Origin of the sequence: Pedobacter foliorum, assembly GCF_013266735.1 — a bacterium.
Taxonomy (GTDB): Bacteria; Bacteroidota; Bacteroidia; order Sphingobacteriales; family Sphingobacteriaceae; genus Pedobacter; species Pedobacter foliorum.
The window spans coordinates 1-57671 of record NZ_JABSNU010000013.1 but is presented as its reverse complement, the minus strand read 5'-3'; the positions used below and the strand labels follow the sequence as shown (position 1 = coordinate 57671).

The following is a 57671-nucleotide window of genomic DNA, read 5'->3' as shown; positions in this document are numbered from 1 at the left end:
TCTGCCTATCAAAAACACTCATTCTGATATCAATCAAATCCAGTTGTTAACCGCCATTCAGCATGAACGCCAGACAGAACTTTTTGCAGAATGGGGTCACCGCTGGTTTGACTTGAAACGGAGCGGGCTGAGCACGGCCATACTTTCCCCTTTAAAGGCTGGTTGGAAGTCCACTGACATCCTTTACCCGATTCCAACGGATGAAATCAGCAGAAATCATCAAATCAATCAAAACGAAGGGTATTAAACCTACATGTACACCTAAACAGCGCCTCAAAGTGCGCTGCTTAATAAAATTCATTTCATGAAAACCATACATTACATGAGCCTGATAACGGGCCTATTCTTACTATTTACTGCAAAGTTAAACGCACAACACATTCAGAAAGACGCTATCTTTTCAGGTACATTTAAGTACAGTAAAAAAAAGCAACCTGACAGTGTATTGGTCTGGACCTATCCCAACGCGAATTTTTGGGATTCTTCGGTTGATTACAAGGCCAAAGTCAACAATGACGGAACTTTTAGTTTCCGTATTCCTGCATTAGATAAGCCCCTGTTTTTTGTGATCAAAGTTCTTCAGGCAGACCGCGTCGAGACCTTGGGATGGTTTTCGCTTTCCTGGTATGCCGAACCTGGGGACGACATTCATATAGCCCTCACAGAAACCGCCGGAGACGATAATTTATTATTCACCGGAAAGGGTGCTGCTAAATACAACCTCATTGCAGCATTGCAAAGAGTAAAAGATAATTTCACTAGCCTATACACTGAACTCAAAGAATCGGATACCCCAACAGAGGTTCAGCAAAAGCTGGATAAGCTGGCCAGCTTGTTAAAAACAAACATGCAGAAAAAACAACAACTTATCGACAGCTCTGAGGTGCAAATCAGCCCTTCAATGCGAAAATTGATCGATTACCAGTTTGCCCGGTACGATACCGAATGGGGCGACTACATCAGTGACGGTTACAGAGTAGCTTATCATAAAAAGGGACCTGAGGTGCAGCAGATCCTTAAGGCAGCTTTTAACCAAACCTTCTTTGATACCGAACAAGAGCAGGATACGCAAAGCCTCTTAAGCCCGGAGCATTTCAGTGGGCTGCTGAGGCACTATAAAACCGAAGCATTGCTGAAGGGCTCCGGCAAAGGTGCGGACCTTCGGACATTTTATGAGCTGTTGAAACATCATACAGGCCAACCTGAAATCAAGGAAAGGCTGCTGAGCCAGTTTCTTATGGATGGAAAATCATTACAATACATCTCCCGTTATGACCCCATAACTTACGACTCTCTGGTCATCGATGCCAGTCCATTCCTAACCTCTAAGCAGGGAAAAGAAATCATGTCCAAAAAAACTAAACTGGCGAAAGGGAGGCCATTTTATGATACTGACTTCACCGATCTCCAGGGCAATGTTTTTAATACCTCGGCATTAAAAGGTAAAGTATTTATCATTGATATGTGGGGGACCGGCTGTGGTGGCTGCGCACAGTTCCATCATCTATTTGAATCACAGGTCTGGCCAGCTTTAAAGGACCAGAAAGAATTCAAATTTTTAAGTGTCAACACAGACAAGGACAGAAAAAGATGGATAGAAAGCCTGAACACCGGAACCTACACCTCAAAAGCATATCTGAATGTGTTCACGGGAGCAGGAACTGGTTTGCTAGGCCATTCCCTCTCAAAATATTATGAGGTAAATGCAGCTCCCTTTGTATTGCTCGTAGATAAGCAACATCAAATCGTTGCTAAACTAACCGGTTATTTCACACCAAAAGAGCTGCTTCGGCTTATCAATAAAGCCATTTCAGAAAGATAGACCAGGCAATATTAGCCCATACGATATATCACCAAAAATTTATCATAAATGGCAATGAGGTTATGGTCAGTAACCTCAAACTGACGCACATTTAGCCCTTGATACTTTGGCAGGTAGAAACTATAAATGTACCTGCCACTGTTCCCTTCATAAACATCGATTGATTCCTGTTTGCGTCGACTGGAAGCACTTTCATTATCAGCTTTTAGTCCGGATTGGATATAAACACGGTTTCCACTGACAGTAAAATATTTGTTGACCATTGTAGGCAATCCGGCCGGAGATTTTCGCAATATAGCCCCTCCATTCTTAAGCCGCTGGTTATACATGTTAACCCTAATTTTTGCCCACTGCACCGTATCAATGGTCTTGGCTTTATAACGTAAATTCAAGTTTGTATCCAGACACAAAAAAGTGCCGCGGTAAAAATACATATAGTACAGTCTGGCGGCTTTTGCATCATAATGGAGCCAGCCATCAGCACAAAAAATGCCATCCACTTGTGGCGGCAAGTCGTAATACTGACCAGGCGATGCCTGCTGAGCAAGGGAGATCTTCAACAGTTCAAGACGATTTTCCAACTTATTTTTCACAAATGACCTTACCACCAGTGTATTGCCGGAAAATGACCTGGGCTCATCAAAACTCTTTCCGGATAACTTCCAAAACTGGTTTCGGGAAGAGGACATCGCAGCGATTTCACCAATCCCATTGGTCATATGAACTGTCGTATCCCATCGGTCAAAATTCACATTCCCGCCCTGCTTGTTGAACTTGATAGGCACTACTAACTTAATTTTTCTGACATGTCCTCTTACCGGATCTATGACATATTGCATCGTCGCATTGTTGTAATCTTTCAGATAGATCATACTGTCAGGTTTCCATGCAAAGCCAAAGCCAGGATCGGGGAACTGGAACACTCGTGATAACCTGAATTTCTGAGCAATGAGTTTTCTGTTGAAGGCATTTCTTGTATTTTGTTGGCTTCGTTGAAAGAATAAGATCAACATCATGATACAAAAAGAGATGATGAACAGAATAATACCAATCTTTTTCATTGGGGTAAAATTAAAATCTCCACTCAGGCCATTGCCCAAGCGGAGATTGGTACTATTAATTAAACTTCTCTGATACTGGCAGATTAGTAACCCTAATCTTAGTGCCTGATTCTCCAGGCTGTGTCCATACAAATTGCTGAGGAATTGCGGTACTACATAGCGTCACAGCTCCGTTACAACTGTAAGGGGTATTGTTTGGATTTGGACCATAAAAAGTTGTTGCATTAGTGGTCAATGCTCCGCCTATAGCAACTGTTGCTAATAAAGTGGCAAAAAATAATCTTTTCATTTTATTTATTGTTTTGTTAATTGCCTACTAGGTTACAGGTGTTCGGCCTCTCCTGATTCATGCGCATAGAATATGTTTAAAGGCGATTTTTCTATTTTTTAGGTTTTGGCTGCATCAAAATGCCTGTGACCGCCAAAGCGACAAAAGCCACATTAAAGACCAGATGTTGCTTCCAGCTCATATGCGCGAGCACCCCCCCACAGCTGCATGGAATATTTTCACTAAAATTGAGGATCGCGATGATGTAAGCAGTAAACAGGCTCATCAATCCGAGAGCGGCAAACAATCCCAAGGAGGTGGTTTTCGAAATCAGGAGTAGGATGGCAATAAGAATTTCAGCTACCGGAACCAGCCAGGCCAGTACCCCGGCAAAGTCCGTAAGTATCGGCGATTTTGAAATCTGCAACTCAAATTTCCGATAATCCAGCAGTTTGGCAGCAGCAGCATACAGAAACAACAGGATAAAGCAATAGCAGATGACATCTATTAGGCTTTGCCGAATTCTGGCTAGCCCCAGGGATGGATGACTTCGAGTCGTGGATTTCATAAGAGATGATTTGATTAATCCTAAATTGACTATTCATGTGCTAAAATCACCCGGTTTTGGCTTCTAAAAAAGCAGTTATTTAATGGATAAATTGCAGTTAAAAAAAGAATTTCTTTCGGGCCGGATTACCATTTCTTTGTAGATAAGCTAATTCTCCTTTCGTAATTTCCCTAACCTGTCCACCGACATGCCCATATATTCAGCAATATATTGCAGCTTTGCATGTGGAAATATTTCATTCAGCGCTTCCCGTTCTTCCAGGTACCTTTCCCTGGTGTTAAGGTTCCGGATGTTGTCACCATGTACTAGTCGCATCATTTCATTATCCGCCCTGATCTTTTCGGTTATCGTTTCAGTTTCTTTAAACGTCGTTTTTAAATCCGACAAGTTCTGGTAGCTCATAAGCACCGCCCTGCAATCCTTTATCACCTCGATTGTGCTATGAGAGGGCTCCTGGCTGAAAAAGCCAGGACTAGTATACAAAAAACTTCGCTCCTTCCAGAACCAGGCGGTACTTTCGCTGTAGCTAATTGCATTCACCCTAATCTCGCGAGCGATGCCACCTATCGTAAACCAGATCAATTGCTGAACCTCATTGAAGTTGAGTATTCTGCTTCCTCTTTTGTATTCTGTTTCAAATAATATAGGTTTGACTAGCCGCTTGAATCTTGTGCTTAGCGGCTGTATCTTTTCCATTTTATCGATTAACAGTTCAAATGCTTCGTCAGAAATAGGCTTCATGGATTGTACTTTAAATGGTTTTCAAATCCAATCGCTTCCTGCCAGGCAGATGTCAGCCCTAACAACCGCACCAATTCAATCTTATTTCTGGAACTGGTTTTCTGGAAGATCTTGCGGATATGGGCATCCACCGTTTTCTTAGAAATGAACAGAATTCGCCCCATTTCCTTATAAGTGAGTCCCTGGCACACCAGCCTTGCGATTTCCTGTTCACGGACACTGAGCTGATAGTCAGTACATTTTTTACTGAAATTACTAATTTGAATATCCCGATGGTTAAGTTGCCTTTCATATTGAATGCGGTCCCGGTCAATCGATCGTTTCAACGATAATGCCGTAACCAGGATAAATCCGGCATTGGTTACCAAAACCTCAATCCATTGACTGATATTAAAGTAAGCAAACACAGACAAGCAAACCCATGGGAAAACGGCGAAGTAAACGCTAAGTATTTCCATTTTACCAGAAATACCATCTGCTTCTTTTTTTACTTTGAATTCCCTTTTGATCGCATCCAATATGGCCCACAATAAATACAAAGAATAAATAAAAGGAATGATGAGTCCATAATTTATCGCAAAATCCAAATTCTCATTAAAGGAATAGATCAGCACAAAAAAAACAAAGTATGGTCCCAGCAAGAAGACCGTAGTTCCATAAAGTGCCTGAAAGCGCAAGTATCGGAGGTTAAAACTTTTGTAAAAGTAATACGGAAAATAAGCTGCGATTAGAAAACCGGCGCCATAAGCAACAGTATTCTGCAGGCTTAGACTGAAAGGAATATCCGGATCAGGGAAAAGCCCCCCAGTGATATTATAAAAAATAAGCAGACCAAGTAAAATGAGGTACCAAAGTCGCGGTTTATCATGAGGGGCCAAACGATAGTGGTAGAACTGTACCGCCAGCATCATCAGCTCAAGCAGGATAAATAAAAGCGTAGTTACATGCATTTCAGAATTAAAGACTAACATAGGGAGATGTTTAGGCAATGATTAGAAAGATTTGTTCAGCTATTTTAAGGAATGTGCCGTAAAAAAAGCAGACGATAGCCGATATCCAGCTCATGAAAAACCTGGAAGCCGTTTTTTTCATACCAGGGGATATTTTTTAAGGTCGAGGTTTCCAGGTAAAAGGGACGCTGCATGTTGCTAGCATCCGCAATGAGTGTCTTTAACAGGTCAGAGCCTCTACCTTCCTGCTGATGTTTGGGATCAACGGCAATAAACCAGAGGTAATAAATAGATTTCTGCTGATGTTGCTGATTGATCAGCCTTTCCCTTTTCAGGACTTTAAACAGATTTTGCATACCAGTCACCCCGAGAATCAGGCGAAGGTCAAGTACCAAAGTGCCAAAAGAAAATTTCTTTTGATCGGGAAACAGGATAAGGGCACAACAATGACCATCTTCAGTGGTTACCACTTTCCCGAACCTTTCACATATACTATAGGAATACTCCATTAATCGCCTGATTTTAATCATACGATTATTATCTTGTTGAACGATGTAGTTGACACTTTGGTTATCCTGAAAAGCTGCCGTCAGGATATCGATGAAATGTGCTTTGCTTCTGAATGTTGCCATTGTTTATTCTTAGGGATCAAAAATCAAACTGCTTTTGGTATTGGCTGTCCGCAGATAACATGTTATTTTTATGTGCGAGGAATGCGCTTGATATTTTTCATATTAACAGCAGGAATTTATAATTAATTTCAGAAAGCTCAATCATTCTGCTCTATTTTTTACGTAGATAAGTAGCTTACCGTGATGAAATGCAGTCTGACTTACTTAGAGATTTATCATTCCCTACGCCCTTGCATTTCTTAGTGATTTTAGTATTACTGGTGGTCAATCCTATAAACATGTAACTTCCCGTCCACTTGGTGTAAAAAATTTACCTGTCTAGAATTACGGTTTTAGCTTTCCATTGTGAAAAGAAAAAAAATCCAGGTACTGAAGCTTCACCCAAAGGCATTGCTAAGGACACCGCAATTTTCAGTGGACGCGGAGTTGAACAGTTGCTGGGAGGATCTTAAAGTTTCTATTTCACATGCTGCTCCTGGATTTTACAGTTTGATTAAAAATATAGATTATGCTGGACTTCAATTGGCCTCCGAGCAAGTGCAATATACCGTATGGAAATATTTCAACAGGGCTAGATACCGAGCTACACCTTTCGGCAGCTTTGCGGGCGTTGGTATTTTAGATTTGGTACGCAATCACAATACTACCACAAAGGTGGCTTCAAAGCAGCATTTACACCATTTCAGGGACTGGTCTCTTGCTGATATGACCATCCCTTTTACGTCCCCAATTGAAGATTTATTTTTTTTCGCCAATAGCAGTTACTATGTTTTTCAAAGCTCCATTAGGTATTTGAGCCGCTTTAACGACATTTACCAGCTATCAGAAATTGAATCGGATCCTGCGATTTTGGACATTATAAAGCTCTGCCAAACTCCGATTTCCTACCGGAAGCTAATCGATGTATTGGCAGACAAAATGTGCAAAGAATTGGTGGAGATGCGGCTCATGGATTTAGTGGAGGTTCAACTACTATTAACCAATAGACAAACAAATATTATTGGAGAAGATTACTTCAAACGACTGAATACCAATCCTATTCCCACAAATAAGGAATATGTTATTGCAGAACGGAAGGTTATTGATAGTGGTTCAACTCTTTCGCACTTCAGCCATCTCCCTGAACTGATTAGCAGGTTGAATAGTTTGGGCAAGTCTACTGAGATACCAGCACTTGAAAAGTTTACTTCCCAGTTCGCAAGAAAGTTCGGAGAAGATTTCGTACCGGTTATGCGGGCACTAGATCCAGAAATTGGCGTGGGATATGATCGCCTGGAGAAAACAAATGGCGCTGAGGACGTCCTTTTCTCGTCGTTTAGCACACGCACTTCCCGATCGAATGATTTACAAAAGTTAAAAACTCATTTACTGAACTTCCTTGGTGGCAGCACAGCGCTTTGGCCTTCGGCCTTAAAGCTGGAGGACTTGATTATGGAAAATAACTCTAAAGCGTCTCTCCTTCCGAACTCCATAACTATAATAGCTTCTTTTGTAAATGAATTTGTCCATATCGAATCTATTGCAGGTTGTACGACAAATGCTGTTTTGGGAAGATTTTCTATGTGTGGGAAATCCTATACTGGCTTTTGCCGTGAGATTGCAGATCTTGAGCAAAATGCCAATCCAGAGGTGCTGTTCTTCGATATTGGCTATACTGGGGAAACTAAAGTCGACAACATTAACCGGCGGGCTTCAATCTATGACTTCCAGCTGAACTTATTGAATTATGACACGTCAGCAGACCCCTTGACCCTTGATGACATCCTGCTTTCTATTCAGGGAAACGAGCTGTTATTGTACTCTCGTAAACTGAACAAGCGATTGATACCAAGGGTGTCTAGCGCATACAATTACAGCCGTTCTCAGCTCGCCATTTTTAGGTTATTGTGTGACTTGCAGCACCAGGGTATACAGACGGATCTCAATTTGAATTTGAGAGACCTTTTCCCGGGCTTGTCTTACTATCCCAGGCTGACGTTTAAAAATATTATTGTTTCTCCAGCCTCCTGGCTAGTTGAGATCAAGCACCTTCATTTGGAGAAAGGAGCTATTATCTGTTCCCTAAAAAATTACCTTACCACGGCCGGTGTTTCCCAAATATTTAGAGTTGGGGACACCGATCAGAGCCTATGTTTTGATCAGCATAGAGACGAGGACATGATGGCTTTTCACAAATACCTTAAAAAACATAAACGGTTTTATTTGAGCGAATCTTCGGTGACTGGCTTTGCTCAGGACGCCTCGGGTCATTCCTATTCCGCCCAGATGGTTTTGTCTATAACACATCAACAAAAAATTTATGATGGAATGGGCTTGGTCTCAGCCGCTGAGCTTGAATCACAACCAGTAGCCTTATTTCCTCCCGGAAGCAAATGGTACTATTTCCAGATCTATTGTCACCATACCAGGGCTGATGAATTACTGTTAGAGGTTATCAATCCAGTCCTTACTGAGTTTCGCCTTGTTATCGAGAAATGGTTTTTTATCCGATATGACGACAATGGCCATCATCTTCGCCTACGCATATGTTTGAAGGATGTTAACTCTGGAATGCAGCTGACTGCTCGTCTTTCTGCATTACTGAACCCATATCTCCAATCAGGAATAGTCCCTGATTGGAGGATAAGTACTTACAAACGGGAGATTCAGCGTTATAGTGCTATCCTAATAGATCGGGTGGAAAATCACTTCTGTATTGATAGCGAGTCAGTTCTATTTCTGCTTTCCTTACCAATAGATACTTTTGAAAAGTACCGGCTTTGCGAGCACATCTTTAACAGAATAATAAACTCAGGGCTTTTTAGTATTGAAAAGTTGAGCACATTAATTCAGTCAATCCGTGATTCTTTTATTCTAGAATTTAAAGTAGCTCCGGAAGGCTTTAAACGGTTAAACGAGATGATCCGAAAATTCGAGCAGACCAATCCAGATACGTCTTACCCCCGGCGTGAAGACTTCATTAATTCTTATTGCCAGTCATTGGTGAGTACCTTAAAGTTCTGTGAAGATGAAAAAAGAGATAAATTATTTTCAGATTTGCTGCACATGCATATGAACAGATTATTTTCAACCCAGCAGCGCAGCCATGAATTCCAGATTTACCACCTATTTTTTAGGATGTTAAAAAAAAGGACTATCTAAGTTTTAACTACAAAAAAGAGTGAACAGGTTTAGTGCAAAAAAAGCACTTAGTAGCCATCACTTTAGACAAAAAAAACTGAGCTTATACAGCGTGAATAAAAAATTCAGAACCCAGCGTTACCCCTATTCTATTTATTGACAGTGGAATCCCCCCTTTACTACCATCCGTTTTTCAGATGATTTTTTTATAAATTGCAGATAATCAAACCTATGATTATGAAAAATATATTAAATTGTGTCATTATTGACGATGATCCAGATGCGATCGAGGTGCTGCGAGACTACATAGCGGAATTTCCTGGTTTAAAATTAGTTCAGATGTATACCAATCCAGCTATTGCCTTAGCAAATGTTATCGCAGATCAGGCTGATCTGTTTTTTTTGGATATAGACATGCCCGGTATTTCAGGTATCCAAATAGCTGAGCGTCTAAAAGAACGAGAAGGAACTATTGTTTTTACCACCGCACATGCTGAATATGCAGTAAAATCTTATGATTTAATGGTTAAGTATTACCTGCTGAAACCAATTGACTTTGGCAAGTTTGCTTCAGTTGTTTCTGATGTAATTTCCTTAAACTACATTAAGCCAGATAGCTCTGATGTCAGCGATGACGCTATATACGTCCGTACCGGTGAGCGCGGTAAAGTAACCAAAGTACTAAAGTCCGACATTCTATATATCCAGGCAGCTGGCAACTATGTACAGCTACTACTGCAAGACAAAAACCACACCACTTACATGACGCTTTCTGAAATGGCAGATGAATTGGGTGATGACAGCAGGTTCTACCGTGTTCATAAATCTTATATTATCAATGAAGATTATGTCGAACGCGTAATTGGCAATATTATAGACCTGGGTAAATACCAGGTACCCATGAGCAGTCAGTACAAGAACAGCTTCAGGAGTTATCTTGAACAAAAGACGCTCGTCTCCAAGCGTCTTTAAATCAACCATTCATTGTAAGTCTGAACGACGCTTACTTACTAGCCTTGTACCACCAGAGGTAATCGTTAAGCTTGACAATGTCGGATCCCCATCAGGCCAGTCTGCCTGCTGATCCTGCCTGAAAACGAATACTGTTTTCCGGACAATTTTAATGCTTCTGATCTTTTTCATCTTGGAAATTAATTCAATTGAAAACCAATTAGGTTTTTTTTACATGAACCTCATAATGACTTACATGAAAAGAATAAATACATTAACCGAACATGTCTGTGCTTGGATGAATCGGAATCGTTTTCACTTTTTAGTCTGGGGTATTTTTATCGTACTCGAATCATTAATGATATCATTAGCCACCGGCATTTACGGAGATTTCCTCAGCTATTTACTACACTACGCAATAAACATAGGTCTGTTCTATGTTAATGCACAAGTGGTGCTCCCTAAAGCATTGAAGAAACCAATCCGCAGATTGTGGCTTACCCCTTTACTAATTGCATTGGAGGTTTTGCTCTACCTGGCGATTAGTTATGTAATAGATCTGTTGCTGGCAAGTTTTGCGTCTGGCACCTCTATAAATAATGTTCCTATTAATCGGCATTTCCTTTACGGCAGTATATGGAGAGCGCTGGAATTCCTCGGTTTCTCTTGGGGATATTATTATCTGAGCAATTACTTTAAACAGTTAAAGACTACTGCAATGCTGGAAAATCAGGCTTTGGAGCGAATCATCGTAGAAAATGAGATGACAATAGAACTGGCTCGGACTAAAAATGCTTACCTGCGGGCGCAGGTTAATCCCCACCTTTTATTTAACACCCTCAATTTCATTTTTAACCAGGTTCGTAAAAACAATACAATCGTAGCAGGTGCCGTTCTGCTGCTTTCTGAAATCATGAGGTTTGCCATTGAACAGGATCAAGAATCAGGTTTAAAGCCTTTGAAAGAGGAAATTAAGCAAACACGCAACCTAATCAATCTTTGGCAAATCCGGCAACGCGAACCAAATTACATTGATTTTGAAGTAGCGGGAGACATCGAAAATTTTTCTTTTCTACCCTTGGTGTTGCTGACCTTAACAGAGAACGTCTTTAAGCATGGCGATTTAACCAAACACGATCATCCTACAAACATATCGATTACTTTAGAAGATGGTCTATTCCGGATGGTTACCGACAACCTCATTGCTGCTAAACAACCCAATGAAGGTTTTCATTCGGGACTGGATAATATTCGTCAAAGACTAGCTTATACTTTCTCTGAGGCCGCAAGCATTAAATATGAGATCACAGATCGTAATCATTTTCTTGTTGTTATCGATTTGCGGCTATCTGAATAGCCCCAATTCAGTTAATTGTTTTACTAGCGAACCTGATGTTATTTATCATCGCGATAAGATACTGTTGTCAATATACTTTTATCCAATGCTCAATTAAAACAACTATGCGGGCCAGCGATTAAAATATGCTGCTCATCTTATATAGAGCTGTATCTATCTTCAATCTATTAACCGACTGAATAACAAATCAATTACTTTAACAACATCAATGTACCCTGTAAGCAGATTTCTTATTTTATTGTCGAATTGATGAGTATTTGCCAGATATCATCAACTTAATATTACAATTATTTCTTCCTTTTCCATTACTTTTGCCGCACTTTCGATTTATATCCAAAAAACTATATCAAGAACTAGCCCCTATTTGAAAGATTTACCATGAACTACACCTATATTTCCGGACTAACACTAGCAACCTTAATCATCTCAATTTACTTCATTAAGTCGTATAAAAAATTTTCGCAGTATCAAATGCCTTTTTTAAAAGCCTTCAATCCAACCTATGATGTTGATCGCTATCATGCAGATGAACTAAAAAAGAGTATAATGCCGATTCTATCTGAACTTGAAACAAGTCGCATGGCTAATTTTATAAACCTCTGGAAAAAGAAGTTTGAAAACAATGCCTTAACCATTGAAGATGTAAAATTCTTGAACGAGCAACTTGTTGCAGGCAATACCAATCAAGTTAATGGAATTTTAGCTATACATCCAAAAGCCATAGAAATGTATAACACACTAAATGAAACATTAAATTCAATAGAAAAAGAGGCTTTTCAAGAAGAGCTAGTGGAAGTATAAGCACTTATTTAGGAGCATAATTTTGAAACTTTTGTAAAGTAACATCTCATATTCATAGCTTAATTACTCATTGACATTGAAAACAAGCCTATAGCCCCGGCCTTCAATATTTTTATATTTAAATTGCCTCTTTTTGGCAAATGTGGCACCATTATATACAAAATACCATAGGTTCTCCCATTGTGTATAATGATGTAAGCTTTTGAAAAATTATAAAGGTTCCGCCGTTCCCTATTTATTTTCACATTAGAGAATGAGGGAAATTTCGCAATATCTCATAATGTTATTAAAATTGCTATTTTTGTAATGACCATTAAGATAATGGCTGTTAAAATAATACAGTATGAAATTCTACGGCAGAAAGAAGGAACTTGAAATACTCCAAATCAACGAAGGACAATCCAAAAAGACGGCCTGTTTTACGGTAATGGTGGGTCGCAGGCGGATTGGAAAAACCTCACTTTTACTGGAATCTGTTAAAAACCAGCGTTATTTGTATTTATTTGTTTCCCGAAAAAATGAGCAGCTACTGTGTGCTCAATTTCAGAAAGAGGCTCAAGAGGCCTTAGGGATACAAATATTCGGGACAATTACAACGTTTAAGGATATTTTCGAACAACTGTTAATCTACTCGACCAACCAACACTATACCTTAATCATTGACGAATTCCAGGAATTTGATTATGTCAATTCTGCTATTTTCAGCGACATCCAGCACCTTTGGGATAAACACAAAGACAAAGCAAAAATTAATTTCATTGCATGTGGTTCTATTTATTCTATGATGCTGAGAATCTTCGAAGATCGAAAAGAACCATTATTTGGTCGTTTAACTTCTAAAATCATACTCCAACCCTTCTCTGTAAGTACAATAAAGGAGGTTTTAATAGATTACAACCCAAAATATACATCAGAAGATCTGCTATGTATGTACGCCATTACTGGCGGAGTAGCCAAGTACATAACATTGCTTATGGAAGCCGGAGCGACAACAAAAGTGCGAATATTTGATCTGGTTACTCGTCGCGACTCTCCTTTTCTTTCAGAAGGGAAAGATCTGCTTGTGTCAGAATTTGGCAGGGAATATGGCACCTATTTTTCAATACTCCAATTGATTGCATCAGGAAAGACAACTCAAACTGAGATGGATTCGATTGTCGGGAAGAATACTGGAGCATATTTAGTTAATCTGGAAAAGGAATATTCTATGATTAGTAAAAACAAGCCTATGTTTGCAAAACCTGAGAGTAGAAAAACACGATGGAGTATCAGTGACAATTATCTGCGGTTTTGGTTCAGATTTATCTATCCAAACCAGTCCATGCTTGAATTGGGAAAACATGAACTACTCCGGGAGTATATAATTCAAAACTATGAACAGTATAGTGGTTTGATCCTAGAAAAATATTTTAAAGAAAAGTTGACTGAAAGTACAAGAATCACTGCAATAGGTAGTTATTGGGATAATAAAGGTCAAAACGAAATTGACTTGATTGCCGTTAATGATCTTGATAAGACAGCTATCGTAGCGGAGATTAAACGTAATCCAAAAAAAATCAACCTGAATTCACTAACAATCAAGGTTCAGGCTTTGCAAAAGGAGTTAGCCAAATACAAGATTCAGCTATTGGGTCTTTCCATGGAGGATATGTAGTTGACCAAAATAGCGTATTGACTGGTAAGCCCTAGAAATAAAAACACAAAATAATGAAATGGTTTTTATTTATGGGAAAGGGAATTGGGCGGAAAAACCAAAATGATTAAGTGATTTTGATGGTCAAGTACGATCTCCATATTTTATTTTGATTAAAAGCCAGCGACCTCTGTAAAACACGGCTTTTATACACTTACGGCGCCTTTGGTTTCCTTCAAAAAAGCCCTGCTGGCGATTTCAGCAGCACACAATTATAACCTATACAAGACCGGCATTCCCTAAGATTATTGAGCAAAATTTAAATAAAGTATGATTTTGTCTTCCATAATTTCAACTTTCTACCCTTGGCAGATAATGTAAACTCCCATAGATTTACAGGTTAAAGCAGCCTTCCTATTTCCTGATCTTTTCATTACCAACCTAATTTTCCTGTAATTTTCTGATTCCTAAATGCTATGGGGTGTATAGCCATAGAATCCATTATACTGAATACCAACGGATGCACGGATACAGCTTCTCTTATGTATCCCCAGCCCTGCTCCTGGCTCCCCACCTTTGTTTCATCAGCAACTGCAAGACCATTGTTCTTGCAGTAAGACTGAAAATTTAAAAACTAAAAATTACAGCCATGTTAAACCCCATTACCTGGACTCAGTACTTCAGTATCCTTATTGCGCTAGTCTTTGTTTATTATACTTGGGTTGCCTTCCGGTTTTATTCTCAAGACATCAAGATGCTGCTCAGCGGCAAAAAACAACTTGCATCCGCACCTTTTGAGCCGATCCTGGAGGAACAGCATCAACCGCCCAGTCCAGCCATCCCCGATCAACCGATCACTGCTCCTCAAAATGGCGATGAAACTTTTGACAGGATTGAAAGCCTGATTGCTGAACTCAAAGTCCAGATCCACACGAAGGAAACCGGAACCATTGAAGCTAATCTGTCAGACAAGCTGAGGGAAGTTATTCAGGGGTATACGGATCTGAAGGATTCTCCCTTTTACCCTTCTATCAATAAAATGATCATCAATGAATGCCGTTCAGCCCAAATTCAATCGCCTGATGAAGCCGAACTCCAGCAACTATGGCAATAGCTGAGCTGGGATTTCCCTTCCCTGCTCCGGCCATTTGGCAGAGATAAGGGAAATAAAACCTGGCCGCCATCCCTGCCAATTGCAATAGCAAAGACAAGAAAAAAGGCAGCGCGATGGCCGCCGTTTCTGCGCCCGGCACCCGACGGTACCGGGCTACAGAAATCCATTCACTTTAACAAAAACAAGCACGTATGAAAGCACCATTTAAACCATGCAAACACCTGAACTTAAAAAAATATACAGCACTACTGCTGTTGAGTATCATCCATTTATCCAGTAACGCTCAAGATGGCAATGCAGGCATTCAAAAAGCAAACACTGAAGTCAGGAGTTATTTCCAATCCGGTGTACAATTGATGTATGCTGTTGGTGCCCTAGTTGGGCTTATCGGTGCCGTTAAAGTTTACCAAAAATGGAATGGTGGCGATCAGGACACCTCCAAAGTTGCGGCTGCCTGGTTTGGCAGCTGTATCTTCCTGGTCGTAGTAGCCACCATTATTAAATCTTTCTTCGGGGTCTGACTCTATTTCCATGAAACAGCAATTTAAAAAAACAAGCCTAAACTTACCTGGCGCAACACCAAGGGGAACTGATCATTCCCTTGCAAAAAAACAAGACTCTGCCACCATACCTAAAAGAAAAGTTACAGGCAGCACCAGGCCTAATCCAGACTATCAGCACCGCGAGGCAAGAGCGCCTGAGGGGAGTTATCAGGGATTACCTCTAGCTTCTGGAGAGCGGCATCCTGACTCAGGAAATTATCTATCTGATCAGGTTATGCAGTCTCATTTTCGGGCACTTGGATTTCATGAAAAAAAATCTAAAGACTCGTTGGTCTACCCCGCGCTTTACAAACAAATCAGAAAATACCTCAACACCACTAAACCTTAAGACAAAAATTATGAATAACAGCGTTTATACCATCAATAAAGGCATCAACAAAAGCATTGAATTTAAAGGCCTCAAGGCACAATACATCTGGTATTTTGGAGGAGGTATACTGGTGCTCATGGTCATTTTTTCTCTCTTGTATCTGGCCGGGCTCAACACCTATCTCTGTATGACCTTTATCCTTGGTGCCGGAGCCCTGCTTACGGTAAAAATTTACCACTGGAGCAATACCTATGGAGAACATGGGATGATGAAAGCCATCGCCAGCCGTAAAACACCCAAGCTGATCAAAAACTACAGCCGAACCAATTTTCAGCACCTAAACCGAATCTGCTCATGAAAGCCAACATTCGCATTATCCTGGATGGGTCGCTGTTTTATGTCGATGCAGAAAAACAACAATTTGTCCAAGCTGCTTACCCCGAAAACACGATTCCTTTTTCCCAGCTCAAAGAAGAGGGCGGATTCTATTCCATGCTGTATGCCATCGTAGAAAAAACAGCAAAATCTCATTTGCAACTTATCCACGAGCTGAGCCCCGAGCTCAAGCGCATCATCATCCCTAAAGAGGTATTGCGACAGGAATTTGGCAAAGACAGCGCACTGCCGGCACTGTTCAATCAAACCAGCTACCGCCACAATTGGGGCATACTAATGATTGATGAGGACATCGACCGCAGACTCAAAGGAGAGCTTCCTAAAATCATAATGCAGGGAAAAACCTACATCATTGACATCCGTATGCAGGAATTGCGCGCTGTCGATCAGCCGGCAGAACGTATCCTTATCAAGGAGCTGGAGCTAAGCGCCGATGGTGAGAAATTGCACTTATTCTTTGACACCAAAGACAAACAGCAGATCAGCAAGGAAATGGTCCTGATGCCCTTTCGGGAGGGAATCGTACAACTGAAAATTCCCAATGAGATTTTACTTGATCCGGTCGGGGCAGCTCGACTTTACGGCTTGGAAGACACCGAGCTACTGTCTCGCTTTCCAATAAAAATGAACCAAGAGGCAGTAGGCATTCCTCTAAGCAAACTCTCCCACCAAGAAATGATCAAACTACAAAAAATGGAAGCAGCCTTAGCCATCAGCCCCAAATTAAGGCCTTACAAGCCGCTGCTCAGGAAAGGAAAAAGCATATGAATAATCAAGCGCCAAATCTTTTTGACCTGTTGCCCATCATGGGTATAGAAAACGACTGCATCCTCTCCAAACAAGGGGACATCACCCTAGTATTCCAGGCAGAACTACCTGAGATCTTCAGTCTCTCAGATGCAGAATATGAGTCATTTCACCAAAGCTGGATTAAAGCCATCAAAGTACTGCCAGAATATAGCTTAATGCATAAGCAAGATTGGTTCCTGAAAAGGGTTTATCAGGAGCAACAGGATGATCCCGGCTTTCTAGCCAGAAGCAGTGCCAGACATTTCCAAGGAAGGGAATACTTGGAGCATGAATGCTACCTGATGCTTTGCAAAAAGCCGATTGGCAGAAAAGCAAGCAGCTCCTTGTTTTGCAACCTGTTAAAAAAAACAATTGTACCTCAAGAGCTGCTGAAACCAGCAGCTTTTGAAGAATTTCTGGACAAAGCCAGTCAATTCAAGCGCGTCCTGGAAGATTCTGGTTTGATTAAACTCAAAAGACTTAAGACCCTTGAACTGGAAAGTTACCGGCGTAAATCGGGCTTAATCGAACGATACTGCAGCCTATCTGAACTCCAGAATGAATTCCTTTATAAGGACATTTCTTTTGCCGAAGGGATACAGATTGGTGACCAGTTTGCCCGGCTCTACACCCTGGGTGATGCTGCCGACCTGCCCCACCTTTGCGGACCAAGAATCACTTATGACAAATTTTCTACTGACAAAACCAAATTCCCCATCGGTTTTTCAGGCTCACTAGGAATGCTGCTGCCCTGCAACCACATCTATAATCAGTACGTGTTTATTGATGATCCCCAGACAACCTTAAAAAAGATTGAAAGTAAACGGCTACGCCTACAGTCTCTGTCGGGGTACTCCCGGGAAAATACCATTGCCAGGGATGCCAGCAATGAATTCCTAAATGAAGCCATCATTCAACAGCGCCTGCCGGTAAAAGCACATTTCAATGTCCTGGTCTGGACCGACCGCAAAACCGAACTCCCAGAGCTCAAAAATAAGGTATGCGCTGCCCTGGCTCAGATGGATGCCGCTGCTAAACCCGAGCTTGTAGGCGCTGCCCAGATCTGGTGGGCAGGTATTCCCGGAAATGCTGCAGATTTTCCAATGAACGACAGCTTTGACACTTTTGCAGAGCAGGCCTGTTGCTTTTTGAACCTGGAAAGTAACTACCGAAGCGTAAAGGCCAGCCAGGGTATCCGTTTTAGTGACCGACTAAATGGCAAACCGGTGTATGTCGACCTTTTTGATGAACCCAGAGTTTCTGGGATTGCCTCCAATATGGGCATGCTGGTCTGCGGAAGCTCAGGAGGAGGTAAGAGCATGACCATCAACCATATCCTGAGTAGTTTACATCAGCAGGGCGCACATTGCCTCACCGTTGACATTGGTGGCAGCTATAAAGGATTGTGCGAACTGGTTGGAGGTTATTATTTCACCTATACCGAATCCGATCCTATCCGCTTCAACCCCTTTTACCTACCGCAAGGAAGCCTGCTCGATACCGAGAAAAAAGAAAGCTTAAAGGCACTACTCATCTCGCTATGGAAACAGGAACACGACCCCTTCAACCGCAGTGAATATGTGGCCTTGTCCAATGCGCTGCAGGGATATTATGATGAATTGAAAAAAGATCCCGGAATATTTCCATGCTTTAACACCTTTTACGATTTCCTGCAAAACCAGTATACCGGCCTGCTCCATCAACACAAAGTGAAAGATAAAGATTTTGACCTGGACAATTTCCTGTACGTGCTACGTCCTTATTACCAGGGTGGTGAATTTGATTACCTGCTCAATGCCAGGGAAAACCTGGATTTGTTGCAGCAAGCTTTTATTGTCATAGAGCTGGATAACATCAAAGATCATCCCATCCTATTTCCTGTAGTCACCTTGATTGTTATGGAGCTGTTCATTTCAAAAATGCGCAACCTTCCCGGAGTACGCAAAGTACTCGCCATAGACGAAGCATGGCAGGCGATCGCCAAATCCGGAATGGCAGAATTCCTGAAATATGCCTTTAAAACCATTCGAAAATTCAATGGAATACCGATTGTCATCACTCAGGAACTGGATGACCTGATCAGCTCCCCGATCATCAAAGATGCCATCATCAACAATGCCGACATCAAAATTCTGATGGACATGCGCAAGTTCCTTCACAAATTCGACAAAATTCAGGATGCCTTGGGACTATCAGACAAGGCCAAAACGATCCTGCTCTCTGTAAATAAAGAGAATAGGGAGATCTTCATTGACATTGGCGGACAAAGGACTAAGGTTTACAAAAATGAACTCTGCCCGGAAGAATATTATGCATACACTACCGAGGGCAAGGAAAGAGTCCTGGTCAGTGCTGCTGCTGAAAAACATGGTAGTATGGAAAAAGGAATAGCTGCACTGCTCAAGGACAAAAACAACACTTAAACTTATGAAAACATTCCTGATCACCATCCTGCTAATGACAGTCATGCTACAACCAAAACCTGTCCGGGCCCAGCTGGCCATCGCACAGGTCATCAAAAGTGGCGTTAAAAAAGTTATCAAAGCCATTGACCTGAAAGTCCAACGTTTACAAAATCAAACCATCTGGCTACAAAATGCACAGAAAACCTTGGAAAATGCAATGAGCAAAGGCAAGCTGGGCGAGATTTCAGCCTGGACCGAAAGGCAGCGAGACCTTTACCAGGAATACTTTGCAGAGCTGAGTAAAGTTAAGCAAGTCGTCAGCTATTACCACCAGGTGAAATCAATCGGAGCAAGCCAGATCCGTCTGGTAGGGGCCTACCGCAAAACCTGGCAACTGCTAAAGAAAGATACGCATTTCTCGACCCAGGAGCTGGAATATATGGCAAAAGTATACGCAGGAATCCTAAAGCAAAGCAGCAGGCAGATTGATCAGCTGATATTGGTGATAGATTCCTTTCAAACACGAATGAGCGACGCCGCCAGACTGGAACTCATCCGACAGGTCTCCACCCAAACAGATCAAGGGTATTTCGACCTGCTGAGCTTCAACCAGCAAAACATCAGTCTTTCCCTTAGCCGGGCTAGGGAACAGACCGACCTGCACCAAATAAAACAACTATACGGACTACAATGATCATCGAAGCCCATCAACGAATCAAAAGGCATGTAGCAGACCTGGAAAGCCTGCTTGGTCAGAAAGGATACCATGGACCATTCCTGGCAACCTATCAAAAAGACGGAAAAACGCTTTCGGACAGTCTGAAATACCTGATGCTGACCCATGAAGTGCTAGATAAAAAACTACCCAAACTTTCTTTAGTGAGCCAGCATGCCGGAATAGATGGGAGATACAGCATCAACTGCTATTTCAGCCTGGATTATAACCCGCAGAAAGGATTCCTGATCAAAAGCATGGGCATCATCTGCCTGAACCACAAGGGTCTGACTCTAGACTGCGATTATCAGCAGATCAACAGCCAGTCAGATATACCACAATGCAGCTGGCTCACTGCCAGAGTGGTGCCAGCTCATTTAAAACAAAAACACAGAAAAAGCCTAAACCGTTAAGCATATGAAATCAATATTTATTACCTTTTCTCTGCTGCTACTGATTGGATCAGCCGGCAAAGCCCAGACCTGGGCAGAATTCTTTAAACAAAAAAAGACCCAACGGACATACCTGGCCCAGCAGGTTGCAGGGCTAAAGGTTTACCTTAGTTTTGGCAAGCAAGGCTACCACATTATCCAAGATGGGCTCAACACCATCAATTCCTTAAAAAAAGGGGACTTTAATCTCCACAAACTGTTCTTTAACCAGTTAAAAAATCCAAGTGCCAAAATTAAAAACTTGTCTTTGCTGGCTGACATCGCTCAGCTCCAAGGTCATACATTGAACCTAAGCGCCAGGTACCTGGAAGAAGTGGCGCACAATAAGTCTTTTCATCCTGAGGAGCTCTCCTACCAGCACAGGGTCTTTCAAAGACTCCGCGCTTCATGTGCCCATGCGATGGAAGAATGTTACCTACTAACGGAAGACAATCAACTGGAGCTCAGTGATGACCAGCGGATCAACCGCCTACAGAATCTACATCATCAGATGTTGTCCCATCTGGAATTCTGTAAAAGCTTTGTGCAACAAGGCATAACCCTGGTCAGCGCAAGAACATCCGAATTAAGGGGGCTCAATTTGGAACTCCGTTTAACTCATCTCAATCCGACACGATGAAAATCCTGCTACTGGTACTCCTGCTTCAGCTAAGCTGTTACTATGGAAAAGGGCAAAGTCAGGAAATGCAGCAATTGCTGCTGAATGTTGAAAAACTCGATCAGTTCAAAAAAATACTTAAGGACATGAAAAAAGGCTATACCATCATCAGTAACGGTTACAATACAGTCAGAGATCTTTCAAGGGGGAATTTCAACTTGCACCAGGCTTTTTTAGACGGACTCATGCAGGTAAGCCCCGCGGTCAGAAAGTATAAAAAGGTGGCCGATATTGTTTCCACTCAGCTCCTACTGGTACGTGAGTACAAAGCCGCTTATCAGCGTTTTCTCCTTAGTGGTAATTTCAGCCCTGCTGAGCTGCAGTATATCGCCAGGGTCTATGACCGCCTCCTGAAGCAAAGTCTGGACAGTCTCAACGACCTACTCACCGTAGTCACCGCCGGTCAGCTTCGCATGTCCGACCAGGAGCGCCTCAGCGCCATCGACCAGATCTATCAGCAGCTCCAGGAAAAGCTGATTTTTCTGAACAAATTCAACACCGAGAGTAGCCTTCTTTCTATACAGCGCAGCGCAGCAAACCAAGACATTCAATCCAGCCGTGAGCTTTATGGCATACGGCCCTAGACTTATCCACATGAACAAAACAACAAAACTAATCGGTCCAATATTTTTTTTATTGCTACCGGCAGTCTGCAAGGCAGAGGGGCTTGCCCAAGAGATGAATAGCCTGCATGATGTACTAGATCAACTGTATCAAGAAATGATGCCACTCTGTACTAAGCTCATCAGTGTTGCCCAGGGCATTGCAGGTTTTGCAGCCCTTTGGTATATCGGTTCCAGGATATGGAGACACATCGCAAATGCGGAGTCCATCAATTTCTACCCCCTGTTTCGCCCCTTTGTACTGGGATTTGCGATTATGATCTACCCCTCGGTACTGAGCATGATCAACGGGGTGATGAAACCTACGGTGACGGCTACAGCTGAGATGATGACCAGTTCCAACCAGGCGATTACCAAACTCCTTGAGGCAAAAGAAAAACAGGTTAAAGCAAGCGATGCCTGGAAAATGTACGTCGGGTCAACCGGTGAGGGTGACCGGGACAAATGGTATAAATACACTTATGACAACCAGGATCCAGCAGAAGAAGGAGTCCTGGATGGCTTAGGCAATGAAGTCCGCTTTGCCATGTCAAAAGCTTCTTACAACTTCAGGAATTCAGTCAAAGAATGGATGAGCGAGATCCTGCGTGTGGTATATGAAGCAGCCGCACTTTGCATCAACACCCTGAGGACCTTTAACCTACTGGTCATGGCCATTCTGGGACCATTGGTACTGGGCATCGCGGTATTCGACGGGTTCCAAAATACGCTGAGTTCCTGGCTGGCACGTTATCTGAATATCTTTTTGTGGTTGCCCGTAGCTAATATCTTTGGCAGCATCATCGCCAAAGTACAGGAAAAAATGCTCATCCTGGATATCGGAGAGATCCAACAAAATGGGGATACCTTATTTAGTTCCACCGATACGGCCTACCTTATCTTCTTGCTCATTGGCATTGTCGGCTACTTTACTGTGCCCAGCGTGGCCGGCTACATTGTAAATGCAGGTGGTGCTGGTGCAATAACCCAACAAGTCACCAATATGATGTCAGGAGCGGCAACAGGTACTGCTATGGTTGCCACAGCAGGTGCCTCCAAAGCAGCCAGCGGGGCAACGCACTTACTCGGATCATCTCCCGGCTCCCAGGAAGGGAACTCCGCCTCTGATGGGAAAGCTGGTCGATCAGATGGAAAAAACAACGGCTATATGCACAATAAAATTCTTGGTTCTTAACTCCCATTAATCTCAGAGGTATGTTTCAGCAAATAAAAAACATCGATACAGCATTTAGGCAGCTCCGCATTTTCAGCCTGCTTGTAATTCTGGCCAATATAGGCTTCACCTGCTTTTATACCTACCGTTCAGATCAACGGGTCTACAGGGCGGAAAACCGCGTACTGATCCTACTTAACGGCAAAGTGATCAATGCCATGACTTCCAGTAGAAAAGACAATTTGGAAGTAGAAGCTAGGGATCATGTTGCCACCTTTCACCAACTATTTTTCAGCCTGAGTCCCGATGACAAAGTCATCAAAGAGCACATCAGTAAAGCACTGTACCTGGCCGATCAGAGCGCCAAACATGCCTACGACAATCTAGAAGAGAAGGGCTATTATGCAAATTTAATTGCAGGAAATATCAATCAATCACTTCAAGTGGACAGCATAAATATAGACACCAAGAGCTACCCCTACCATTTTCGCTGCTATGCCACCCAACAGATCATTCGCCAGACCAGTCAACTTTCAAGGACACTGATCACCTCTGGGCAGCTGAAGGAGGTCATTCGCAGTGATAACAATCCACACGGTTTTTTAATTGAACATTGGAATACTCTGGAAAATAAAAACCTCTAAACCAAAACCCCATAATCATGAAATCATCAAGAGCATCCACGCACAAACAGCAGTGAATGATCGGTTCATAACATTAAAACTCAAATTATGTACTTATGAAAAATAATAAAGAAAGAAACAGCAAAGCTATGCTACAGGAAACAGTAGCCAGAAACATCAGCTACGGAATTCTAAAGCTCCAAAATAGCTGGGTTAGTTCTATGACCCGTTTATTCAATTATCTGCCCTCAAAAATAAGAATCACTGTGTTGCTGTTGACTGGCATCAGCCTGATAAACTGGAGTATCAGGCGCCTTAGCACCGGCAGCATCAGCGAAAGGTCCGTTACGCCTATTCAAATGACAACCGGCCCAATCACTCAAACCCTAGCCTCAGACAGTCTGCTGTTTATGGAAAAAATTTATGAATCTCGTAAAAAACATTAAATATGAATCCATTACACAGCTCTTCTGAATTTCTAAAAAAGCGCAGGTTCTACACTTTCCTGCCCGTGGTTATCGCCCCATTTGCCACCCTTCTATTTATGTTGCTAGGTGGAGGACAAGGCAATGCTAATGATAAAAAAGTAACGTTTACAGGCATCAATACCGAATTGCCTGATGCCAAAAACAATACGGAAAAACAGCTGAATAAGATGAGCTTCTATGAAAATGCAACTGCTGATTCAAATCGGCTTGCCCAGCAATCCAAGCAAGGTCCTTATAGTGAGGAATATGCCCCAACTGCTCCTAAAACGTATGACCAAAGTTCAGTCTATCTTGAAGGCAATTCCCCTGAACCGAACGAACGGCAGATCTACCAAAGGTTGGATCAGCTCAACAGGATACTGAATCAGCCTGAGCAAAAAAAGCCTGATCCTATGTTAAAAAGTAATTCTGATCCCGCAGCACAGGAGCCTCCCCAAATCCAGCAACTCAAATCCATGATGAGCTCCATGGAAGAAGGGAAACAAGAAGATCCAGAGCTCAGTCAGCTTCAACAGATATTAGAAAAAATTCAGGAAATTCAGCATCCCCAGAGCCTAACCGAACAGCAAAAACCAGCTGTACCCGAAAACCCCAAAAAGACTTACACTGCAATCCCTGCAATGGTTGCTCAAAATCAGAAAGTCAAACAAGGCACTGTAGTCGCCTTAACCCTGTTGGATTCAGTAGTACTAAACGGACAGTACATCCCTAAAGGGCACCAGGTATATGGCAGCTGCGAGATCAGCAACCAGCGGATCAGACTACACATTAAAAACATCGGCCTTGGTTATGCCATTATTCCCGTTGACCTACTGGTATATGATTTGAAAGACAGTATGGAAGGAATCAATGCTCCTGAAGCAATTACCGCTGATGCCCTTAAAGAGGGATCAGATAACGCGATACAGGGTTTGCAGTTGATGAATATGGACCAGGATCTGCGCACACAGATTGCCGGAGCGGGTATCACCACAGCCAAAGGATTATTCGGTAAAAAAATAAAACAGGTCAAAGCCAAACTCAAAGCCGGTTACCCAGTACTGCTAAAGAACAATCAATCATATTAATCAATTTAATTCCAAAATCATGAACAAGAAAAATGTAGAATTCCTGAAAGACCAAATCAAATACACCGGATTTGGTGAAGGCTATGAAAGCCAACTGAATGAAAAGATCGGCAAAGAACTCAAAGAATTTCAACTACTAAACCGTACCGAATTTGGCAATGATGTGGTCATTTCCCGATTAGATTTCAGCAGATCAGAATCGAGCGACTTGTACTTCTTTAATCGTTATGAACTGACCTTCAGGCCTGAACACTCAGAACAACTGATGAGCCAAACCTTTCAAATCGGCAAGGAGAACAACATCACCCAGAAAGAGGCCTATAATCTTTTAAGCGGAAGGTCGGTTTTCAAGGAATACACTAAAATGGAGAAAGACGTTATCCTAGACAAATATATTGCTACAGGTGAGAAATATAATGCATGGACGCAGCTAAACTTTAAAGAAACCGATAAATATGGAAACTACAAATTCCAGACCTTCGGAGACAATTACGGGTTCGATCTCCTGCAAACACTACAAAAATTGCCTATTGCGGAACTCGGCGAGGAGACAACAGCAGAAAGACTCCTGCAGTCCCTTCAAAAGGGAAACTTGCAATCGGTAAACTTGGTGGAAAACGGTCAGCTGCAGCAGCATTTTGTGGCTGCCAACCCCCGATTTAAATGCATTGATGTATACGACATGAACAGAAACAAGTTGTACCAAAACCAACAACAAGCTAAAGAGCAAACAAATCCACAAGAACCTTCTCTAGAAAACAAAACGCCTAGGCCCAGGGTAAAAAAGTCCGGGCCAAGCGTGTCTTAGCAAACAAAAGATCCAAACCGCTGATGCCAGTAATGGCGTCAGCAAACCAACTGACACAATCAAAATGGAAACAGCAGCTATTTTAAAACAATTTCTGGAAAAGGTCAAAGATGATCCACGAATCAGAACGACACATATTGCAGTCTATATGGCGCTTTACCAGCACTGGATTGAGGGCAACTGCCCCACATTCATTCTGGTAAAAAGCCAGCAACTCATGCCACTGGCAAAAGTATCCAGCAGCGCAACCTGGCACAGCGCCATCCGAGCATTAGATGAATATGGCTACATCTGCTATCAGCCGAGCTTCAACAGAATGACCAGCAGTAAAGTTATGATGCTGGGCTGAGCCCACTTTGACTCGTCAAAATTGTTTCGGCTTCAGTTTTTGAGCAGCAAGTTCTGCTATTTCTACAATTCGTTTTTGTTTTACCAGAGATTTAGCAAGATATATTCCTAAACCATACATGGCTTTCATTACGTTTTGACCTTTTACCAAGGCATTGATTCTTTGTCCCATGTTCTTATTATTCTAAGCTGTGATACAATATTTGTTTTATGCCCAATGAAAATTGAGAATATGGAACAACGTGAAAATATTTTCGCCCACAGCTTTTCATTTCGTATATTCAGCTATCTTCTAAATACTTAACGTCTCTATTATGTTAAAAAAAATCATTCTTTCTCTCCTATTATCTATATTTTCAATTATTTCGTACGGACAGGAAACCACATCTTATATCCTTCCGAAAACTAAAAATGGAACCAAATTTTCACTTTCAGGAAAAGTAGATGGTCGAGATACCGGTCGGTTAATGTTAGGCTACACAAACTTAGCTGGCAAATACATTATCGACACTACCTATCTAAAAAAGGGGTATTTTAAATTCAATGGAGCAATAGCCCAACCAACAATTGCTTACCTAATCGGAATTGTAAAAACAAGACTGATCGATGATCCCAACAGGACGGTATTATTTCTGGAGCCTAATGACATGAAGATCTTGGTAACCGAAGATGATTTCCCACATGCAAAGCTTAGCGGTTCTAAAACCCAAATTGCGTTCGACAAACTAAACCTAAAAAGAGATCCTTTAGGGATCTATATCTCTTCAAATCGCAAGGAAATTTCGCAGATTACTGACTCCATCAAGAGCGTTGGTGAATCAGCTTCCTTGAACACCAAACTAATCGACCTACGTGATAAACTGGCACAAAGTTTTAGCAGACTAAGAAGAATAAACTTAGACTACATTACCTCAAACCCCAATTCATTTATAAGTCCATATCTTATGGAGTACGAACTCAACCAGCTTTCTGTAGATAGCGCGATGTTAATTTTCAGAAATTTCTCTCCCGAAGTAAAACAGAGCCCTTTGGGTGTAAATATTGCCCGTATAATCAAATCAAGCGACATTGCTTTTGTTGGCGATAATGCTGCTGATTTTACTGCAAAGGATATTAACGGAGAGGTGATCAGTTTAAAAGATTTTAATGGCAAGAAATATGTTTTACTAGAGTTTTGGTTCTCTGCATGCATACCTTGTCGCCTTCAAATTCCCGCTCTAAAAAAGTTTTATCAGGCCTATAGCAATAAGGGTTTAGAAATAATTAGTATTTCACCAGACCAAAGAAAATATTGGAAAGAAGCAATAGCAGAAGACGGAACAGGAATATGGCGCCATATTCTAAAGACAGATATTTACAAATCAAGAGACAACTGGCCTATAGATTTGAATTATAGCCTAAAGGGCTACCCAACCCTCATTTTAATCAACAAAGAAGGTAAGATTGTTTATCGCGAAATCGGATTCGATGAAAGTATCGGTCTAAAAAAATTAGAAGAGAAACTGGTGGATTTGTAAATAATGTAAACAGAGTCTATTCTTTCATCAAAATTGTTTCGGTTTCAGTTTTTGGGCAGCGAGTTCTGCTATTTCGGTAATCCGTTTTTGTCTGGTTTCTGGACGTTTGGCAAGCACAAGCCATTGTAAAATACTTTTCCTGACAGACTTGCTTAAGCTTAAAAAGAAGTCCATTGATCCTTCTTTAGTTTCGAATTCTTTTTCCAGATCTTCGGGTATTATTAATTCTTCAACATCGTCTAAAATTGCCCACGAGCCATTCTGCTTTGCAATTTCAATGCTTTCGTGGCCTGCTTGTGCAAAAAGTCCTGCATCAATTAATCGCTGAACCTTCGCCTTGTTTACCTTAGACCAAACACTATTTGGTTTTCGCTTGCAGAAAAACTGTATAAATGTATGATCATCAACTGCCCTTCTTGTACTGTCTATCCAGCCAAAGCAAAGCGCTTCATCAACAGCATCAGTATAAGTTATTGAAGCCACATTAGACTTCTTTTTATAATAAAGGACCCAAATGGATTGCTTTGATCTATGATTTTCTTCTAACCATTGTCGCCACTCTTGTAAACTTGTGGGGCAAAAGGTTTCTATTTCTTTTTTCTCCATTGCTGTTTAGCTACCTCAATTAGTAAAAGTATTTGTCACTATAGTTTCTCCTTTTATGGTCATTGGTATTGTAGTCCCTTTCTGCGTCTGGTCACCACTATTAACGGTTACACTGCCTTTCAGGTCTTGACTGACCTTGATTTCCGTTATCACCCCGGTTTTCTTATCAATTTTATTGTTAGAATTCATGATACCAGAAACACTAAACGCCATCGGATTACCTCCGCTGATCTTACTATCCTTGCTCTGATTGCCTATCTCCATTTTAGTAATTCCACTGATCAGGTACTCAGATGCGGTAATTTTATCGAGCTTATAAACCGCATCCATTTTTGGTTCCATAGGATTTTCTCCCCCCTTGCGATTGAAATTCCAGGTATCCCCCTCTTTTACCAATTTCTGCGGATACATGTTCATTCCGAGCGGAGTGTTTTCTTTAATGGCTTTATCCCCATAGGTAAACGATATTTGCTTCATCAGCATCTCTTTGCTCTCTTCTGGGAGACCAGGCATGTCAGTAATTATCTTTTTCAATACTGAATCTGCCCCCTTAACTTCAATCACACGACCGGTATTTGACATCTTAATCTGATAAGAATTACCTTTTAAAGCATCAAATACAGACATCATCGGGTTTTTCATAGCAACACTAGAATCACCATTAACGCTTACCTTAGCAGACAAAGACACATAGATTACCTTAAATGTGTAAATACTATCACTCACATTAACGACCTCAAATTTGCTTACCCCGTCAGAAACACTTGAAGAAGAAGTTTCTTTACCATCAATTTTTTGAGAGGTAATCATTTTAATAACAACATGCTGTGTGTATTGCTGCCCCTTTTCGAGCTTGATAAGTATTCTGGAAGACTTTGATTTACAAGCTAATAAGCCGACGGATAATACAAAGAGCAATAGGGATTTTCTCATGGAGCGTAATATTTGGTTGTTAAGATAATGAAAATTGTTTTATACTGCCTTTACTCTTATCTATGTTAGAGGTTCAATTTTACCAATATCTATCTCATTGTTACTTTTTACTTTCAAAATCAAGTTTTAAAAGATATTTTGCACCTTATTAATTAAATAAAGATGGCTTCAGGTTTTTTCGCGATTTTAGATGATATCGCTGCTTTAATGGATGATGTTTCTGTAACTGCTAAAATTGCAGCTAAAAATACCGCAGGTATTTTGGGCGATGATTTAGCAGTAAACGCCGAAAAAGCGACTGGATTTCTGTCCTCAAGAGAATTGCCTGTACTCTGGGCAATTACCAAAGGTTCATTCATCAACAAGATTATTATTGTTCCCATTGCATTATTACTCAATGCATTTTTTCCGATAGCGATTAAGGTCATTTTAGTTCTGGGAGGTTTTTTCCTAGCTTATGAAGGAGTTGAAAAAATAATTGAATACTTTTTTCATCGCCAAAAAACAGGTGATAAAGTAATTGCAGAGACAAAACAAGACGATAGTGATGCAGAAAAAACAAAGGTTAAATCTGCTGTAATGACTGATTTCATACTCTCAATAGAAATCGTAATTATTGCGTTAGGGAGTGTTTTAGAAGAAAGTTTAACAATACAGATTTTAACGGTTTCCGTTATTGCACTATTGGCTACCATCGGAGTTTATGGCATAGTAGCCATTATTGTTAGAATGGACGATGCCGGCTACAAATTAATCAAACGCTCTGGCGACAAAGGTTTCTTTGCAAGCATTGGTCATTTGCTGGTTAAATCATTACCTATTATCATAAGGATTCTGGCTGTAGTGGGAACAATTGCATTGATTTTGGTTTCGGGTGGCATCTTTGTTCATAACATTGAGTTTTTACACCACATATTACCAAATATAGCAACGCTAGTTAAGGAGTTATTGTTTGGGTTGGTTGCCGGATTAATTGTAGTAGCAATTGTAAAAGCTGTTACTACAATTTTTGGCAGTTTGAAAAAGAGTCACTAAAGTCTGGATAAGAGCGTTTGAGACTCTAGCTTATTTAAAAAGAAGACATCGCACCTAAATTATCTCCTTTTTTACACTTAATTAAAAAGAATGGCTGACTCTCACTGATTTCTGTGATTTCGAACAATCCGGTTTTACTGAACTCTGATTTTATTGATTCCTTATCATAAAAAAACATGTTCACTCCATCAAATATTTCATAGCGATCCTTACTAAGGAATTTACCCTGTCCATAGGTGTGAGCATCTTTCGAAATCACCGTAAAAACCATGTAACCATTCTCTGACAGTTGATTATAGCAATCACGAATTAGTTTTTCTCGTTCGCTACTGTCCAATAAATGAATTAAAGCATAACAAAATATCCCATCATATTGTGATGTATCAAAAGGCATATCAGTTACAGAACCATGATGGATAACCATATCAGTTCCATAATGTTTCCTTGCCATTTCAATAGCAGTTTTCGAAATCTCAATGCCGGTTACAGCTATTCCATTTTCTCTGAAAACCTGGGCATTCCGTCCGTAACCAATTCCCGGTATCAGGATGTTTTTTACTGAGTTTTGGATAAAAAAATCCTTTGTTAATACCGCTGACTTTGATGGTTCAAAACCCCACATCTCCTGCTTTTCTCCGAATGCTGATTCCCAAAACTCTGGTTTATCACTTTCATTTGCCATAATTTCTTCTCTTTATGCTATTGGATACGCAATCTAAAAAGAAATGCTAACTTAATTATAACTGTATTGTAGCAATCGGAGAAGTAAGAGTTCTATTTTGTAATTATTTCCGGACTGCTGATTGTTTTAACAATAAACCTGTTTGATAATTCATTTTCATCAGGGAATTCGCAATCAAATTTAACAGTATGTTTTCCGGCTTTTAAAGTTGGGATAGCTTGTTTTAGTGCTACTTCCTTCTTAAAACCACCTTTACTATTGTATATTTTAATAGTTGTTCCATTGCACACTATTGAGTTCCCTGCTTCGTATTCGCCTGGCAATTCAAGCTTATAATAACCATCCAATTCAATCCATGGATTGCTGATCACACCTTCTTTACCCATAATAGTAAGGGTAAAATTTAACGGCTGCTCAGCATTATTATTTACAAACTGCCATTCCGAAAAGGTTGGTTGTCCGGGTTGAAGCACTTGCTTGGCATGTTCAAATTTGAATTTCTTAAATGGATAAAGCTTCCAACCCTGATTATTCTGTTCTAGATGAAAATCGTTTTCAGGATTCTTTAATCTTGTCAATTGATCTGCCGAGAAGATTTTCTTTTTATACGCTTCTTGCCAAAGCTTAATAAGGCCAAGCAATTGAGAAGTATTTGGGTTTTTCTGCAAATTTTTATAACGCGCTACCAAGGCAAAACCAGCATTGTAACCAGCAGCCCTTGCCATCATCCATTCAATATCTTCAACCGTTGTTGTCGAAGAAAGTAAAAACCATCCCAGCATATTAGGCATGTAATTTCTTTCCAGAAAAGGTTGGTTTTCTAAACGGTAATCTCCCTGAGATTCACGAAATCCACCATACCATGGCTCTCCCCAGTTCCAGTAATGACAAATATGCCAGTAATAATGGCTTGACCGACTAGTACCATTAACCAAGGTATGCTTGGTATCTTTAAAAACCTTTTCAGCAAAAGCCTGCATTCCGTAATCACCCTCTCCTGAAGATAAACATCCTTCGTGACCATCAAAATCCATTTGCGAAACACCTGTTTCAGTAAAAAAATGACCTAAATTCCCAGCAATCTCCTGTTGAAGATTAAAGTTTGTGAAAAGGGTATTGTAAGGATAATCCATCATCATACCTGCGGCGTCTCCTTTTGCATGAGCAGATGCTTTTGTGCCGTAAGCCCCACGCTGACAGTCTAGCAATTTAAAAGGTCGTTCTGATGACACTTGACGGAAACGAATAATTTCTTCGCCGATTTGCACAGCGTGTAATGTACTTGGCTTTATGTTTTTAAAATACTCGTCCGATTCAACCGTAATTTCAGTAGCAGATGAGGTTACATTTTCTGTTAATGTAGAGGAACCGGTTAGACCAAGTCGTTTATCAGGTATCGGCGTTACATACGGGTCGTTAGTATTGATAAAATTACTAAGGGTATGCACACCTATACGAATTCCTTTCTTTGTTGCTTTATCAACACAAACTTTCATGCCTGCATTACCATTTGGAAAACTTGTAGAATTTAAAACAAAATGACCCCACGACTGGAACGGACTTTCATGGTAAACCGACATAAGTTCAGCCTGTTTCGCATAGTTCAATAAGGTATCTATATTACTCTCATCAAAATCAGTAATCATATAAGCCCTCCCGGTTTCTGGCGACTGTTTGTGCCAAACTCCATTAATCAACGGATGTGGAAGCCCCTCGGCAAGTTCTATTACCCCGATACGAGACAACACCTGTTTCTCGGAGCATCCAAAAAGTGCAATCTTTGAGCCTATAGTAGTTTCATTGGGTATTGCATCAACCGGCATATTAGGATATTGATTCCAAACGGTAATTTTTCGGTCTTTTGATCTGTCGAGACTAAATGCCTGTAAACTACTTCCATAAGGCTGACTAATTGCCACAGAACCTCGTGAATAATCTGCCCCTTCAGCATTACTCAAAACCCCACCAAGAGTTTTTACATTTAATGATTGAAGGCCGATTGCATAGTCGCCATCACGCACCACTCCAACTACTTCTCCAATTGTTTGTCCGATAATAGTTGGGTACGAGCCCCAGTTAACTGCGTTTACTTTGTCTTTTGCATTTAAACGAATTAATTCGAAAACCAAATGGGTTTTCTTTTGGGTAACTTTTACTTCAGCAGAAACTTTGGAGTTTGCGAAGTTCAGGGTAATAGTACCCGATTTGCTATTAAATACGGCCTGAGCTGGTTCTTCCCACTCATCCGCTGTACGAATCTTTAATAAAGGCGCCTTTTCTCCAATGGCCAGATAATTCTTTCCCGTCTTAGGATTCGACATTGCAGTGATCTGACCCGATGAGGAAACACTCAGGTTTAAATCATCTGTTTTTAGGTTGATTTGTTGCGCCGAAATATTAAAAAAATGGATAAGTAACGTAAAAGTAATCAAGATTGCTTTTTTCATCGTGTCATTTGTGTGTGTGTGTTGACAATTAAACGAATGTGATATTGAAATTAATCATTCCTCCTTGTAAAAAAAACAGGAACAAGACCAAATAATAAAAGATTCGAAAATAGTTATAGAAATCTTGATGAACTTATGCAATATTGATTAATATCGATGTTTTTTTGACTAGCTTATTTAAGGTATTTGTACATTACTCCTGTTTTAACATTCTGTTTTTCAAGCTTGCCTTGTAACACCAATTCTTCCAGTTGCTCCTTTCCTATTTGATCGCTTATACCCATAATAGTAGTATATTCCTTAAGCGCCAAAGTAGGATATTTTTTAAATAGCTGAATCGGATCAGTGTAACCATGCTCCTTTTTCTTTACTTCAGGAAACACTTTCAACACTGCATTTTCAAAATCTGCGTATGGCCTAAACCCATACAGAGTAACTTGATCATTCTTCCCATTAGAAAAGAACATCGTTGGAAACCCTCTAACACCCAGCTTTCTTCCATAGGCTAAATCTTCCTCAAATAACGTTTTGGCGACTCCATCATAGTTTTGTTTTAGTTGATCTATATCTAACCCTACTATTTCCGCAGCTTCAGCTATTACTTCCCATCTTGTAATATTTCTTTCATCTAGAAAAACAAACTCCCGCAATTTCCTCAAGAAAGCAATTGCTTTTTCATCATCTTGTATTTGAGCCGCCTTTACAGCAATTGAGGGTGGATATGATGAATCAAGCGGGTCATTTAGCCACACTCCGCCTACTATAGGCATCTCATAATAAGCACTTACCTCTTCCCAATGCCCTGCAACATCGCTAGGTTTACTGATTCCACCGCTATTGTAACTCCAATCCGGCAATAAACCTCCCATACGATAATCTATTTCTAAATCATCACCATACTCCAATTTCAATTTGCGAAGCTGAGGCTCAATTCCCCAACATGACGAACAGATAGGATCTGTGTAATAGGTAATTTTAACTGGCTTATTGGTAATTTCAATTTGTTGCACCTGTTTATCGACAACAATTCCTGGGATTTCACAAACACCCGTTTCAGGATCACACATTAGTGGATCACTTTCTTTTTCTGCTTTATTATATGTTTTCAACGTAATTCAGATTTTTAATAATAACTTTAGTACAAAGTTGCACAGTAATTAAATACCCATCAATTAGTCAAAAATATCTGACTACCATTTTCACTATGGAAAATAACGATTGCCCTGCTGAAGGGTTACTAAAACTGCTATCCGGAAAATGGAAGCCGCAAATTTTTCTTTTGGCATGTTCTGAACCTGTTAGGTTTAACTCCTTATTACGGCAACTAAAAGGTGCTAATAAACAGTCAATTGCCACTGCGTTGAGGGAATTGGAAGAAAATGACCTATTGATAAAAATTGTTGTTAAAGAAAAACCACTGCATATTGAATACAATTTATCTGAAAAAGGGAAATCGCTAATTCCTATTTTTCAGAGCTTGGAGAATATTTGATAATGATATTATAAATAATTAAGCCTCTTTCAGATTTGTCCGAAAGAGGCTTAATGTTTAGTTAGAGAACCGTTACAAAATATAGTAAGAACCTATGCCCGATTTTTCAAGTTGAGGCAAATCTTCATACAATTTATTATCATCAAGCATTTGACATAAATCTTTCTCTATATTTCTACAGATCGTAGTGGTAGGTGTATCTGTAGGTTTATTCTCGAATGGATCTTGTAAGTGTACCGCCATTTTTTCGACCAATAAAAAGAAGGTTGCTATTGCGATAACCAATGGTACCTCCATGTAACCGAAGTATTCTATCAACCCAAATGGCAAAAGCACAATAAACAAATGGATAGACATGTTAATGTATTTACTGTAAGTAACGGGAAATACTGTGTTTTTAATACGCTCCGATCCCCCCATATGGTTACATAGAGCAGTTATAGATCTATTAATCTCTATTTGCTGATACCTATTTATCCAACCTTCATTTAATGCCTTTTTTAAATCCATAGCATGTAACTCTAATAAAGCAACTGTAACATTGCGTTGCTTCTTTATAAAGGCAAGCTCATTTTTATCCAAGTATCTTTCTAAACCCTTATGTGCGCTAAAGCCTCTTAAAGATTGACTAAGTGCATTACACCAAGCAATTTGCCTTTTGATAAATCGCTCTTTAAATTCTTCGACTTCTTCTAGCCCGTATGGATTTTCGACAAATGACAAGATTTGTCTGGATATTGTTCTTGAATCATTAACAATAGCACCCCATATTATCCTGGCCTCCCACCATCTATCATAAGCCTGATTTGAACGAAAGGCAAGCAGCAATGATATAATTGTTCCCAGAAGCGCAGGAACCGCAATAGGTATAGAGATTCGGGATACATGAAAATTCTGGTAAAGTACAACAATGCCTACCGAATAGGCGATTACAAAAATTAACTCTGTTTTAATCTTTCCAAAAATGTAAGTAAGGGGTATATTATTTCGTAACAGCATAACTATTGGGGCTAAATATTAAACTAAACACTTAAAGCATTAATCCTGTCGGCAGGTATTTTGGTATCAAATAATTTCTCTTCTTTAGAGAATTCATGAATATCAAGGTCTATCACCTGGCAACCGCAGTGTTTTGTTAAGGAAGCCGGATTGATACTAAACTTGTGAATTGGGTTAAAGTTGTAGTCTTTAGGATAGGCGATACAATCAGCATTAACACCCTCAATGAAATTTTTAAAGGCTGCAACTGTGCTCCCGTAAAAATATTCGATACCAATAAACTTAATATCATTTGGATATTTCTGTTTGTAGGCATCCATTTGATTATAAAATTCATCACTAACCTTTTCGTAGTCTCTCCCTCTGCGACTTAACATTAGCATGTCTGTAATAGAATCTGAAAGTTTAAACGCATGCATAAAGATGACTCCAACATTTTCAGGCTTATTGGTAAAAACCAGGGAGTCAATAATTTTCAGACTTTCTACATTAAAATCGGTTGGTACTAATACAGTTTTCATAGCTCTTCTTGTTTTAATAAATTGATTAATTATTTATTCAAGTTTCGGCTAATGATATTATAGCCAAATAAGAGATACATTAAAAAGTGATTAGAATTTAAAAAACTTGTAATGAAGTACCGAAAAGTTGAATTGGTGATTATTTAATAGGTAGATGAACTTTAATTTCTGTTGCAATATTTTCTTGAGAGCTGATGCCGATGCTGCCACGATGCAAGCGAATTATATTTAGGGACAAGGGCAAACCAATGCCGTATCCCTTAAAGTCTGATGTATTTGAAGCTCTATAAAAAGGTTCAAAAATATGCTGTACATCGCCAGGAGGAATACCGATTCCATGATCTTTTACTGCTATTGACAACACGTTTGATTTACTTTCTAAGGTTATCAATACTGGTTTATTATTAGAATATTTGCAAGCGTTACTTACAATATTTGCTATAGCTAACTTAAGTAGATTAATATTTGCTTTTACTGTTATCTGGTCTTCATCGGCTGGCAGCATACTAAAATCGATTTCGATCTTACTTTCAGGGTGCACCTGGTTAACTGTGCCTTTGATATCCCAAATCAATTCATCTATTCTTACTTGTTCCCAAGGGTGGTTTTTGCCATTGAAACCGGTTTGAGCCAAACCTAACAAACTTGTTAATATATGTTCTAATCGGTCTGATTCATCTTTTATTTTGGCAAGTGTTAAATAATGATCCTTGCCCTTAGTGTCTGATTTCATTGCAAGTTCTACCTCGCCACTAATAATAGTTAATGGTGTTCTTAACTCGTGCGAAGCATTGCTAATAAAGTTATTCTGAGTTTCGAAAGCTGTCTCTAACCTATTTAACATATTGTTAAAGGTTTGTGAGAGCTGGGCCATTTCATCAGTACCCTGAACATCAAGTCTTAAGTGCAAATTTTCTGCCTTTATCTTTTTTACACTTTTAATGATGTTTCTTAAGGGATTAAGCATGTAGTTGGAGAACTTCCAGCCCACTACAAAAGACATAATTATAGATAAAAAAAAACCGGCGAATAAGATTTTTTGTAAATCCTTTAATTCTCTAAACCCAAAAGGATCATTAGCCGAAACGATAATAATATGGCCTTGTTGATTTCCGGCAAAATACTTCCCGACATAAAAATGATTCTCTTTACGGTAACGGGCTATTTTACCTTCCTTAATTTTATCGTAAAAACTATTTGGCAAATCGACGCCTATTTTTACATTACCGATGTCATCTTTTTCAATAACAAATTCTTTCTCATCCGGTAAGCGCTCCAAATATTGATTACGAACTTTAGCATACATGTTGTCGCTCTTATCTTCAGCAAGTCTAATTTCGGCAGCAATGTTAACTCTGGCTTCTAATCTTTTATAGAAATCTTCAAAAGCAAAATCATTGGCAAAATACCAAACAAACCCGCTTAATAAAGAAATGATAATTGCTGATAGAATTGCGAAAAGAAGAGTTATTTTTCTTGCTATACTCATTAAGCATCTTTTAAAACGTAGCCCAATCCAATTGCAGTATGTATTAACTTCTGAGAGCCGGGTTTATCAACTTTCTTACGTAAGTAATTTACATACACATCAACTACGTTTGTACCAAGATTAAAATCTATATCCCAAACATTTTCCAAAATATCGATCCTGGATAGAATTTTTGATTTGTTTTTGGCCATAAACTCTAACAAGCGATATTCTGTTGCCGTTAATGTAATTTCAGTATTGGCTCTTTTTACTCTCTTGGCAGACAAGTTTATCTGTAAATCTGCAACAGTTATAATATTGTCGTTAACCACCACACCGCTATAGCGTCTAAGTAGCATCCTTATACGTGCAGAAAGCTCAGCAAAATTGAAGGGTTTGGTAAGGTAATCATCGGCACCATTATCAAGGCCGTTTACCACATTTTCAGTAGTACCTAGGGCAGTAAGCATAATGATAGGCACGGTAGCGTTGTTTTTCTTAATGATTTTACATAGTTCTAAACCATTAATACCAGGTAGCATAATGTCCAATATAATCAGATCAAAGTGATTTGTTGTGGCCATTTTCTCGCCAATTAAACCATCGGGAGCTACACTCACGTTAAATCCTTCGTCAGTTAATCCTCTTGAAATTATAGAAACAACTTTAGGCTCATCCTCTACTAGTAATAAATTCATTATTACAAATATTCTAATATTTGGCTATAATCAAAATATTGCAGCTCAAAACACTAACTCATAGCTCTTTTTTAACATAAAAAAGACATAGCCATTTTTAAGTTGATTATTTCTTTAGCGATCCAAGATGTTTATAAGTGTTGAGCAGCACACCTGTTGGTGTGGCCAATGTGCTAACGAATTCGAGTTCGCGCGCATCAAAGCTATCTGAAAGAAGTCGTTTGCCTCTTCCAAGCAATACCGGGTACACAATCAGGACAACCTCATCTATCAATCCTGCGTCGAGTAGCAAAGACGTTAGTGATATACTTCCCGAAAGCACCAAATCAGGGCCGTCCGTAGACTTGAGTTTGCGAAGCTCTTCGATAATATCCTCGCTCAGATTCTTTACAGGTCCCCATTTGAGACTCTCAGGCCTATGAGTAGCAACATATTTGGTCGCAGCATTTATACCGTTCGCCATCGGAAAGTCCCCTGCATTTGGCCAGTAGCCCAACCACTCATCGTATGTGCGGCGGCCAAGCAACAGGTCAAAGCCAGTACCGTATGCCTCAAGAAGCATAGCCATCCCCTCTGCGGTTCTGTATGGTGCAGTCCATCCGCCATACGTATAGTTTTTGTCGTGCTCAATCACGCCGTCAAGTGAGATATGTTCGAAGATTCTGATCTTTCTCATTTTGATTCTATTAGTTTACTTATATTCCAAATTTAAAGAGTACGATATATATATGTGAGGTGCAATCGCGACAATATGAGGGTGTTTTTTAACCATTTACATTTGTCACTTTATTTAAACATATTTTTTTATCTTTCTCCTACCTATGTTATACATCTCAATCGCCCTAATTTGCTTGCTGATAGTTGGCAGCATATTTTATTACAACACACTTGTGAACAAGAAAAACAGGATGAAAGAAGCCTGGAGCGGGATCGATGTGTATTTGAAGAAACGGTATGAATTGATTCCTAACCTCATCGAAACGGTTAAAGGCTACGCTAATCATGAACAAAAACTGATGCAAGATCTGGTTCGGTTGCGTAATGAAGCAATTCAGACCCAACAAAATCAGGAAAAAATCAACGCAGAGAATCATCTTTCAGAAAAAATCAGCAGATTGATGCTCATTGCTGAAAATTATCCTGATCTGAAAGCAAATACCAATTTCCAACAGCTCCAAACTCAACTGGAAACCATAGAAACTGAAATTGAACTCTCAAGAAGATATTACAACGGTACAGTGAGGGAGAATAACATTCAAGTTCAATCTTTTCCTTCTAACCTTGTCGCATCCATCTTTGGATTCGAAAACGGCATTTTCTTCGAAATAAACAATTCTATAGAACGCGATCCGGTAAAGGTTTCTTTTTAAATCACCTATATGAAACTTAAACATCTATTTGCGTCGCTTAGGCTATTACTTATATTACTGCTCACTCCTGCTTTGTTCATAAAGGCTATGGCACAGGAACCACCTACAGAACAAAGTGAGCAGGACAATCGATCTGAAAGAATTATTTCTTTTCATACCGACATCAGAATTGACACCTCAGGGATGATGTACCTGTCTGAAAAAATCAAAGTTTATGCATCTGGCGATCAGATTAAACGTGGCATTGTCAGAAGCATCCCCGTGTATCGTAAAGATATATTTGGCGATAGAAAATCTGCAGATTTTAAAATAACGGGCATTTTAAAGGATGGGAAGAAAGAAAACTACAAGACCAAAAACGATGGTAGCGTCCGCAGTATATACATAGGAAACGAAGATATTATTCTTAATCCAGGTGTATACACATATGAAATCAATTACCAAACCAAAGGACAGATCGGTTTCTTTAAAACCTATGATGAAATTTACTGGAATGTTACCGGTAGTGAGTGGAATTTCGAAATAGAAAAAGCCTCAGCTACCATTGTACTTCCTAATGGAGCCCAAGCTGGCAATACAGCTTGCTATACTGGCCCTAGTGGTTCAACCAGTAAAAACTGTAGCATCAGCATCAATCCTGACAAATCCATAAGCTTTAAAACTACTGAAAGTCTACCGTCAGGGAGTGGATTTACTGTGGCCTCAGCTTTTACCAAAGGCATTATACACAGGCCATCCAATTTCGAGCTTTTTTACCAGGACTATCTGAAAATAACCTTGACACTTTTGCTGCTTATTGGTCTCGGAATTTACTATTACATCAGCTGGTCTCGTTATGGACGGGATCCGGAGGAACCGGTCATCATCCCTACCTTTAATGTTCCAAATAACTGGTCCCCAGCCCTACTCCGCTATTTTTACATAAAAAAAATAGATGATAAGTCATTTGCAATCTCGATTATCAATATGGCAGTTAAAAAAGTCATAAAAATCAGCAAAGGAGAAGGCCTCAAAAAAGAAGATTACGCTGTTGAAAAATCAACTGGTTTAACAAACGTACTGTCTAAAGAAGAAGATGCCATTTACGTCCGTTTCTTCAACAAAAGAAATAGAATATACATCAACAAATCGAATGGTTCAACCATAAATGCGGCAAAGAATGCTCATCAGGATAGATTAAAACCGCAGCTTAACTTAAAAGACTTTTTCATCAGTCACAAAAAACACTTAATCAAATCAACGCTAATTACGCTTGCAGTCTTTGTTATATTCATGGTTTTTGTAGAAACTGGTACTCCTTTGATGATGCTTTTTCTAAGTCCTTTTATCGTGATTGGAGGATTTTGCTTCTTTGCAGGATTCAAGATGATAGGCGAATCTGTACCTGTAGGGATTTTCCTGATCATTTGGGGAGCCGGGTTCGGTGGGGTTCCGCTGTATATGCTCCTTTCTAACCTCAACAAACTACCCATAATTTCGCTTGTATTCATCGTAGCCAGCACCATCATGTATGCACTATATGTTTACTTAATTAGAGCACCAACAGCAGCGGGAACTGATGTTATAAGTAAGATTAAAGGATTTAAAATGTATCTGGAAACGGCAGAGGAACATCGCTTAAATATGTTGAACCCGCCGGAACACAGTCCAGAATTGTTTGAGAAATTTTTGCCTTATGCACTCGCGCTTGATGTAGAAAATGCCTGGGGTGCCAAATTTGAAGAGCTGCTCAACCAGGCTGATTACAGTCCTGATTGGTATGAAGGCGACAAATTTTATTATCATCATATCGCCAAAGGTTTAATTGTACCATTTAGCAGCGCAGTAAGTGACAGCAAACCAGATACTGGCTCTTCATCCGGATCATCCGGAAGTTCAAGCTGGAGCTCTGGAAGTAGTAGCGGTTCTTCCGGTGGAGGAGGTGGTGGCGGAGGCGGTGGTGGCTGGTAAGATTTGTGTTCAAAGTCACATACTACTTAAAATGCTTATCCATAAAATTTAAGTACTGTTCCCAATCATACGTTAATACATCATGATTGCCCGGCCTGATGTGATATTGTATTTGCCCTGAGACAGGCTCATTTAGTTTCGGCATTTGCGTAGTCGGCAAACCATCAGAACCAAGTAATTTGTAAACTGGAGTTGCATATACTCCACCTAAAAATTCGCCTTCGGGATCAGAATACTGGTCACCATCGGCACTTCCTATGGCAATAGGACGCGGCGCAATAAGCGAGACCACCATATGCTGATCGAAAGGCAGTACCGTATCTTTGCCAATATATTTCCTGAAATTTATGTCAAACCAATGTGGGAAGCTGTTGCATAAATGTTTAATGTCTTCACCTTTACCCCGTCGGAAGATCCTCACCCCGCCACATCCCGATTCATTGCTCAACACCATCGCGAAGCGCTTATCTGTGGCACCTGCCCAAAGCGCAGCCTTGCCTAAACGTGAGAAGCCAAATACAGCTACCTTTTTGGTGTTGATATCTTTGTCGGTTTCCATATAATCCAATGCACGGTGAAGTCCCCAGGCCCAGGCGCCAATTGTACTAAAGTTATCGCCACGCCCCTGCATTTCCGGATAAAGGGCGTGTACTCCATTTTTAAATCCATCATCAAAATCTGGGTCTATATCTCCGCAATAAATAGTGGCAAAACCATAACCCCGCCTTAAGATCATTTCAACATCTTTATTAGGCGTTTTTCCACGGCTGGCTTCCGTTGCCCGATTGTTTAGCACGGTTTTACTATTGGTCACCCAACTGGTTGATAGCTTAACAGCAGTATCATTGCTCAGTGTTTGGTTGCCGCTAAAGCCGAGCTGTAAAATAAGCCCTCGCTTTTTCACTTTATTGGGTAGATAGATGAGGATATCCATTTGGGGGCTATCGGCCTTGCCGTTAAAATAAACGGTTACCTGTTTACGGGTTGCCAATCCACCTAAAGCATTATTGCTACTTTCAAAAACTTTAAAAGTCATATTTCGTGGCCTGGCGGGCATCTGACCATACATTTCAGTAGTAAAGAGCTGTAGCAATTCCTTTCGCCTTTGCTGCCATTGTTTTGTCGTAGCCACTTTGGTTCCATCATCCATAGTTAAAGGATCGGCTAATCCAACTATCGTGCTTTGAGCATGGCTGCAAAAAGCACTCAACAATAATGTTAAACCAAGTACAAGGTGTTTTTTAACCGACATAACGCAGAGCAGAGTATAAGATAAAATGATGTCTAAATATAGCTAAATTACAAATGGTTAGATATTTTGCGATTTGATTTTTTCTGCTAACTTTATAGTTAACAGCCTGTCTATCTATGAAAATGCGCTTCTCATTCTTTTTTTCATTCTTATTTCCAATACTCTTCAGTATTGCTTCAAATGCTCAGGAATACAGCAGATACCTGATAGAAGGTCGCAGGGCATTAAGTTACCATGAATATCAAACAGCGGTAGAGAAATTCAGTAGCGCCCGAAAACTCATGGAACAGGAAACTTCGACCATACCGGAAGGATACTGGCGGCAATTGTGGATTAGTGGCGGTGATGCAGCCTGGCTGAGCGGTGATAAAAAACTTGCTCAGGACTATTACAATAAGTACACGACTACCGATCTTCCCCAGCTCAATGACAAAATCGTCCTTTTAAAATCTCAGGGCGTCAAGCACCTTTTTACTTACTACTCCTACAATCAGGGGAGCAACGGCAGATCAATATTTCTAGGTCCCGCACCGCATCCTTGCGAAAGCCTTGTCTCAAAATACCTCGTTTGGCTTGATAAAGACAAAACCTACATCCAGCTTTTTGACGAGTGTAAAAGCTACGAGGTGAAGACAGTTGCAGATACTGACCTCGCCGATTTTTATAAGAAATACCTTGATACGATGGTGAATGAAAAAATCAGTCATTTTGGTTACCAGGGCTTTCACATGCAGGAGTATGAACTGGCATTCTATACCTCCGATGCTGGAATTTGGAAAAAGCACTTCAATGTTGCCTATGACCTAACCCCACCTAAATACAGTACTGAGCGATTGAAGGATAAGGAACTCAAGGGAAGCCCGGAAATATATCAGGCAAACATCAGTACGCAACTAAGCAAATTCTTTGCGTTGATCCAGTACCCCCTGCACGATTATGACAGGAGTATTGATACGACAAAAAACAAGCCCGCAGTAGTATGGGGTAAAACAGTAGTCATCAACAATGAACCACTAACTGGCAACAACCGCCCTACCCATGCAGACAGGACTAACTACGGATCGGAATACTGCAGGCTTCTTAAATTAAAAAACAAAACCTGGCTTGCAGTCTATACAGTTGCACGTAACAAAGGCTATTTGGCTGATCGAGCCGGGGGACTAGAACTTGAAATTTCCAAAAGTACTGACAAAGGCCAAAGCTGGAAAAAGATTTCATTGATATCAGATCATGGACGCGACCTGGACAATGCTCAGCTCACTCTCCTTAAAGATGGTTCTATTGTACTGACCTGCCGGTCGGTTCGCTGGCAGGAATCTTATCGTTTACCGGTTTACAAAAGCATGAACAATGGGGTATCCTGGACAATGATCAGCACAATAGATGCCAATGAAGGCAAGCCTGGTGAGTTGGGAAATCCCGACAAAGGTGTTTATGAACCGCATATTCTACAGTTGGATAACGGCAATCTGGCAGTTATGTATGCTAATGAAAAACACATTACTGATCCCGAACGCTTACCTCAAGTGATATCTCAGAAAATATCAACAGATATGGGAAAGAGTTGGGAAGAAGAAAAAATGATCGTTTACGATAAGATGTACAATGGATCCCGGCCGGGTATGCCCGTGTGGTCCAAAATGAAAAATGGGGAATTCATATTGGTATATGAGATCTGCGGCAGTGAAGGTTGCGCAATATACTATAAAACTAGCCCTGACGGTCTTCAATGGCCTGCTGGCTTTGGCAATTATTTACAGGGATTCCAAAATGGAGGCCCTTATCTGCTTGCTTTAAGTGATGGTCGCCTGGTAGTTACTTCAAATACAGGTTACATTTCCATCAGTTCCGACTACGGAAAAAACTGGAATAGTGCGGCCACACCATGGAAGCAAAAGGTAGGTTATTCTGTAGACTGGACCCAGACCATCTGGTCTTCACTATATCAATTCGGGCCAAATGACATAGCCATCACTACATCTATAAAAAGAGAGGGAGGTGGACATAATATACAACTGCGCTTTGGGACTATCAATCAGGGATCAAAGGGAATAGAGAACTAAAATCTCAGTAAAAATAAAACCCTCAGATTTCTCTGGGGCTTCTCTCTGTGCTCGATGATATATTCCGAACGAACCCGTTTTTAGAAGATTTGAAAGTAGTCGCGGAGATGAAGGTTTACATTTTGAAGATGCGAAATACACGATTGCAGTTTCGGAAAGGCTGATTTTCTGAAATTCAAATTCATTCTGAAGTTAAAAATCAGTCCTTCCCATGTGGGAAATTGTCTCTAATGCAAAATCCCACATGGGATTTCCCTAGAAGATCACATAGTAACAAAATTAACATAGCAATGCGGAACGTAGCTTATCAATAATTTCCGTAACTTCTGAGCCATAGTATGAATTTTGCATATGGCAACCAACGCCTTCAATGAAATCATCATCATCTAGCATGCTTCCAACTTCATTCCGAAGATATTGAAGTACATCGTCAGGTGCATTGCTCAGCTTTGATTCCAGATCATGGCATTGCTCAAAAACAAAAACTATGTCTTCAAAATCATGACTTGCTCTAAAGTTTCTTTTGCCTCTGGATTTAAAGGCCTCCCATTTCGATGCGAGAAAATAAGGGATACTAAAAATTTTAACTGACGTTTCACTATCAATTTCTATTGTTTCAGCAAATTTAAATCCATCCGGATACCAATGGTTGCTAAAACCAATTACATTTGGATCAGTAGGCATTATATCTACTGCTAAGCCATGAATCTTAAACCGGCAAATTACTCCTGACTCCATGTCATTACTAAAACCCAACGCTATCATTTTCTCACTTATCTCTGCATACCCTGAATAACTAAGTAGTTCGACAACAACATCAACATCTTCTGTTGGCCTTACATCTTCAACACGATCCGGAAAAGTGGCATATAGTGCAACAGTCGCTCCTCCAACAAATACAAAAGAACGATTGAGCCCTTCCAGCAATTTTGATATATCTCTAATCCTAATGATATGTTCATGCATTTTTAATCATCCTTTCTAATTCTTTTATAGCCACATCTTTTTCCCTTACCTTTCCAATTCGCATCACGTCTAAAAGAGCTAATAGATGATAGAGATTTTCATCGGACTGTACGGCATCTATAGCACCAGGATACAGTGGAATAATACTGCCTCCCCGTATATTTCCTTTAGCGTAAGGCCAAACCAGATGTTCACTGGAGACAATTTTTTTTGCCATAAAAGGCGAAGACCATGCAGTTGGAATACCTACCGCCATCGGTCCTTTTATTGCCGGAAACACATATGGAAATCCATACTGTATAAACTCAAGCAAAGCTGATTTCATAACTTTCCTTTTACTTGGATCTATTAGTCCCGCAATAGCTGATCGTTGTAGTGAATAGCTCACTTCTGCCTGACTAATACTTAAAGCTTTCGCAATGTCTTTATTGAGCCAATTATTCTCCAAAACACTTATTTTAAGCAGCACAGCTAAGTCTTGAGGCCGCATTCCATTATGTACCATAGTGTAAAGTTAACGATAATTCATGATTCATGAATCATGAATTATGAATTATATACCATATTAATACATTTACTACATATATCAATTTTTAGTATATGTTCTATTATGCTGCATGTTTCGGTGATAATGGCCACGCTTTCCGCATTTAAACTGACAATTGCTTTCGCACGAACCTGATCACCATCTTTCAAAGTAAAATGGTCGTTTGGCCTTTTAGCGCTATTTTTTGCTCGTCATTTGGTTTGTCAATGCCAGCTTTTTGAAGCTAAATTGCGGCTTTTAAGCAGTGATCTGACTGATGGACTAGGGGAAGTCCATGAAGATCGTTAGGTGGCTTAGAAGTGTTTAAATAAAGTCGACTAACAAAGCTCTAATGATTCAATAATTTATTAGTGGTGAAGGTAGTAAGTGATATTAGCACATCAGTTTAAGCAAATCTCAGTAAGGCTCGGCAGTCAACTTAGCGGCCATTTTGACCCGAAAGGGTGAGGATTTTTAGCGAAAAATACAAACAAAGACTTATATAATAAGTTATTATGTGTGATCGAAAAATTATCCAACTTATTTCACGTTAGCATAAATGATCATTATATTCTGTTCAATTAGAATGGATGTTAACGGCTTAACGAATCGGATTAATACATTTTAATCCCCTAACTCTTTCAAAGTCGCTTAAATTCCGAGTATAAATTTCAAGTCCATGTACCGAAGCTGTGGCAGCAATTAAGCTGTCACCTAGTTTCAGATTATATTTCTTGCGGATTTCAATAGCTCGATCAAAAATATCCTGATCAGGAAGAATTATGGTTGCATATTCAAAAATATCCTTAAAATACTTTTCTTCCTCCTTCTTCAACCCGTGATAACCTAGTACTTCAACTCTGGAAATTTCTGACACTATACATAATTCATTGATAATTAGCCCCCTTAAATATTCATACTCGCTTGAATAAGAATAAATGATAACATTACTATCTAAAAGAAAAGCCATTCTTATGAAAAAGGTAACTCACGATCTGATCGTTGGTGTTGCTCCCATTCCGCTGCATCACCAAAAGAAGTAGACCCTGTGGCTTTAAAATTAAGAATACGGTTTTTCAGATTAACCCTAGTAGTCTTATTAAAATCAGCATTCTTCTTTTCAATCACAACGTTTAACTTCTTAGCTAAAGCAATAATTTTTGCTAGACTTTCTTCGTTATTTGATTTTAAAATGAGCTCCATAGTAATATGCCATTATGATATATACAAAAATACTAAAAATAAAGCTTCTTTGGTATGCTCCGTAGAAGGAAAAATTCAGGGGGGATACAATCGGTTCGAATCCAGCAAACATAACCTTTTCGAATATCGAACCATGAATCCCCTTTTTCATACAATAGAGGGGCATTTCAGATTGAGTAAAAACAAAAAATCCTCTCTACTTTCTGTAAAGAGGATTCGTGCCCGACGATATACTCCGAACGAACCAATTTCTTGATGATTTGAAGGTAGTTGCAGGCATGAAAAAATATATTGACGATATAAGAAATACGCATTTAAGGCCTCGTAGAAGGTGATTTATACTCACTAACTTAAAACAAAATGGCCTAAAATCTAGCATCCCATGTGGGAAAATCCGATTGTGCGGATTTCCCATATGGGATTTGATGAATTATTCTCAGTTATCTATCCCCTGAAGTAATTATTATCTCCTAAAGCACTTGAATTACAATGCACCTTTTACTTCAAAAACAGTTGCATATTTAGAAGGACGATTGGCAGGAACCTTAAATATTAGCTTTTCATCTGTTTGCTTAAAAGCTATTTTTTTGCCATCCATCATTTTTATCGATTTAATCCTATTTGGTAACTGATTCGATTTTAAACCTAATGTTGGAAGGGCAATCTCACCTTCAGTTGGATTCAATACAAAAACATACAAAACATTGCCTTTAGTTGTAAACCTGACTTCGTCATTTCCATAAGGCTCACTTTTAATTGTACGCTGATTAAACTGCTCAGATTCTGCTTGTTTTTTCAACGCTTCCAAATCGGCATTGGCAATGTTACTGGCCCGTTTTAAAATTGAATTCAAATTATCACCATATACTTTCCAAGGCTTACTTGCATAAATTGCAGCACTGTTTTTATTTACCCAGGCGCCCACTTCGTCAAGAATTGCCTTTTCATCCGTAGAAAGACTTCCATTAGGTAAAAGTTCTACATTGAGCATTAAGTTGCCATTTTTACTATTCACATCCGCCATCATTTCAATAATCGTCCGGGCGTTATGAACCATTTCTCTGTCCTTTTTATAGAACCAATGTGGACCAGTTGTGATAATCGACTGCCAAGGTTTCGGGTTAATTTTATTTGAAGTGCCACATTCAATATCCTTCACAACAGCAGCATCATCATCAATTTTACCTGCAACAACCGCCATAATTTTACCATTTTTCTTCAAGCTGTTCTCAAATAAGATACGACTGGCTTCTTTCCCGGGAGCGCCATAAGGGAAACCGTAACCGTCATACCAAATCATATCCACATCGTATTTGGTTACCAATTCTTTATGACGCAATACCCATGTTTTTTTCATATCGGCAATCCACTCAGGAGTTCTTTTTGCAGGGGGTAATCCATACAGATCGGCCGGATCTAGTCCCTCCCACCATAAACCTTTCCCATCTTCTTTAGTCAGATTTCCATCATAAGGAACACCTTTCAATGGACCCGAAATATCCGAACCAAAGGCCGGAAGCCACCAGCTCAAATAACGATCATCGTGCGAGCTTACTGCAAACGGCATCTTGTATTTTCTTGCCGCCTGTCTAAAATCCCCTACGATATCCCGTTTAGGACCAACATTTACTGAATTCCATTTTTGATAAGTAGAATTAAAATCGTCAAAATTATCATGATGAACAGCCAAAACCATAAAATATTTAGCCCCCATTTCTTTAAAATATTTCATCAAAGCATCAGGATCTAATTTTTCCGCCTTCCAGGACTGAAGTACTTCCTTGTAACCGAATTTGGAAGGATGCCCATATTGTCGTAGTTGATTGGCATAAGCGTCTTTGCCGAAAGTTTGGCCACCGACATCCTGCATATACATATGACGGGCATACCACCCTCCTCCGATATCAGGCTGAGACTGTCCTCCCCAGTGTAGCCAAATCCCAAAACGGGCTTCGGTATACCACGCAGGGAACTCATAACCTTGTTTCAGCTCTTCCCAGCTTTTTTCTTTCTCCTGGGCATAAGAAGGAATCGAGCATAAAATTACCAAACTCAAATACAAAGCATATTTGAATTTTGTAGAAGAAAAAAGCCAATGTCTATTTTTCATTTTTTGTTTAATTTATTTAGGGTATTGATTCTATTTTTAAAACAAGGCCCCGAAACAATTCGGGACCCAGAGCGCAATATCTATTTATCAAGGTTACCGTCGATTGAAAAATTGTCGATAACCAGAATGCCATTACCTTTCTTAACCGTGCAGATATAGTAATCATCCACATTGGTGGTGGTAAATTCACCTGTAAAAACAGTGGCCCCATCAAGAGGAGCATTTAGCACCTCCTTATTGTCCTTTACAGAGCGAACTACCAAACGATAAGCTCCTTTTTCTGTAGAGTTATAATCAAACCTGATTTTATAGGAGGCGTTAGGCCTAAAACGAATCATAGTCGGCGAGGTACGGTAAACTTCACCATTTCCTTCCTGCCATGTTTTTAGTGAAAAGTCTCCGTCAATGGTATCATCGGTGTATCCTTCATGACGCTCGGACAAATGGGTTTTATATGCGCTGGACTTACTGGCAATAAATGGTCCCCAACCCTCATCTACATTTTCAAAATCTTCAAAATAGGCATGAGTAGGTATTTTCTGATTTGTGTTTTTTACAATCCTCACATCATCAAATTGTACAAATGAAGTATCGTTAGCAGCTTTAAAGTAAAGCTTCACTGCGTCACTTCCCCCATTGTAAACAAAAGAGATTTTAATGCGTTGAAATTTGGTATTAAACCTATCTGTATTATCCGTAAAATTCGTCACCTTACTTTCGGTTATTGAATAAGATTCGTCTCCAATAGAGAGCATAGCCTTGCCCTCACCAGCTACCTTAGCCCAAACGGATAAGGTATACGACGCACCTTTTTCAAGTTTTAAAGTCTGGCTGGCATTTGTAGTGCCTGCCATTTGCAATACATCCTGTCCATAAGGCGTTTTTACAACCTGCACACCTTTACCTTTGATTGTCCAGCCAGACAATCCTCCATCAAATCCAGGATTGGAAATCAATCCACCATCACCCCAAATCATCAGTGTGGCATCGGCTATTTTGCTTTTATAAACCGCATAACCTTGTTTGGGTGCGGCGGTTATGGTAATCTCCTTTTGCCCATTTATAGGTAAATCTGCAACCCATTCGCGTCCCTGCTCTGTCAGTTTATACAAACTTACTGTGCCGGTAGATTTCCAGCCATTAGGCAATGTCCAGGTAGATGTTCCACCCTTAGTGTTGTAGTGATAGATTTTTTCTTTAGTAACAGGGTTCCATGGAATAAATACGTTATCACCATCCTTTATCAGGTGACCATTTTGACTCATTTTATGTACACCATTGATTAATTCCGAGACCAAATTTCCTTCAAACACTGCTTTTTGATCGTCTATAGTTTTCAATGCATGGTTCATCAGAAAACGATAAGGAAGTTGCTGGATAAAGAAACTTTGCAATACCCCATTAAAATCCCTTCCCTTTTGCCAGCCCATAAAACCAATTTCGGCACTACGGGAATAACCACCCAACAATAAAGGATGTGCAGCATAGCCATCACGGAATTTGTGTTGCACAAAACGAGAGATCAGACTTTTTGATTCAGGCGGATAATGCGTCCATATCGCCTCTCTATAAAATATCTCCGGGTCTTCGGTCCAAACAGGCCATCCGTTTTTATTGAAATGTTGAGCCGTAAAATTTGCGATCGACCGGTGTTCACGGTAAGTATCGATATAAACGAAAGAAAGATTCGGCAAATCCTTTTTCATTTGATCAATTCTTTGAACAAAGGTTCCTCTTTTAATATCCGCTTCCTTGTTAATAAGGTAAGCCTGATCTAACCACGCCCAACCGGGTATGTCGGTTATGATTTCATGATCATAGGCTTTTGCTTCGGGATAAGCTTCGCTATGATTAATATGCACCCCAATATGTGCATTATACTTTTTCGCCTGCTCCGTTAAATATTGCAAATCAGTAAGTCCACCTGCCCTGCGGTTATAGTGACCCGCATAATCGGGATGGGCGCTATCGTGACCTTCGGATTGATATCCTTTCAGTTCCAGCATTTGGCCGAAACCATCGGTAGCCAGATTAAATTTTTTGATGTTATCCAACTGGCGTAAAAAAGGGTACTGCCCACCACTGGCAAAGTTCATGGTAATGGTAGCATAAACATTTCTGATCAAATCAGCGCCATAAGGTTCAGAATATACCCGAGCCAAAGCATAAGCTGCATCTTGCCAATCTACAGTTTGGTTACCGTTGTTGTCTTTTGCAAAGATCACTTTCATCTCTGGTAAGGGAAGCAGCTCATTATTGATGTCTCTATAGATCCATTCGTTACTAAACAGGGAAGTGAAATACTCGTTTCCTGTTTTTGCTGTGCGATACAATATCTGCTTGGCGTTGTAAATTGAATTGTTGTCAATAGTGACCGCAATTTTGCTATTGTTTAGGATTGCGATAGATGCATATCCGGCAGTCGTATCAACAGAACGGCTATTAAGGGCTAAAAATTGATCGCTGTGAACATCATGAGCTATCGACAACATCGCTTTATCATCCTTATTGTTCATGGAAACAATGTCATGATTTGGGAAAGCTACAGTTTTCACCTTAACGTTTCCACGCTCTGCAATTTGGGTTACTTTCATATCAAGCATCATATTGTGAAGCGTGAACTCAGTAGTTATCCCAACATTTATTTCCGGTATTTCCGATTGATAAACTACTTTACCATGATGCTCAACCACCGTTGTTTTGGCTGCATATGTTTTTCCATTGATGATAAATCCCTTTGAGATCTTTTTTGCTCCGGGCACTTGAATATTACCCTCTTTTATCTGATACTGATAAACGGCTGGATAATCTTTCGCAAAAATCACCTCCATTTGAGCTGACGTCAGCTTTATCGATGAAGATTTTGCTGTTTTTTCGGTTAGACTGTTAACCCGAGTAATTTTCACATTGCTCACCTCTATCTCTGCACCATCATGTACCCTAAAACCTACATACCCTGCCTCATTACCCATAATTGATGCCGTAGTACGCGTAACCTGCTCTCCATCGAGATAGATTGCTACACTTTTGCCAATGTATTCTATGCGAACGTGCCGCTTGTAGTTCTTATAAAACTTAGAGATTTCAGTGGCTATCTCTTTCTTTTTACTTGGCGTGCGTACATACCAATGAGAATTTGTTAAAATATCTGAAGTTAAATCACAGCCCACATAAGTCCAGTCTTGCTTGTTTTGGTACCTGCTGATCACGCCAAATTTGGAGTCAGAATTTTTAGGCATTACATCAAATTCAATCGCCAGGTTATACATTTTTGGCAAATCCTTATTAAAGATAAGCAGCGACTGCTTTCCCTTTTCGGCGTTAAGAGAAAAGACCTGCTCTTTTTTAGTTACAGAAGCATAGGCTACAGATAAACTATCGTTTTTGGATGACTGAGCGTTGAGACTTATCGTTGATAGAAGAAAGAAGAAAAATAAGTAAATGCCTTTAAATGGATTATTATTCATAAAATCAACACTCAATATGTATGTTCGAAATACTTGTTTTCCACCCGGCCATCTTCATATAAATCCAATATAGCATAACCTGGAGGTGTTTCGCGATAATAGCCCTTGCCTGCAGATTGCTTATCGCCTTCTTCCCACCAAAAGCCGCTCAAGGAACCATTACAATAATAATTCACGCCATTGTATTCCGCGGCATCCAGCAGATGGATATGCCCGCTTAAACAGGTGATCTTTTTATCCTTGTGTTTATAAAACAAATCGGTAATATAACGGGAATCGGTATGATTGCCACCTTCCATGATGGTGCTTACTCCCAAAATAGGATAATGACTTAAGCATAAAACCGGTGTACCTTTAGGCAATACTGCTAAATCTGCTTCCAGCCAAGTTCTTTGCTCAGGATCTAAAGATCCTGCATTGGAATTATTACTGTCAAGAATTACGAAATGCCATCCTTGTTTTTGAAAGCTGTAGTACCGGTTGGGTATATTCAATTGTTTTACTACATGAGGTTTCCCGTACATGGTATCCTGCTTGTCCGGCGCTGCCCACCACATGTCATGATTCCCTAAACAGCTGTGCATTTCATACTCACTTAACTCATTTCTCAACTCCTGCCAAATCGCCCACTGCGCCTCTACACGATCCCGGGTGATGTTCCCATAATCGGCCGCAAAAATGGTATCACCCCCATTAAGGAAGAAATCAATTTTATGCTTTTTTATTTCTTTCATGCACTGACGAAAACGATCTGGGGCATTCAATTCAGGCCTCATATGTATATCCGTAAGGTGTGCAATGCGCAATATCCTTTTCTTTTTAGGACCGGCAACAGGTTCTGCTGCTATTGCACTGCCCGATATGGACAATGCTCCAGCAATTAAACCAATACCTTTTATAAGCTCTCTTCTTTTCATTTATTTATCTTTAAAGAGTGTTACTTCTGCCAGTCCAGCCCTACCCTCGCTTGTGGATAATATCGAGATTCTGAAATACTTGATCGTCTTCTTGAAACGGACAGGTTTAAAGTCCCATCCAGTACATTCCTTTTCGTACACAGGTTCCCAGGTTTTACCATCTGAGGATACCTCTACCTTATGACGATACTTTGAACTATCTTTTTGAAATCTTACCCGGCTTCCAACTACAGTCGTTGGTTCTTTCAAGGTCAATGTAACCACTTGAGGAAATTGATCTTGATTGGCAATCCACCAGCTGTAATCATTGCCGTCTGTTAAATTTGTTGTTGGAAACTCAGAGTGGGAAGATGTTGTAGAAACATTGCTTATCTCCACTTTGGGTTTAGTAAGAAAACCTTTATCCCATTTGGTGGGCTTCACTACTGCACCATCTTCTTCCTGTCCTTTAAATTCACCATGTTCACCATCAGGCAAATGCATCCCTTTGTACGCGACTGTATTTATGGTTAACTGGCCGGCCTTCATCCCTTTGGATTCAACCTGGATTTCTATTTTTCCCGCTTTTTTGGATGTTCTGATAAACGCAAATCCGATTCCGGCTTCTACAGCCTGAGGATTGATTTCAACTCTCGATATACCGTCACCAATCAATGTACCCTCGCCTTTAACACGGATAAAAATCTCAGATTTTGCATCATGCACTACTGAACCATTGGCATCGCAGATTTTAAAATAAACGGGAATCATATCTGATCCATCTGCTACAGGAGCGATATGGTGATCAGGAATAACAATCTCCAAATGATCGGCCTCACCGGCCGTCCGAACTGCGTGCTCAGTCACCTTTTTCCCATTTACATATCCTATGGCCTTCAGTTCTCCTGGTTCAAAACCTCCGGCATCGAATACAAAACTTGGACTACCACCCTTAGCCACAATATGAGGATATACCTTTGCGCGCTCAGCACGGGTCTGTTTTCCAATTAGTTTATTGTTTCTATAGAGCTCAACTGCATCACAATTTGAATAAACTGTAATGTCGGAAGTTGATGTTTTGTACTTGCCTGATGAATTAAAGGAAGCAACAAATACCATCGGTCCCTCATACAGTTCCCTTTGCGAAATTGCACTAGGGCGCATGCTTTGCATCATATAATAGGCAAACTTCGGATACCGGTTCACATCTACCACTCCCGAATACATCGTTTCTTCCTCTGCACCCCTGGTATAATCATTGTAACTCCACATAAAATGTCCGCCCATTCGAGGGTTGGCATCCAGCATACACCAGTCAAAATATCCGTCACCGTTCAATTGGGTCAGACGGCTACGCCCTTGCCGCATCTGCTCATACTCGTTTTCGGTCATGCTTACCCGAGGTTTTTCTCCTACACCATCTCCCCATTCTCTGGCAAAAAGTGGTTTGATAGCAATCTGATCTTCCAGATAATTACTCATCACGCTCCCGTCTTTGGGGAACTTGCTGACCTGTTTGTAGAAAACATCATAATAAGGTTCTGTTTCTTCATGGCTAAAATAGTCGCCGGCTGTATAGAGTTGATCTCCCGGATACTCTTCATGCGCTGCCTCAAAAATACGTTTGACAACCTGCAAAGGATAACTAGTCTCATTCAGTGCCGTTTCCCATAATACAATAGACGCTCTGTTACGATCCCTTCGGATCATGTTTCGTGTAATGGATTCGAGGCGATCAGCAAAGACCGGATTTTCATTGAAAATCTGCCAACCCGGCACACATTCCACAACCAGCAGCCCGTATTTATCACAAGCGGCCAAAAAGGCTGGATCCTGTGGATAATGTGCTGCTCTCACCGCATTGTATCCTCCTCTTTTCATCTCAATAACATCTCGCTCCTGCATTGAATTTGACGCAGCATCACCGATATTAGGAAAAGCTTCATGACGATTAGCACCTACCAGATACAGATGCTTTCCATTGATAAAGAAACCTTCATCACGTGTAAACTTAATTGTACGGACACCTATCTTTTCAGTTCGAATATCTACTACATTTCCATCCTCAAATAATACCTGGCTCTCTAGCGAATACAAATAAGGAGTATATGGGTACCATAATTTAGGATTAATCAAATTCAAATCCTGCTCAACTAACGCATTCTTACCTGCTCCCAGATGAAATTTGCTTTTGCCCCGGGCCACTATTTTTCCGTTTGCATCTTTAAGCAGGGTCTGCAAGTAACCTTCTTTCACAGTAGCATATGAATTGGCAACTTCGGTTTTCACATGAACCACTGCCTGCTTCTCATTTACTTGCGGATAGGTTACAAAAACACCACTTGCCCTGGTACTATGCTGAGCCAGCTCACTCGTAATATGAAGTTTATCGGTTACAGTCAGATTTGCATCACGATAAATACCACTGTAATAATAAAAATCCAATCGGCCTTGCGGTTTTCCCGGGGGCGTCAGTGAATCATATTCTGCCGATACGCGAACAGCGATCACATTATTTTCATTGTTGAATTTTACTTTGTTCGAAACATCCATTGTAAATCCAACGTATCCCCCGTGATGGATACCGACACTCTCTCCGTTTACAAACACTTCACTGTTGCTCATAATTCCTTCAAAATTCAGAAGAACTCGCTTGTCAGCCTGATCCTTGGATAGTTTAAAATAGCGGCGGTACCATCCAACACCGTCATAGATAATATCACCTCCGTTGTGTTTTTTTTCCAACTGCATGATATGTGGTAAAACTACCGGCATCCATTTTGAATCATCATAATTGAGCATTTGGGCATGCTTCGCATCGCCTCTATAAAATGCCCAACCTGTATTCAGGTTATAATCCACCCTTGGATTTTTACTTTTACTGTTTGCATAACCAGTTTGCATCAATAAGATGACGGCAAGCACAATGCATCTTTGAAATATTCTAGACATCTTTATTTAATAATCATTTACAAATAACAGTTATTTTCTGAACTCTGCTGAATTAGGATATGGCATTACTTCTATAGCCTTAAGGTTTGCGCCATTAACAGT

Annotated in this window: 56 protein-coding genes (1 of these 56 running past the window's edge); 29 read left to right on the top strand and 27 right to left on the bottom strand. The window is 40.2% G+C overall.

What is annotated here, in order from left to right:
- Nucleotides 1-247: the 3' portion of a RagB/SusD family nutrient uptake outer membrane protein gene (locus HQN83_RS20535; RefSeq protein WP_173092895.1), read on the top strand. The gene continues 1127 nt to the left of window position 1, outside the view; 247 of the gene's 1374 nt are visible here — the last part of the coding sequence; its start codon lies off the left edge, out of view; it ends in the stop codon at nucleotides 245-247.
- Between the two features lie 57 nt (nucleotides 248-304).
- On the top strand, nucleotides 305-1822 hold the full coding sequence (locus HQN83_RS20530) for a TlpA family protein disulfide reductase (RefSeq protein WP_173092893.1): 1518 nt from the start codon (nucleotides 305-307) through the stop codon (nucleotides 1820-1822).
- An 11-nt stretch (nucleotides 1823-1833) separates the two neighbouring features.
- Here the strand turns inward: HQN83_RS20530 and HQN83_RS20525 are convergent, their stop codons facing one another.
- From HQN83_RS20525 to HQN83_RS20500, 6 genes are all read right to left on the bottom strand, one after another.
- On the bottom strand, nucleotides 1834-2883 hold the full coding sequence (locus HQN83_RS20525; protein WP_173092891.1) for a hypothetical protein: 1050 nt from the start codon (nucleotides 2881-2883) through the stop codon (nucleotides 1834-1836).
- Nucleotides 2884-2938: 55 nt separating this feature from the next.
- Nucleotides 2939-3172, bottom strand: coding sequence for a hypothetical protein (locus HQN83_RS20520; RefSeq protein WP_173092889.1), 234 nt, complete (start codon nucleotides 3170-3172; stop codon nucleotides 2939-2941).
- Between the two features lie 91 nt (nucleotides 3173-3263).
- A complete protein-coding gene (locus tag HQN83_RS20515; protein ID WP_173092887.1) occupies nucleotides 3264-3719 on the bottom strand; it encodes a MauE/DoxX family redox-associated membrane protein in 456 nt (151 codons plus the stop codon).
- Between the two features lie 147 nt (nucleotides 3720-3866).
- Nucleotides 3867-4460: a cyclic nucleotide-binding domain-containing protein gene (locus HQN83_RS20510; protein ID WP_173092885.1), complete on the bottom strand. Its 594-nt coding sequence runs from the start codon at nucleotides 4458-4460 to the stop codon at nucleotides 3867-3869.
- Nucleotides 4457-5431, bottom strand: coding sequence for a helix-turn-helix domain-containing protein (locus HQN83_RS20505; RefSeq protein WP_173092883.1), 975 nt, complete (start codon nucleotides 5429-5431; stop codon nucleotides 4457-4459). Before HQN83_RS20505 ends, HQN83_RS20510 begins: the two co-directional genes overlap by 4 nt.
- A gap of 44 nt (nucleotides 5432-5475) precedes the next feature.
- A complete protein-coding gene (locus tag HQN83_RS20500) occupies nucleotides 5476-6042 on the bottom strand; it encodes a GNAT family N-acetyltransferase (RefSeq protein ID WP_173092881.1) in 567 nt (188 codons plus the stop codon).
- 345 nt (nucleotides 6043-6387) lie between these two features.
- Here HQN83_RS20500 and HQN83_RS20495 point away from each other — a divergent pair, with 345 nt between their 5' ends.
- Together HQN83_RS20495 and HQN83_RS20490 are read left to right on the top strand one after the other, a co-directional pair.
- Nucleotides 6388-9183 carry a lantibiotic dehydratase gene (locus HQN83_RS20495; RefSeq protein ID WP_173092879.1) on the top strand — a complete coding sequence of 932 codons (2796 nt, stop codon included), beginning with the start codon at nucleotides 6388-6390 and terminating at the stop codon, nucleotides 9181-9183.
- Nucleotides 9184-9399: 216 nt separating this feature from the next.
- Nucleotides 9400-10134: a LytR/AlgR family response regulator transcription factor gene (locus HQN83_RS20490; protein WP_173092877.1), complete on the top strand. Its 735-nt coding sequence runs from the start codon at nucleotides 9400-9402 to the stop codon at nucleotides 10132-10134.
- 9 nt (nucleotides 10135-10143) lie between these two features.
- Here HQN83_RS20490 and HQN83_RS20485 read toward each other — a convergent pair whose 3' ends face one another.
- The gene (locus HQN83_RS20485) at nucleotides 10144-10305 is read right to left on the bottom strand and encodes a hypothetical protein (protein ID WP_173092875.1); all 162 of its coding nucleotides are present in this window, start codon (nucleotides 10303-10305) and stop codon (nucleotides 10144-10146) included.
- Nucleotides 10306-10369: 64 nt separating this feature from the next.
- Between HQN83_RS20485 and HQN83_RS20480 the strand changes: the two genes are divergently transcribed.
- From HQN83_RS20480 to HQN83_RS20390, 19 genes are all read left to right on the top strand, one after another.
- Nucleotides 10370-11470: a sensor histidine kinase gene (locus HQN83_RS20480; RefSeq protein ID WP_173092873.1), complete on the top strand. Its 1101-nt coding sequence runs from the start codon at nucleotides 10370-10372 to the stop codon at nucleotides 11468-11470.
- A 378-nt stretch (nucleotides 11471-11848) separates the two neighbouring features.
- Nucleotides 11849-12271 carry a hypothetical protein gene (locus HQN83_RS20475; protein ID WP_173092871.1) on the top strand — a complete coding sequence of 141 codons (423 nt, stop codon included), beginning with the start codon at nucleotides 11849-11851 and terminating at the stop codon, nucleotides 12269-12271.
- A gap of 343 nt (nucleotides 12272-12614) precedes the next feature.
- Nucleotides 12615-13925, top strand: coding sequence for an ATP-binding protein (locus HQN83_RS20470; protein ID WP_173092869.1), 1311 nt, complete (start codon nucleotides 12615-12617; stop codon nucleotides 13923-13925).
- 628 nt (nucleotides 13926-14553) lie between these two features.
- Complete coding sequence (locus HQN83_RS20465) at nucleotides 14554-15018, top strand: hypothetical protein (RefSeq protein ID WP_173092867.1); 465 nt, start codon at nucleotides 14554-14556, stop codon at nucleotides 15016-15018.
- A 191-nt stretch (nucleotides 15019-15209) separates the two neighbouring features.
- Nucleotides 15210-15539 (top strand): DUF4134 domain-containing protein, encoded by a 330-nt coding sequence (locus HQN83_RS20460; RefSeq protein ID WP_173092866.1) that lies wholly within the window; start codon nucleotides 15210-15212, stop codon nucleotides 15537-15539.
- Between the two features lie 10 nt (nucleotides 15540-15549).
- The gene (locus tag HQN83_RS20455; RefSeq protein ID WP_173092864.1) at nucleotides 15550-15909 is read left to right on the top strand and encodes a hypothetical protein; all 360 of its coding nucleotides are present in this window, start codon (nucleotides 15550-15552) and stop codon (nucleotides 15907-15909) included.
- A 10-nt stretch (nucleotides 15910-15919) separates the two neighbouring features.
- The gene (locus HQN83_RS20450) at nucleotides 15920-16249 is read left to right on the top strand and encodes a DUF4133 domain-containing protein (protein ID WP_173092862.1); all 330 of its coding nucleotides are present in this window, start codon (nucleotides 15920-15922) and stop codon (nucleotides 16247-16249) included.
- Nucleotides 16246-17055 (top strand): hypothetical protein, encoded by an 810-nt coding sequence (locus HQN83_RS20445; protein WP_173092860.1) that lies wholly within the window; start codon nucleotides 16246-16248, stop codon nucleotides 17053-17055. Before HQN83_RS20450 ends, HQN83_RS20445 begins: the two co-directional genes overlap by 4 nt.
- Nucleotides 17052-19499, top strand: coding sequence for a TraG family conjugative transposon ATPase (locus tag HQN83_RS20440; RefSeq protein WP_173092858.1), 2448 nt, complete (start codon nucleotides 17052-17054; stop codon nucleotides 19497-19499). The genes HQN83_RS20445 and HQN83_RS20440 overlap by 4 nt, the downstream gene beginning before the upstream one ends.
- Nucleotides 19500-19503: 4 nt before the next feature.
- On the top strand, nucleotides 19504-20175 hold the full coding sequence (locus HQN83_RS20435; protein ID WP_173092856.1) for a conjugal transfer protein TraI: 672 nt from the start codon (nucleotides 19504-19506) through the stop codon (nucleotides 20173-20175).
- Entirely contained in the window at nucleotides 20172-20609 is a 438-nt protein-coding gene (locus tag HQN83_RS20430) for a hypothetical protein (protein WP_173092854.1), read from the top strand. The genes HQN83_RS20435 and HQN83_RS20430 overlap by 4 nt, the downstream gene beginning before the upstream one ends.
- A gap of 4 nt (nucleotides 20610-20613) precedes the next feature.
- On the top strand, nucleotides 20614-21267 hold the full coding sequence (locus tag HQN83_RS20425; protein WP_173092852.1) for a hypothetical protein: 654 nt from the start codon (nucleotides 20614-20616) through the stop codon (nucleotides 21265-21267).
- Nucleotides 21264-21890: a TerB family tellurite resistance protein gene (locus HQN83_RS20420; RefSeq protein ID WP_173092850.1), complete on the top strand. Its 627-nt coding sequence runs from the start codon at nucleotides 21264-21266 to the stop codon at nucleotides 21888-21890. Before HQN83_RS20425 ends, HQN83_RS20420 begins: the two co-directional genes overlap by 4 nt.
- A gap of 10 nt (nucleotides 21891-21900) precedes the next feature.
- Nucleotides 21901-23103: a conjugative transposon protein TraJ gene (traJ, locus tag HQN83_RS20415; RefSeq protein WP_173092848.1), complete on the top strand. Its 1203-nt coding sequence runs from the start codon at nucleotides 21901-21903 to the stop codon at nucleotides 23101-23103.
- Between the two features lie 20 nt (nucleotides 23104-23123).
- Nucleotides 23124-23726, top strand: coding sequence for a conjugative transposon protein TraK (traK, locus tag HQN83_RS20410; protein ID WP_173092846.1), 603 nt, complete (start codon nucleotides 23124-23126; stop codon nucleotides 23724-23726).
- Between the two features lie 95 nt (nucleotides 23727-23821).
- Nucleotides 23822-24151 (top strand): hypothetical protein, encoded by a 330-nt coding sequence (locus HQN83_RS20405; RefSeq protein WP_173092844.1) that lies wholly within the window; start codon nucleotides 23822-23824, stop codon nucleotides 24149-24151.
- Nucleotides 24152-24153: 2 nt separating this feature from the next.
- Nucleotides 24154-25260 carry a conjugative transposon protein TraM gene (traM, locus tag HQN83_RS20400; RefSeq protein ID WP_173092842.1) on the top strand — a complete coding sequence of 369 codons (1107 nt, stop codon included), beginning with the start codon at nucleotides 24154-24156 and terminating at the stop codon, nucleotides 25258-25260.
- Nucleotides 25261-25279: 19 nt separating this feature from the next.
- Nucleotides 25280-26068 (top strand): hypothetical protein, encoded by a 789-nt coding sequence (locus HQN83_RS20395; RefSeq protein ID WP_173092840.1) that lies wholly within the window; start codon nucleotides 25280-25282, stop codon nucleotides 26066-26068.
- A 64-nt stretch (nucleotides 26069-26132) separates the two neighbouring features.
- Nucleotides 26133-26417: a hypothetical protein gene (locus HQN83_RS20390; RefSeq protein WP_173092838.1), complete on the top strand. Its 285-nt coding sequence runs from the start codon at nucleotides 26133-26135 to the stop codon at nucleotides 26415-26417.
- A 15-nt stretch (nucleotides 26418-26432) separates the two neighbouring features.
- Here HQN83_RS20390 and HQN83_RS20385 read toward each other — a convergent pair whose 3' ends face one another.
- Complete coding sequence (locus HQN83_RS20385) at nucleotides 26433-26588, bottom strand: hypothetical protein (protein WP_173092836.1); 156 nt, start codon at nucleotides 26586-26588, stop codon at nucleotides 26433-26435.
- Between the two features lie 142 nt (nucleotides 26589-26730).
- On the opposite strand from HQN83_RS20385, the gene HQN83_RS20380 reads away from it, so the two are divergent.
- Nucleotides 26731-27933, top strand: coding sequence for a TlpA disulfide reductase family protein (locus HQN83_RS20380; RefSeq protein ID WP_173092834.1), 1203 nt, complete (start codon nucleotides 26731-26733; stop codon nucleotides 27931-27933).
- Between the two features lie 27 nt (nucleotides 27934-27960).
- Here the strand turns inward: HQN83_RS20380 and HQN83_RS20375 are convergent, their stop codons facing one another.
- Nucleotides 27961-28539: a YdeI/OmpD-associated family protein gene (locus tag HQN83_RS20375; protein WP_173092832.1), complete on the bottom strand. Its 579-nt coding sequence runs from the start codon at nucleotides 28537-28539 to the stop codon at nucleotides 27961-27963.
- Nucleotides 28540-28554: 15 nt separating this feature from the next.
- Nucleotides 28555-29472, bottom strand: coding sequence for a DUF6263 family protein (locus HQN83_RS20370; protein WP_173092830.1), 918 nt, complete (start codon nucleotides 29470-29472; stop codon nucleotides 28555-28557).
- Nucleotides 29473-29634: 162 nt separating this feature from the next.
- On the opposite strand from HQN83_RS20370, the gene HQN83_RS20365 reads away from it, so the two are divergent.
- The gene (locus HQN83_RS20365) at nucleotides 29635-30507 is read left to right on the top strand and encodes a DUF808 domain-containing protein (RefSeq protein ID WP_173092828.1); all 873 of its coding nucleotides are present in this window, start codon (nucleotides 29635-29637) and stop codon (nucleotides 30505-30507) included.
- A 34-nt stretch (nucleotides 30508-30541) separates the two neighbouring features.
- Here the strand turns inward: HQN83_RS20365 and HQN83_RS20360 are convergent, their stop codons facing one another.
- The 3 genes from HQN83_RS20360 to HQN83_RS20350 form a co-directional block, all read right to left on the bottom strand.
- Nucleotides 30542-31189, bottom strand: coding sequence for a class I SAM-dependent methyltransferase (locus tag HQN83_RS20360; RefSeq protein WP_173092826.1), 648 nt, complete (start codon nucleotides 31187-31189; stop codon nucleotides 30542-30544).
- A gap of 92 nt (nucleotides 31190-31281) precedes the next feature.
- A complete protein-coding gene (locus tag HQN83_RS20355; protein ID WP_173092824.1) occupies nucleotides 31282-33636 on the bottom strand; it encodes a hypothetical protein in 2355 nt (784 codons plus the stop codon).
- Between the two features lie 173 nt (nucleotides 33637-33809).
- Complete coding sequence (locus HQN83_RS20350; RefSeq protein ID WP_246254557.1) at nucleotides 33810-34745, bottom strand: DsbA family protein; 936 nt, start codon at nucleotides 34743-34745, stop codon at nucleotides 33810-33812.
- A 95-nt stretch (nucleotides 34746-34840) separates the two neighbouring features.
- Between HQN83_RS20350 and HQN83_RS20345 the strand changes: the two genes are divergently transcribed.
- Nucleotides 34841-35128, top strand: coding sequence for a winged helix-turn-helix transcriptional regulator (locus tag HQN83_RS20345; protein ID WP_173092822.1), 288 nt, complete (start codon nucleotides 34841-34843; stop codon nucleotides 35126-35128).
- A 72-nt stretch (nucleotides 35129-35200) separates the two neighbouring features.
- On the opposite strand, the gene HQN83_RS20340 is transcribed toward HQN83_RS20345, so the two are convergent.
- From HQN83_RS20340 to HQN83_RS20320, 5 genes are all read right to left on the bottom strand, one after another.
- The gene (locus HQN83_RS20340) at nucleotides 35201-36127 is read right to left on the bottom strand and encodes a bestrophin family protein (protein WP_173092820.1); all 927 of its coding nucleotides are present in this window, start codon (nucleotides 36125-36127) and stop codon (nucleotides 35201-35203) included.
- A 23-nt stretch (nucleotides 36128-36150) separates the two neighbouring features.
- Nucleotides 36151-36648 (bottom strand): hypothetical protein, encoded by a 498-nt coding sequence (locus tag HQN83_RS20335; RefSeq protein ID WP_173092818.1) that lies wholly within the window; start codon nucleotides 36646-36648, stop codon nucleotides 36151-36153.
- Nucleotides 36649-36787: 139 nt separating this feature from the next.
- A complete protein-coding gene (locus tag HQN83_RS20330; protein ID WP_173092816.1) occupies nucleotides 36788-38137 on the bottom strand; it encodes a sensor histidine kinase in 1350 nt (449 codons plus the stop codon).
- Complete coding sequence (locus HQN83_RS20325) at nucleotides 38137-38814, bottom strand: response regulator transcription factor (RefSeq protein WP_173092814.1); 678 nt, start codon at nucleotides 38812-38814, stop codon at nucleotides 38137-38139. Before HQN83_RS20325 ends, HQN83_RS20330 begins: the two co-directional genes overlap by 1 nt.
- A gap of 106 nt (nucleotides 38815-38920) precedes the next feature.
- Nucleotides 38921-39490: a dihydrofolate reductase family protein gene (locus tag HQN83_RS20320; RefSeq protein WP_173092812.1), complete on the bottom strand. Its 570-nt coding sequence runs from the start codon at nucleotides 39488-39490 to the stop codon at nucleotides 38921-38923.
- A 145-nt stretch (nucleotides 39491-39635) separates the two neighbouring features.
- Between HQN83_RS20320 and HQN83_RS20315 the strand changes: the two genes are divergently transcribed.
- Nucleotides 39636-40184, top strand: coding sequence for a LemA family protein (locus HQN83_RS20315; RefSeq protein WP_173092810.1), 549 nt, complete (start codon nucleotides 39636-39638; stop codon nucleotides 40182-40184).
- Between the two features lie 9 nt (nucleotides 40185-40193).
- Nucleotides 40194-42134: a DUF2207 domain-containing protein gene (locus HQN83_RS20310; protein ID WP_173092808.1), complete on the top strand. Its 1941-nt coding sequence runs from the start codon at nucleotides 40194-40196 to the stop codon at nucleotides 42132-42134.
- Between the two features lie 22 nt (nucleotides 42135-42156).
- Here HQN83_RS20310 and HQN83_RS20305 read toward each other — a convergent pair whose 3' ends face one another.
- Nucleotides 42157-43386, bottom strand: coding sequence for a glucuronyl esterase domain-containing protein (locus HQN83_RS20305; RefSeq protein WP_173092806.1), 1230 nt, complete (start codon nucleotides 43384-43386; stop codon nucleotides 42157-42159).
- A 116-nt stretch (nucleotides 43387-43502) separates the two neighbouring features.
- On the opposite strand from HQN83_RS20305, the gene HQN83_RS20300 reads away from it, so the two are divergent.
- The gene (locus tag HQN83_RS20300) at nucleotides 43503-45449 is read left to right on the top strand and encodes a sialidase family protein (RefSeq protein WP_173092804.1); all 1947 of its coding nucleotides are present in this window, start codon (nucleotides 43503-43505) and stop codon (nucleotides 45447-45449) included.
- Nucleotides 45450-45728: 279 nt separating this feature from the next.
- Here HQN83_RS20300 and HQN83_RS20295 read toward each other — a convergent pair whose 3' ends face one another.
- The 8 genes from HQN83_RS20295 to HQN83_RS20260 form a co-directional block, all read right to left on the bottom strand.
- A complete protein-coding gene (locus HQN83_RS20295) occupies nucleotides 45729-46415 on the bottom strand; it encodes a nucleotidyl transferase AbiEii/AbiGii toxin family protein (protein WP_173092802.1) in 687 nt (228 codons plus the stop codon).
- Nucleotides 46408-46920 (bottom strand): hypothetical protein, encoded by a 513-nt coding sequence (locus tag HQN83_RS20290; protein WP_217277439.1) that lies wholly within the window; start codon nucleotides 46918-46920, stop codon nucleotides 46408-46410. Before HQN83_RS20290 ends, HQN83_RS20295 begins: the two co-directional genes overlap by 8 nt.
- A gap of 622 nt (nucleotides 46921-47542) precedes the next feature.
- Nucleotides 47543-47911, bottom strand: coding sequence for a type II toxin-antitoxin system VapC family toxin (locus HQN83_RS20285; RefSeq protein ID WP_173092800.1), 369 nt, complete (start codon nucleotides 47909-47911; stop codon nucleotides 47543-47545).
- A gap of 2 nt (nucleotides 47912-47913) precedes the next feature.
- Nucleotides 47914-48144, bottom strand: a complete 231-nt coding sequence (locus tag HQN83_RS20280; protein ID WP_173092798.1) for a hypothetical protein — start codon at nucleotides 48142-48144, stop codon at nucleotides 47914-47916.
- 484 nt (nucleotides 48145-48628) lie between these two features.
- Entirely contained in the window at nucleotides 48629-50254 is a 1626-nt protein-coding gene (locus tag HQN83_RS20275; protein WP_173092796.1) for an alpha-L-fucosidase, read from the bottom strand.
- An 80-nt stretch (nucleotides 50255-50334) separates the two neighbouring features.
- Complete coding sequence (locus HQN83_RS20270; RefSeq protein WP_173092794.1) at nucleotides 50335-53721, bottom strand: endo-alpha-N-acetylgalactosaminidase family protein; 3387 nt, start codon at nucleotides 53719-53721, stop codon at nucleotides 50335-50337.
- 11 nt (nucleotides 53722-53732) lie between these two features.
- A complete protein-coding gene (locus HQN83_RS20265; protein ID WP_173092792.1) occupies nucleotides 53733-54638 on the bottom strand; it encodes a metallophosphoesterase family protein in 906 nt (301 codons plus the stop codon).
- Nucleotides 54639-57569 (bottom strand): glycoside hydrolase family 2 TIM barrel-domain containing protein, encoded by a 2931-nt coding sequence (locus HQN83_RS20260; RefSeq protein WP_217277438.1) that lies wholly within the window; start codon nucleotides 57567-57569, stop codon nucleotides 54639-54641.
- Nucleotides 57570-57671 lie beyond the last annotated feature (102 nt).

Bases quoted from the DNA above. Each gene is read 5' to 3' on its own strand.
- HQN83_RS20430 (WP_173092854.1), top strand. From the start codon at position 20,172: ATGATCATCGAAGCCCATCAACGAATCAAAAGGCATGTAGCAGACCTG.
- HQN83_RS20320 (WP_173092812.1), bottom strand. From the start codon at position 39,490: ATGAGAAAGATCAGAATCTTCGAACATATCTCACTTGACGGCGTGATT.
- HQN83_RS20275 (WP_173092796.1), bottom strand. From the start codon at position 50,254: ATGAAAAATAGACATTGGCTTTTTTCTTCTACAAAATTCAAATATGCT.
- HQN83_RS20305 (WP_173092806.1), bottom strand. From the start codon at position 43,386: ATGTCGGTTAAAAAACACCTTGTACTTGGTTTAACATTATTGTTGAGT.
- HQN83_RS20490 (WP_173092877.1), top strand. From the start codon at position 9,400: ATGAAAAATATATTAAATTGTGTCATTATTGACGATGATCCAGATGCG.
- HQN83_RS20500 (WP_173092881.1), bottom strand. From the start codon at position 6,042: ATGGCAACATTCAGAAGCAAAGCACATTTCATCGATATCCTGACGGCA.
- HQN83_RS20360 (WP_173092826.1), bottom strand. From the start codon at position 31,189: ATGGCAAATGAAAGTGATAAACCAGAGTTTTGGGAATCAGCATTCGGA.
- HQN83_RS20385 (WP_173092836.1), bottom strand. From the start codon at position 26,588: ATGGGACAAAGAATCAATGCCTTGGTAAAAGGTCAAAACGTAATGAAA.
- HQN83_RS20480 (WP_173092873.1), top strand. From the start codon at position 10,370: ATGAAAAGAATAAATACATTAACCGAACATGTCTGTGCTTGGATGAAT.
- HQN83_RS20270 (WP_173092794.1), bottom strand. From the start codon at position 53,721: ATGAATAATAATCCATTTAAAGGCATTTACTTATTTTTCTTCTTTCTT.
- HQN83_RS20530 (WP_173092893.1), top strand. From the start codon at position 305: ATGAAAACCATACATTACATGAGCCTGATAACGGGCCTATTCTTACTA.
- HQN83_RS20520 (WP_173092889.1), bottom strand. From the start codon at position 3,172: ATGAAAAGATTATTTTTTGCCACTTTATTAGCAACAGTTGCTATAGGC.
- HQN83_RS20515 (WP_173092887.1), bottom strand. From the start codon at position 3,719: ATGAAATCCACGACTCGAAGTCATCCATCCCTGGGGCTAGCCAGAATT.
- HQN83_RS20370 (WP_173092830.1), bottom strand. From the start codon at position 29,472: ATGAGAAAATCCCTATTGCTCTTTGTATTATCCGTCGGCTTATTAGCT.
- HQN83_RS20300 (WP_173092804.1), top strand. From the start codon at position 43,503: ATGAAAATGCGCTTCTCATTCTTTTTTTCATTCTTATTTCCAATACTC.
- HQN83_RS20465 (WP_173092867.1), top strand. From the start codon at position 14,554: ATGTTAAACCCCATTACCTGGACTCAGTACTTCAGTATCCTTATTGCG.
- HQN83_RS20405 (WP_173092844.1), top strand. From the start codon at position 23,822: ATGAAAAATAATAAAGAAAGAAACAGCAAAGCTATGCTACAGGAAACA.
- HQN83_RS20355 (WP_173092824.1), bottom strand. From the start codon at position 33,636: ATGAAAAAAGCAATCTTGATTACTTTTACGTTACTTATCCATTTTTTT.
- HQN83_RS20475 (WP_173092871.1), top strand. From the start codon at position 11,849: ATGAACTACACCTATATTTCCGGACTAACACTAGCAACCTTAATCATC.
- HQN83_RS20340 (WP_173092820.1), bottom strand. From the start codon at position 36,127: ATGCTGTTACGAAATAATATACCCCTTACTTACATTTTTGGAAAGATT.
- HQN83_RS20380 (WP_173092834.1), top strand. From the start codon at position 26,731: ATGTTAAAAAAAATCATTCTTTCTCTCCTATTATCTATATTTTCAATT.
- HQN83_RS20425 (WP_173092852.1), top strand. From the start codon at position 20,614: ATGAAATCAATATTTATTACCTTTTCTCTGCTGCTACTGATTGGATCA.
- HQN83_RS20295 (WP_173092802.1), bottom strand. From the start codon at position 46,415: ATGCATGAACATATCATTAGGATTAGAGATATATCAAAATTGCTGGAA.
- HQN83_RS20450 (WP_173092862.1), top strand. From the start codon at position 15,920: ATGAATAACAGCGTTTATACCATCAATAAAGGCATCAACAAAAGCATT.
- traM (WP_173092842.1), top strand. From the start codon at position 24,154: ATGAATCCATTACACAGCTCTTCTGAATTTCTAAAAAAGCGCAGGTTC.
- HQN83_RS20395 (WP_173092840.1), top strand. From the start codon at position 25,280: ATGAACAAGAAAAATGTAGAATTCCTGAAAGACCAAATCAAATACACC.
- HQN83_RS20315 (WP_173092810.1), top strand. From the start codon at position 39,636: ATGTTATACATCTCAATCGCCCTAATTTGCTTGCTGATAGTTGGCAGC.
- HQN83_RS20290 (WP_217277439.1), bottom strand. From the start codon at position 46,920: ATGGTACATAATGGAATGCGGCCTCAAGACTTAGCTGTGCTGCTTAAA.
- HQN83_RS20285 (WP_173092800.1), bottom strand. From the start codon at position 47,911: ATGGCTTTTCTTTTAGATAGTAATGTTATCATTTATTCTTATTCAAGC.
- HQN83_RS20365 (WP_173092828.1), top strand. From the start codon at position 29,635: ATGGCTTCAGGTTTTTTCGCGATTTTAGATGATATCGCTGCTTTAATG.
- HQN83_RS20335 (WP_173092818.1), bottom strand. From the start codon at position 36,648: ATGAAAACTGTATTAGTACCAACCGATTTTAATGTAGAAAGTCTGAAA.
- HQN83_RS20435 (WP_173092856.1), top strand. From the start codon at position 19,504: ATGAAAACATTCCTGATCACCATCCTGCTAATGACAGTCATGCTACAA.
- HQN83_RS20390 (WP_173092838.1), top strand. From the start codon at position 26,133: ATGGAAACAGCAGCTATTTTAAAACAATTTCTGGAAAAGGTCAAAGAT.
- HQN83_RS20345 (WP_173092822.1), top strand. From the start codon at position 34,841: ATGGAAAATAACGATTGCCCTGCTGAAGGGTTACTAAAACTGCTATCC.
- HQN83_RS20445 (WP_173092860.1), top strand. From the start codon at position 16,246: ATGAAAGCCAACATTCGCATTATCCTGGATGGGTCGCTGTTTTATGTC.
- HQN83_RS20280 (WP_173092798.1), bottom strand. From the start codon at position 48,144: ATGGAGCTCATTTTAAAATCAAATAACGAAGAAAGTCTAGCAAAAATT.
- HQN83_RS20310 (WP_173092808.1), top strand. From the start codon at position 40,194: ATGAAACTTAAACATCTATTTGCGTCGCTTAGGCTATTACTTATATTA.
- HQN83_RS20485 (WP_173092875.1), bottom strand. From the start codon at position 10,305: ATGAAAAAGATCAGAAGCATTAAAATTGTCCGGAAAACAGTATTCGTT.
- HQN83_RS20460 (WP_173092866.1), top strand. From the start codon at position 15,210: ATGAAAGCACCATTTAAACCATGCAAACACCTGAACTTAAAAAAATAT.
- HQN83_RS20375 (WP_173092832.1), bottom strand. From the start codon at position 28,539: ATGGAGAAAAAAGAAATAGAAACCTTTTGCCCCACAAGTTTACAAGAG.
- HQN83_RS20325 (WP_173092814.1), bottom strand. From the start codon at position 38,814: ATGAATTTATTACTAGTAGAGGATGAGCCTAAAGTTGTTTCTATAATT.
- HQN83_RS20260 (WP_217277438.1), bottom strand. From the start codon at position 57,569: ATGTCTAGAATATTTCAAAGATGCATTGTGCTTGCCGTCATCTTATTG.
- traJ (WP_173092848.1), top strand. From the start codon at position 21,901: ATGAACAAAACAACAAAACTAATCGGTCCAATATTTTTTTTATTGCTA.
- HQN83_RS20525 (WP_173092891.1), bottom strand. From the start codon at position 2,883: ATGAAAAAGATTGGTATTATTCTGTTCATCATCTCTTTTTGTATCATG.
- traK (WP_173092846.1), top strand. From the start codon at position 23,124: ATGTTTCAGCAAATAAAAAACATCGATACAGCATTTAGGCAGCTCCGC.
- HQN83_RS20420 (WP_173092850.1), top strand. From the start codon at position 21,264: ATGAAAATCCTGCTACTGGTACTCCTGCTTCAGCTAAGCTGTTACTAT.
- HQN83_RS20470 (WP_173092869.1), top strand. From the start codon at position 12,615: ATGAAATTCTACGGCAGAAAGAAGGAACTTGAAATACTCCAAATCAAC.
- HQN83_RS20265 (WP_173092792.1), bottom strand. From the start codon at position 54,638: ATGAAAAGAAGAGAGCTTATAAAAGGTATTGGTTTAATTGCTGGAGCA.
- HQN83_RS20455 (WP_173092864.1), top strand. From the start codon at position 15,550: ATGAAACAGCAATTTAAAAAAACAAGCCTAAACTTACCTGGCGCAACA.
- HQN83_RS20330 (WP_173092816.1), bottom strand. From the start codon at position 38,137: ATGAGTATAGCAAGAAAAATAACTCTTCTTTTCGCAATTCTATCAGCA.
- HQN83_RS20440 (WP_173092858.1), top strand. From the start codon at position 17,052: ATGAATAATCAAGCGCCAAATCTTTTTGACCTGTTGCCCATCATGGGT.
- HQN83_RS20510 (WP_173092885.1), bottom strand. From the start codon at position 4,460: ATGAAGCCTATTTCTGACGAAGCATTTGAACTGTTAATCGATAAAATG.
- HQN83_RS20505 (WP_173092883.1), bottom strand. From the start codon at position 5,431: ATGTTAGTCTTTAATTCTGAAATGCATGTAACTACGCTTTTATTTATC.